This is a genomic window from Kangiella profundi, from assembly GCF_002838765.1.
Lineage (GTDB): Bacteria > Pseudomonadota > Gammaproteobacteria > Enterobacterales > Kangiellaceae > Kangiella > Kangiella profundi.
The window spans coordinates 57,672-115,342 of sequence record NZ_CP025120.1 but is presented as its reverse complement, the minus strand read 5'-3'; the positions used below and the strand labels follow the sequence as shown (position 1 = coordinate 115,342).

The window sequence follows — 57,671 nt, the reverse complement described above, 5'->3', positions numbered from 1 at the left end:
AATGACTTTATCCGTATTCATCGCTCAACGCTGGTCAATCGCCATCACCTGATTGGTATAGAGCAGGATGACAATGCTTGTCTGGCTTTGATTAAAGGCAGTAAATCTAAGCCGGAAATCAGTCGTCGCCATCAGCCTGATGTACGTCAATTTTTGACCGCAAATTCTGCTTAAGCAAATTAGATTATGCTAAGATCCGCGCAAATGTATGCTTCGCCAATGAACCTTAAGCTTTGGCTAGCGCTTAACTGTTAAGAGTTAATGATCAAATTATGAGTATTTCGACCCTGCGTATCGCCACCCGCCAAAGTCCGTTAGCCATGTGGCAAGCTGAGTACGTTCAATCCCGCTTACAACAATTGCATCCTGATCTCACTGTCGAACTGGTTCCCATGACCACTCAGGGCGACAAAATCCTTGGTACGCCATTGACCAAAATCGGTGGGAAGGGATTGTTTGTTAAAGAACTGGAGCAGGCGATGCTTGAAGGACGCGCCGATATTGCAGTGCATTCGATGAAGGATGTACCCTACCAGTTCCCTGAAGGGCTTGAACTTAAAGTGATCTGTGAGCGCGAAGATCCAACCGATGCCTTTGTTTCGAACAAATATCACAATCTGGATGAGTTGCCGTGTGGTGCCAATGTCGGTACTTCCAGTTTGCGTCGTAAAATTCAGTTATTGAAAGCCCGGCCCGATCTCAAAATCACCGATCTGCGAGGCAATGTAGGCACCCGTCTATCCAAACTGGATGATGGCAATTATGACGCTATCGTTCTTGCCTCGGCAGGGCTAAAGCGCTTAGGCCTTGAAGGGCGAATCCGCAGCCAGTTTGCACCCGAATTGATGTTGCCAGCGCCTGGTCAGGGCGCGGTGGGCATCGAAGCCCGCACCAACGATCCTGAATTGGATGCTATCTTGAAGCCATTGCAGGATGAAACCACCAGTCTACGTGTTCTAGCCGAACGGACCATTACTAAGACACTGCAAGCCAGCTGTCAGGTACCGGTCGCCGCTTTTGCGACTATTGACAGTGGAGTTCTTTCCTTACGCGCTTTAGTTGGTGGTGTCGATCATCAGATCATTCAAGCGAGTGCCGAAGGCTCTGCTGAAGACGCTTTGGCAATCGGTCAAAAAGTATCACAAGAATTATTGGATTTAGGCGCAAGGGAACTCATTCAGGAACTGGCCGCCTCTGCGGATCATTAACGAGTCTTAGTGATCATGGCCAACACGCCAACCATTATTGTCACTCGCCCATCCCCGATGGGCGAACAGCTTTGTCAGGAACTGAGCGAACAGGGTTACCGAGCCATTCACTGTCCTTTAATCCGATTCACAGCCAATACCGATTACTCGCCTGAACAACAGTTGGATTTATTAACGCAGCACAAGCTATGGATCTTTGTCAGTAAGCAGGCTGTAGATTATGCATTGAAGGATCTCAGCCGAGCGCAGCTTGATCAGTTTCTTGGTCATACCCTCATAGCCGTGGGGAAAGCAACCCAGAAAGCATTACAACCTTATGGCCTGTCAGCGCTGATTCCAAAAACCCCAGATAGCGAAGGGATTCTGGCTTTAATTGATCAGTTCTCGTTACCTGCTCACTACCCGATTCTATTAATTCGCGGCGACAAAGGCCGTGGTCTGCTTGAACAGCAGCTTAGCGGCCCTCACAAGCTTGGCATTCTGCCGGTTTATCATCGTATTGAATTAACAGCAGCCATGCCGCCCATCATGCAGCAGGCAACACCACGCCAACCCGTCGCCTGGGTGGTTACCAGTGGCCAACTCCTTGAACTAACCGATAAGATGCTCTCAACTGCAGGGATAAAAGCCGAACAGGTTGCTATTATCGGGGGAAGTGCACGAATTAGCGATTTGGCTCGACAAAAGGGTTATACAAATTGTTATACTGCAAAAGACGCATCCAATGCTGAAATCATCCGCGCCTGTCAGGAATGGCAAAAAGCCTGATTAAAGGCACCTGAAAACAGCAGCTTGCGAAGTTCGTTCAGCAATGTTTTATTTCTGATATGAATAAGTAACCGATAATGAATAAATAAAGAGAGAGACACTATGAGCAAAAAGGATAAGGACGCAAAAGATATGGTTAAGCAAGAGTCGACTCCTGCCAGCCAGGATGACAACAAAGCGACCTCCAGCACAGATTCTAACGCTGATAGTAAGACTAAGTCAGAAAAAAAAGAGTCAGACAATAAAGTAACCGGTTCTGGCTCCGACACAAATGCTAACTCTGGCAAAAAGACACCTCCGGGCAATATCACCAGTTCTAAAAAATCCTCTCCTTTTAAGTGGATCATCATCGTTATCATTCTGGCAATCCTTGGCGCTGGTTCTTACTATGGCTGGACACTATGGAACAATTATCAAACGGCTCAGGACAAGGCCAGTACTCTCGATCGACTAAACCAGCAAGTTCAGCAACAACAAAATGTTATCGATATCCTTGAAAGCGATAGCAAGCAACAGGCTAACGAACTGTCGCAAGTCAATCATCAGCTCTCGTTACAACTGGAACAACTTCAGAAGGAATTAACAGAAACTCAGCAAAAGATTACTTCTACTGACGAACAGCAGAACCAGTGGATGCTGTCTGAGGCTGAATACCTGATCCGCCAGGCATCCTACAAATTGCACTACACAGATAACGCCAAAACTATCGTTGGTTTATTGCAGGCAGCCGATCGTCAGGTTCTGGCCATGAATGACTCCAGTCTGCAAAGACTCCGTCAGGCTATCAATAATGACATCAATAAAGTGCGCGCCAGCGGTGCACTTGATACCGAAGGCGTAACCATTAAGTTACAAAGTCTCAAGTCACTGGTTGCCGATCTAGAATTAGCTACCGTACAACTTCCTGATAGCGAAACGACTGAGGAGACTAACGATTCTGAAGCAGCTAATGAGGAAGAGATTTCGGCTTGGCAGCGCTTTAAAAATTCTTTCAGCTCTGCACTGAGCCAGTATTACACAGTGCATCATTATGATGAGTCGATGAAACCCTTTATCTCACCACAACATGATGCCCTGCTTCGTCAAAACATCCTGTTGAATCTACAAACTGCACAACTGGCAGCAATTCAGCATAACGATGCCATGTACCACAATGCACTGAGTGAAGTTGAAGGCTGGGTGAACCAATTTTTCAAAAGTGAACCTGCAACCACTACTGCTTTTATACAGCAATTGGACGAACTGACCCAAATGAGTGTGAAGCTTAATTTGCCACAACAACTAGAGTCATTAGGTGTTATTGAGCAAATGACCGGACGCCAGTCGCAGGTGACTCAGACTCAATCTCAAGATCAAATTCAACAGCCACAACCTCAACAGGAAGCTGACTCAGAAGTGACAGCAACCTCAGAGGAGGTTGCCCAATGAAATTAAAATGGTATCTGTTATTCGGATTGTTGGGTGGTCTGATTATTGGTCCACTGATCAGTAAAATTCCTGGCTCGACTTACATCCTGCTCGATAAGACCGCCATCGAATTCAAAAACAATGTGGCATTAGGGCTTTTAGTTTTAGCCTTTGTATTATTATGGTTGGTCTGGTTACTGGTTCGATATTTATTACGCACCAGCAACCTGACACTCAACTGGTTTGGCGATCGAAACCTTCGCATAGCTCGCCAGAACACCATCGATGGTATGATTGCACTGGCAGAAGGTCATTGGAAAACTGCCGAGAAACTTCTGGCTAAAGGTGCTCAGATTCGCAATACCAAATTGATTAATTACCTTGCCGCTGCGCGCGCAGCTCAAGAACAGGGCGATGACAAAGGGCGCGACCACTATTTGCATATCGCTGCCAAAACACAACCCGATGCACAGGTTGCGATTGGTTTAACTCAAGCCCAACTGCAAATGCAGCACAAGCAATATGAACAGGCACTGGCTACCTTATCGCATCTTCGCGATCTGTCACCACATCATCCTTATGTACTTAAACTGTTATATCAGTTATATGCACGATTAAATGACTGGCAGCACGTCATCGATATTTTACCCAAACTACGTAAGAACCGAGTCTTTGATTCAGAACAACTGACAAGCATTGAAATCACTGCCTGGAAACATCAGCTACAGAAACATGCCGAAAGCGCTAACTTCGATAAGCTATCGGCATTCTGGAACGGCATTCCTGCTCATGTTCGCAAGTCGCCTGAGCTAGAACTAACCTACGGTAAAGCTCTTGCCCAACTGCAACAGGATCAGGAGCTAGAAGTACTGGTTAAAGATGCCGTAAAACATCAATGGCAAGATGAGCTGATTCAACTGTTTGGCGATATTGAGACACCACAACCTGATAAAACTCTGGCTTATGCTGAAACCTGGCTTAAACAGAAACCCCACAACGCAGTGCTGCTCACCACTCTCGGTAAGCTTTCCCTAAAAGCACAGCTTTGGGGCAAAGCCAAAAACTATCTAGAGCAAAGTCTGGCTATTATTCCAACGCCTACGGCACACTACTATCTCGCCCAGGCCTATAATCAACTCGGGCATCCAATCCAGGCGCAGGAAGCTTATCAAAAAGGATTGGCTAATGAAGTAAAGCCTAGAAGGGAATATGATTTGATTGGGGATTTAACACAGAAAGGTTAATTGAGTCTTTTGTGTGTAAAGGCGGTTCAAGAACCGCCTTTTTTATTTTAAACAATCCTAAACTAGAATAAATAATCGAGCTTTATGCCTATCAAGGTCACATCAACATCAGTTTCCAAATTGGGGGTTGCTGTCTGTGTTGGTGAATTTGCATTGAACTTTTCCCACTCTATTTTTAGATTTAGTCGGTCAACTAATTCAAATCTTAGACCAGCACCATATATAATTTCGACCTCAGAGTCATCAGATGAATAAGCAGAGAGGTTTTGTCCGGGGCCGGCTGCACCAATAAAGAGATCATTCTCCATTGTTACTCGCGCCACTCCTAACTTTCCGTAAATACCAAATCCATCAGTAAATGGATATTCAAATAGAGAAGAAAGTTTAATGCCTTGTATATTGGTAGTGATAGTGTCATTTGGGGCAACGATATAGACTACATCAGGATCTAGCGAATAGGTTTTTCTCGCATCGTCCAGGTCCATATATTCAAGCTCAAATCCAAAGTAATCATTCAGCTTATAACCAGCATAGACACCATAACTATCGGTATCATCATTCAGCGACTGTCCCGGTAGCACACCAAACTCCTGCACCGTTTCACCTTCAACCTGCGCACTACCACCTGAAATGCCAAGATAAAATGAAGAGTCATCAGCTATTGTAGATGAGATAAAGATAATGGAGCCAATTAAAATTAACGATTTGAATATTTTCCTCGTCATAAGATCATCCTTTGTTGTTTATGGTTATTGCCATCTCTTTCGGCTTCTATCTTCAGACGAAGCTTTGCCGTTAATCGTGACAGTTAAATCTTAGAATTTTGTTTTATTTGTTTATAACTCTTTGACCTTAATAATCTGCGGTTTTGAATTGTCTTCTGGTTCTTCATCGTGACCAATTCTTTCAATAAAGCTACATTCGGTGCATTCTCGGACAAAGATTTCATCTTCGTAATAACACACGGTGCTGTCCATGGTCTGGCATTTGGGGCAGACCGCACCAGCGACGAAACGTTTGGGGGTAGTTTTCTCTTGCATTGAATTTACCTGATGATTGCTATATGGTGCTTTGACGGAAAACTCGAATAACAAAACCATTACCTAATATGTCCTGGTTAAGCATCCTCCCACCCATTGTAGCGATTTTAATTGCTGTCTGGAAACGCCAAGTCATCATCGCTTTGTTGATGGCAATTTTCACTGCCGAGTTGATTCTGGTGGGCGGTAACCCTATCTACGCGTTTACCGATACTGTAGACCGATTGGTCAGTGTCTTCTCCAACGCTTACAACACTCGTATTTTGATGTTTAGTCTTTTGATTGGTGCCTTAATCCAATTAATTAAGATTTCCGGTGGGGTTTCTGCACTGGTTAATTGGTTAACTCGTAAAGAGTATGTTCACAATCAGCGTCGCGCTGGAATGTTGCCGACTATCTTAGGTAGCAGTATTTTCATCGATACTAATATGAGCGTTTTAACTGCAGGCCTTTCCTCGCAAGCATTATTTGATAAATTCAAAATGAGTCGAGCAAGACTGGCTTATATTATTGATTCGACCTGCGCTCCAATTAGCGTGCTGATTCTACTAAATGGCTGGGGTGCCGCCATTTTAGGACATGTTGAAAAAACCGGCGTAACGAATCCTACTGAAGTATTGGTTACCAGTATTGGTCTTAATTTTTATGCCATAGTGACTCTGCTTATTGTGTTTTATACCGTTTATACCGGCAAGGTCTATGGCCCCATGAAAGCTGAAGAATCTAAAGCACTGGAAGTACCCAGTGAGCCATTGCCGCCAGCCACCAAGAAGCGCTATATGCTATGGCCACTGGCTTTTATGGTATTGAGTATTCTTTTGTTTATGTATATCACTGGCGATGGCGACCTACGTAAAGGTTCTGGTTCCGAGTCTGTTCTTTGGTCTGTAATTTTATCAACGCTTTTGATTTTTGGTCTTCTACGCTTTGACGCCAAACGCAAAACCAAAGTGTTGATGGAAGAGTCGTTTAAGGGACTTGGTCATCTGTTACCACTTGTAACGTTAGTCTTATTAGCTTTTGCGCTTTCAGACTCAATGACTGACCTCAAAACTGGTGAGTTTGTCGCGGGCGCAGTTGGTGACTTCCTTCCATTGTGGATTATCCCAGCTCTTATTTTTGTATTGGCAGGGTTTATTTCATTTACTACCGGAACTTCGTGGGGTACTTTCGGGATATTAATCCCTATTGCCATTCCCCTAGCGGTCAGTCTGGGGATTTCACCCAGCCTGGTGTTAGCCGCAGTTCTAGGTGGTAGCGTTTTCGGTGATCACGCATCACCTATTTCCGATACCACAGTGATTTCTTCCTTGGCTGCTGGTTGTGATCTTTTGGACCACGTAAAAACTCAACTACCCTATGCCTTGTTTGCAGGTGGTATTAGTATTGTTCTTTATATTGTCTTTGGTTTTATAGGTTAGGTAGCTTCTCATGACACAAATTATCGATCCTAATAAGCCATTACGACTCGGCGTTGTTGGAAACCCAATATCGCACAGCTTGTCGCCGCAACTGCATCAACAATTTGCCCAGCAGTTTGGTATTGATATTTTTTATGGGAAAATCTGCCCCACGGCAAAAGGCTTTAATCGGGTGATGAATGATTACTTCCAAAGTGGTGGTTATGGCCTAAATGTAACCGCACCTTTTAAGCAACAAGCTTTACAATACGCCACCATCATTACTCAGCGCGCTGAAGATTCGCAAAGCGTTAATACACTGGTCAAAACTAAGGAAGGCATCCTTGGAGACAGTACAGATGGCATCGGATTTGTTAAGGATCTTCACCATAAGCAGCTCGTCTTTCAAAACAAGCGCGCAGTTCTATTAGGAGCCGGTGGCGTTGCCCGCTGCATTGCTCAGTCATTATTGCTTGATGGATTTGAAGTTTGTCTGATTAATCGCACACAAAGTAAAGCCAAGGACATGGCCGATGCCTTAAAACACCTTGGGCCAATCCAACTTTATACTAACGATATTGCGGTTGATTTAGTGGTGAATTCAGTGAGTTTTAATGCAGACCAGTTTTTGCCACAAATCAACTTCGATAGCAACGCTGTCGCCTACGACTTAAATTATGGTCCTAAAGCAGAAAGTTTTTTAGTAGCTTCTAAAAACTTCACACAGCAACAGTTCGATGGGCTTGGTATGTTAATTGAACAAGGAGCCGAAGCTTTTGGTTTGTGGACTGGCAAGTATCCGGACACAGGCCTGATTAAGCTATAAAACTTCTATTGGCTTGTAGCTTTCATAAACGCGATCATCGCTTTACGAACTTCTTCGTCAGGCACACCTTTAAACGTCATGCACATACCGGGCAATAATGATTCAGGGTCTTTTAACCAACTTTCCATGACCTCTTCTGTCCAGACAAAATCAGCTTCTTTTATTGCTTTTGAATAATCATAACCTTCTACCGCTGCCACTTCTCGCCCAATAATTCCCTCCAGATGAGGGCCAAAGTTGGAACCCGCTTCAGCGCTCATTTCATGGCAGCCGCCACAACGAAAGCGGAAATATTTTGCGCCCTGTGTGATCAGTTCTTTTGATGCAGAGCCGTCCACAACCATTTGCTTTGTTGGTTGTAGCTTTAATTCTTCTTGCTCTTGATTGGCTGATAAGGTACAGCCAGCCAGAACCATGAACAACGTTAATAGCAATATCTTCTTCATACTTCTTCCGTAGGGTGCGTCGCGACGCACCGCTCGTCTTTTTTATTTAAAGTCACACTGCACCATGGTAAGTGAGGACTGAGAATTTCCTTCGTTATTCCGAAGTGACACCCAAAAAGAAACCACCCAAAGGTGGTTTCTTATCTTACAGCTATTTGTCTTACCTGTAATTACTCAAGATCAAAGCGATCATTGGTCATTACCTTACTCCAGGCAGCCACAAAGTCATTCACAAATTTCTCTTTCGAGTCACTTTGCGCATACACTTCTGACACTGCACGAAGTTCTGAGTTCGAACCGAAAATCAGATCCACTGGCGTGGCTGTCCACTTCAGTTTACCCGATGCACGGTCATAACCTTCGTACAAGCCGTCTTTACCTTTGGCTTTTTGCCATTTGGTATCCATGCTCAACAAATTCACAAAGAATTCGTTGGTCAAGGCTCCAGGCTTGTCAGTAAAGACACCATGCTTAGCGCCACCTGTATTAGCACCTAATGCACGCATACCACCAACCAATACCGTCATTTCTGGCACAGTCAGGCCTAAGGTATCGGCTTTATCGACCATCATCTGTGCTGGCGATAAGCGATTGTCTTCGCCAAAGTAGTTACGGAATGCATCAGCTTTTGGTTCAAGATATTGGAACGAATCCACTTCCGTCATTTCAGAAGTTGCATCAGTGCGGCCAGGATAGAACGGAACTGTTACGTCATAACCGGCATCTTTCGCTGCTTTCTCAACTCCAGCAGCACCACCCAATACAATGACATCAGCCAACGATACTTTTTTACCGCTCTTCAAGCTTTTATTAAAGCTTTTCTGAATCGACTCAAGCTTCTTCAATACTTTAGCCAACTCTTTTGGATCATTTACCGCCCAGTCTTTTTGCGGAGCTAGACGTAAGCGCGCACCATTAGCACCACCGCGCATATCGGTATTACGGAATGTTGCCGCAGATGCCCATGCTGTTCTTACTAACTGATCGACAGACAAACCTGAGTCCAGAATTTCTTCTTTCAGATCAGCAATATCGTCTTCATCAATTAAGGTGTAGTCAACAGCTGGAACCGGGTCTTGCCATATCAAATCTTCTTTTGGTACTTCATCACCCAGATAACGCGCTTTAGGGCCCATATCGCGATGAGTCAATTTGAACCATGCTTTGGCAAATGCCAATTCGAACTCTTCTGGGTTCTCATGGAATCGCTTAGCAATTTTTCGGTACTCTGGATCGAATTTTAGCGATAAGTCCGTGGTAAACATTATAGGTGCATGACGCTTACCTTCGATGTGTGCATCAGGAACCAGGTTCGATGCCTGACCATCTTTAGGAATCCACTGCACTGCTCCAGCCGGACTACGAGTCTGTTCCCACTCAAAACCAAAAAGGTTATCAAGATATTGAGTTGTCCACGCAATCGGATTTACCGACCAGGCACCTTCAAGGCCACTGGTTACAGTATCTTCCGCATTGCCTTTACCGCATTTGTTCATCCAACCGAAACCTTGGTTCTCGGTAGGTGCACCTGCAGGGTCAACGCCTACACATTCATCTGGCTTGTGCGCACCGTGTGCCTTACCGAAAGTGTGACCGCCTGCGATTAAAGCAACGGTCTCTTCATCATTCATTGCCATACGACCGAATGTATCGCGAATATCTTTAGCCGCCAGTAATGGATCAGGATTACCATTAGGACCTTCTGGATTTACATAGATCAAACCCATTTGCACTGCCGCCAATGGATTATCCAGCTTACGGTCACCTTTGTAGCGCTTGTCAGCTAACCATTCTTTTTCAGGACCCCAATAAACAATATCAGGTTCCCATTGGTCGACGCGGCCACCTGCAAAACCAAAGGTTTTAAAGCCCATTGATTCCAGTGCTACGTTACCAGTCAGTACCATCAAGTCAGCCCAGGAAAGGCTACGACCATATTTTTGCTTTACTGGCCACAATAGGCGGCGCGCCTTGTCCAAATTGACATTGTCTGGCCAACTATTGAGCGGTTCGAATCGCTGCTGGCCACCACCGGCACCACCACGGCCATCCTGTACGCGGTATGTTCCCGCACCATGCCAAGCCATACGAATAAAGAATGGACCATAATGACCATAGTCAGCCGGCCACCATTCCTGATCCGACGTCATCAGGGCTTCAATATCTTTTTTAACTTCGTTGAGATCTAATTTGCTGAATGCTTCGGCATAGTCAAAGTTATCGCCGTAGGGATCGGATTCGGGACTATGCTGGCGGAGGGGTTCAAGGTCCAGTTTGTTAGGCCACCAATACTCGTTTGCCATGGACCCAGTCTCATCTGCCGCGACAGCATGTGTCGATGCCATTCCCAGTGACACCGCTACTGCCAATGCAGAGATTAAAGGGATTGATTTTCTTAACATTTTACGACTCCTTCTGTATGAGAAATACAAGGTTCCTTTTGAATATACCCCTACCAAAGAATTGCTAACATTTTTAAAGAACTATGAGATAGATAGATTTTATTTATAAGAAGTCATATATGCATAGATTATGCACTTAGGAATCGCTACCCCTAGCTCTTTCCAAACCGGCAAACTGGTCAGAATATATCCTTACAAAAACTAGGGTATTCTTCTAGATTGCCAATTTCAATCCTATATTCGTAAAAACTAATACTATGGCACAGTCTCGAGGCTTTATCGGATTAAGGACGCGGTTTCGCGCCCCTTTTCTTCAATTTCTTTATTTAAACTGGAACGATATCAAATGAAGTTTTGATTGGCATTTTGGGATCAAGCGAATGCATTACCGAGCAATATTTTTCCACTGACAGATCGATTGCTTTCTGCACATGCTTTGGTGATAGATCCTTTCCATTGACTACAAAATGGAATTTTATGCCTGTGAATCGGCGTGGTGGCTCATCGGCTCGATCAGCTTCGATTTCACAATGACATCCAGTAATATTCTGACGAGATTTTTCCAGGATCATGACTACATCAATAGAGGCGCAAGCACCTGCGGACATCAATAAATTCTCCATCGGTGAGACGTAATCGCCTTCTCCACCAAACATAACGCGTTGACGTTTACTGTTCTTTCCGACGAAATTCAGGTCGCCGACCCAGTCTAAGGTTACTTTCATAGTGTTTTGTGACTCAGTTATATAATTAGGTAGCTATATAGTGCCACAACAAATTTGATTTTGAAGGGGTACATGACTAAGATTTCATGCTATATTTTCATTAGATTACAATAAAATAGGACGACTTCATGGCGCTACCTTATCATTTGGCACAAGACGAGACCATTCAATGGTTCCTCAACCATTGTCAAAGACGTCGCTTCCCAGCGAAAAGCACTCTGATTTATGCCGGCGATTCGTCAAATACCCTTTATTTCCTGCTTGAAGGCTCTGTTACCGTATTGATTGAAGACGACGAAGGTCGTGAGTTGGTACTTGCTTATCTTAACCCTGGTGATTTCTTTGGTGAGATGGGTCTGTTCACCGATGATCATGACCGCACTGCCTGGGTTCGTACAAAGTCTGAATGTGAAGTAGCTGAAATCAGCTATGATAAATTCCGCCAGCTGACTCGTGAAAACCCAGACGTACTATTCCGTTTGGCCACTCAGTTAGCAACTCGTCTGCGTAAAACCAGCCGTAAAGTTGGCGATTTGGCATTCCTGGATGTGACAGGTCGTGTGGCACATGCGCTACTTGAGTTGGCAAAAGAGCCAGATGCCATGACCCATCCTGATGGTATGCAAATTAAAGTTACTCGTCAGGAACTAAGCCGTATTGTTGGCTGTTCTCGTGAAATGGTCGGACGCGTACTTAAAGCGTTGGAAGAAGAAGGCCATATTCATGTAAAAGGTAAGACAATGGTGATCTTCGGAGCCCGCTAGTTTTACTGGTTAGTTATGATTAGAAAGCCATGTGGAAACACATGGCTTTTTTTTGTTGGTTTTTCCTTAATTCCTATATTCCAAAACAAAATTCTTCAACATCTGGTGGCCGTGCTGGCTCATAATCGACTCAGGATGGAACTGCACGCCTTCCAATTTCAGACTTCGGTGCTTGATGCCCATAATGTACTCGAGTTCGCCTTCTTCATCTTCTGTCCAGGCAGTGACTTCAAACTCTTGCGGTAGACTGTCGTTATCAACCACTAAGGAATGATAGCGCGTTGCTTCTATCGGATTGGGCAGGTCTTTAAATACGCCTTTATTGGCATGATGAATCTCAGAGGTTTTTCCATGCATAACTTGCTTAGCACGGACAATTTTCCCACCAAACACCTGTGCCATCGCCTGATGGCCTAAACAGACTCCAAGAATAGGATAGTCATGTGCCAGCTCCTCAATCACTGCTAGTGAAATTCCAGATTCGTTTGGCGTTGCAGGACCTGGTGAAATGACGATGTAGTCTGGATTGATTTCTTGAGCTTCTTTGACCGTTAACTCATCGTTGCGTTTAACTAATACATCCAAACCCAAATCGGCAAAATACTGAACCAGGTTATAAGTAAATGAATCGTAGTTGTCGATCATGAGCAAACGTTTATGCTTGCCGACCATAGGTTTTGGAGCTTTGATGAAATAGGCGCCAATGGCAAATGCGACACTTAATATCAGCAGAATGATGAAGCCAATATGGTTCGAGACATAGTTAGTCGATCCGGCATAGGCTTCTGTTTTAGAACAATAATGCTGGTCGTAGAAATAACTACCACCAGCTTCGTTACATGCATCAATTGCTGCCTGATCAGCAATATAGTGGCCGATAAATGCTGCCACCACCAGTGCTACTAATACCCACCAAACTTTTCTCATAGTTTCAACCTAACAAGCTAAAGAGCAACTTTCAAACTGGACTATTATCCTAGGCGCCCTTTGGCAGCATTATCTTTCATGCTATGAATCACCTTGGCGTAATCATCCGCGTTAAAAACGGCTGAGCCGGCAACAAATGTATCTGCTCCACAAGCCGCAATTTCTTCGATATTATCGACCTTAACTCCTCCATCGATTTCCAAGCGAATATCCAGCCCACGCTCATCAATTAATCGGCGTACCTGTTGGCACTTCTGTAAGGTATGTGGAATAAAGCTTTGACCACCAAAGCCCGGATTAACGGACATCAACAAGACCATATCGAGTTTATCGATCACATAATCCAAAACGCTCAATGGGGTTGCTGGATTCAGGACTATTCCTGCTTTACAGCCCTCTTCTTTAATGAGGCTTATGGTGCGGTCAACATGCTTAGAGGCTTCCGGATGGAAAGTAATATAGCTAGCGCCAGCTTTGGCAAAGTCAGGAATAATTCTATCGACAGGCTCTACCATCAGGTGCACATCAATTGGTGCCTTGATACCATAGTTTCTTAACGCTTCACAAACCATCGGGCCAATCGTTAGGTTTGGCACATAATGATTGTCCATTACATCAAAATGAACCCAGTCGGCTCCGGCTTTTAATACATTCTCAACTTCTTCGCCAAGACGGGCAAAATCGGCAGACAAAATAGATGGGGCAATGACGATATCTTGCATAACAGCACTTATTGATTGGATTTAAGGCATTGTAACCAAACTTGAATTTTAGTGCTAATGAAGACTGGTCAAGAGGGTGCTACCTGCCCATGGGAATGAACAGGTAGCGAGGGGTTGGCCTTTATGACCTAACTTAAGACACTTTTAAATATTAAATTTAGGCAGCTTTAATGCCCGATTTTTGCACCAGTGCTTTTTCAACCTGATTCCAAAGAGCATCTCGCATCTGTAAGCACTCTTCACCCACTGTTATTGCTCGCTGCCACTTGTCCTTGTCGTCACCGCAGATAGCCTGTAAGCACTTTTCAGCCAGTGGGCCATGCTCATCACCATCAAGCTCAATATGACGTTCAAGATAATAGATTAAGGTTGGGCAGTCAGCGTTCTCTCTAATCAGCGCATCTTTAATGCCGGTAAACATTTCAGGAATCAATTTTTCCCGTCCATACAGGAAGGCCGCCGCCACTTCTTCATCGGTTCCCTCTTTGGCTAATTTCAAGTTGTATTCGACAAACTCACGGGCACCTTCTGGAATAAGGCTGGTATCCAATGAGGCAACAAATTGCTGTACTTTAGATACATCCGCTCCAACTTCCTGCATGGCTTCGATATATAGAGAATAGTGGCTGATTGGATGTCCGTTCTGGTCGAGGTCGCTTTCTTCGCCAATCACAATTTCATTGATGAATCGCACGACCTCGGTAGGATAACTTGATTCCCGCCACGGAATATCAACGCAGGTTAAACGACGTTGCAGGGCTTTCAGTAAGGTCATGAAATCCCATACGGCATAGACGTGATATTCCATAAATGTGCGAATATTGTCCGTTGAGTTTAATAGTCCATAGGCTTTATGGTGGGATAAGGCCTGCTTTAATGGTGAGAGCTTTTGTTCAATCATAATTTCCGTCCTTCGTTCAGCTATATTGTTTTAAAAATCTTTTACCTTATCTGACATTCGAAAAATGCAGATATGCATTAACTGCTTCTTTTTATTACAGTTTTTCTATGCCCCTCTAAATAATCATACCCTCGTTAAAATAACCATATGTACCAAAGGGTTATTTGCAGGGTTTATGAAATGGTTATCACTTTTGGCTGCGTTTTTAACAAAATTGTTATAAATCCTGCATAAAAAATACTTTTTTAATCGATGCATTTCTGCATTGACGCAGTGGTCATTTTTGCATTCTAAGCTATTGATATATATCAATAATTAGTGTCTACTAGAGAGATTATAAAGATAAAATTTTTGTTTCTACTTTTTACATATAGCTGAGGAGTCGCACCATGTTTGGTTTTATTAAAAACTTTTTTCGTGATCGGCCAGAAAACATCGATACACGTGAGCCAAACCCAATCCAAGAAGTTGATTTCACCAAGAAGCGTAATCACTACGGCATCAGTTATGATCCACATCTGATTGATAATCTCAAAGGTGATCATAATCACTTGGTAGCACTTTATGGTCGTATCTGGTCAGAAGGCTTTGAAGCGAATGACCGTCAAAAGCTTGCCGATCTGGTCACCCAGTTCAAACGTGATTTTCAGGCTCACCTGCTAAAAGAAAACGTGAAGTTTTATGTTTATCTCGAACAGAAATTGTCTGATGATTCTTCCAGCATGGATCTGGTTAAAGATTTCCGTAATGAGATGAATGATATTGCTCAGGCAGTTATACGATTCTGTAAAACTTATTCAAAACCGATTATCACAGCCGAACAGAAAGAGTCATTTAAAAAGGACTTTGAGACCGTAGGTAAGGTCCTGACTCATCGTGTGTCGTTAGAAGAGAACGAGCTGTACACACTTTACCAGCCTAACTAAGTTTTTTATTTGCTTCACTTCCCTTGAAGCACCTGACTAAGCTCCCAACGAGGTCAGGTGCTATTTTTTTACGTAACCCCCTAGAACCTCAAGGCGCTATTTTAGCCAGCCTCTGGAACAGAATAGCTAACACCAGAGCCATTACAATCGAGGTGCTGTCAGGCTGCTTACCGGCGATAAAGAATTGAAGTGCTGTTACACCTATCACGAACACCGTCAGTACGGTACCTGCTGCTCTGTAGCTTGATAGCCACTTACCAAGAAAATAACCGAAGGAAGCCAGTAGCAAGGATTCGCGCAACAAGGCACTGAGATTATTCCAGGTACTTCCGGTCATGAAGTTATCAAACGGCATCCACTCAAAGCTGTTAATGGAACTTTGCCAATGCCAAGGGAAAAGATTCTGCCAGACAAACAAAGTTGCCGCACCTATTGTTATCAGCATTACCTTTACCGAATGACCTAGATAGGCATGTAGCAATATCGCTAGCGGTACCGCGCTGATTTCACTCCAACCTAGCTGGCTGCGATACATGGCAAGTTTAATGATCAGGACAAACAGGGTAATGCCAATAATGACAGTCATGCTGTATTTCTTGGCTACCACCCGTTCCAGCACATAATAAAATACCATCCAGAATAAAATTCGTTCCAACCATATAACCAAGGACCAGCCACTGCTGACAATATGGCTCAAACCATCACCAAACTGTTTCCCTTCAAATACTGGAATATAAGGAAAGAACTGCCAGGCCAGCCATAAAACCAATACCAATAAAGCAGGTGTTAGCTGGAACCTTAATCCCCTTGGAATTAAGCGCTGTACCCTCTGGCTGTTGGTAAACCCAGCCAGCGCAAAACCAATTAGAATCCCTATCGAATTGGTCAAAGCATCGGCCGCTTCAGGAATTCTGGAAGGTAAATAAAATTGTAGAATTTGCAGGAACAGTGCAAATAAGAAACCACCGATAAAGGTCAGAATAATCCACATTAACGGCCAACGTCGATTTTCTTCTTTGATGGTTAGAGCGCCAAAAAATCCATAGGGGATAAAAAGCAGGATATTGGCAATCAGGTCACTGCGAATGGTTCTATGGTGCCAGCTGAAAAGCCACTGCGAAAAGTCATCTGGTAGATCGCGGCTCAGTCCAAAATCAAATGGATACAGAGAACCGTAGGTGATGAATAAAATGACGATGTACCAAATTAACCGCATAAAACCCTTTTCTTTTAACCTTTTCTTTTTCTAATGTCGTTAACTGCTCAACCTGCTGCTGAGCCTATCTTTTAATGTTTGTACGGATGGTGGCATCCATGTGCGTCAATTGCTGACGTAATTCATTGAAAAAGCTACAATAGCGGCATTCTTTTCAATAGGAACAATCATGTATTGCCAGCTTGACGCCATTGTAACTGCAAGCCAGCAAAAATTCGCGGACAAAGTCGCGATTGATGATAACAAACGTCAATTGACCTATACCGAACTTGAGCAGGCCATTAATCGTGTGGCTCATACCTTCATTGATATGGGGTTAAAGCCGGGGCAGCGCATTGCAGTCTATCTGCCAAAGCAGATCGAGACGGTCATCAGCATTCTGGCTGCCAGCCGAGCAGGCCTGGTCTTCGTTCCTGTTAATCCGGTTCTTAAAGCTGCCCAGGTGGCTTATATCCTTAACGACTGCAATGTTAAGTTGCTTATCACCAGCCAACAAAGAGCCTCATTGATTGCTGATGCCCTGCAGCCATTAGCAAATCTTAAGCATATACTTCTAGTCGATAAACCACTGGAAAGCGATCAACTTGAGCTTGAGCAGCACCTCTGGCCAGAAATACCAACAAATAATGTTGTAGCCCCAGATATCTCGGTTATCGATCAAAATCTGGCAGCAATCCTCTATACATCTGGTTCAACGGGCCAACCGAAAGGGGTTTGTCTGTCCCACCGAAACCTGATTGCAGGCGCTCAGAGCGTCAGTCAGTACTTACATAATTCACCTGAAGATAAAATTCTAGCGGTTCTACCTTTAAGTTTTGATTATGGCTTGAGCCAGATCACCACCGCCCTGCTGGTCGGTGCGACCGTGGTCTTAATGGAATACCTGTTGCCCCGTGACGTCATTCGTCAGGTTGCCAAACATCAAATTACCGGACTTGCAGCTGTGCCCCCGTTGTGGATTCAATTGGCCAAACTGGAATGGCCCGAAGAAGCTCGCTGTCTGCGTTACTTCACTAACAGCGGAGGCGCTATGCCAACTTCGACCTTACAGCAATTAAGGTCACACTTATCCAATGCTTCGCCCTATCTGATGTATGGCCTGACCGAAGCATTCCGCTCAACCTATCTTGAACCTGCTTATATCGATTCACACCCTGACTCGATTGGTAAAGCTATTCCCAACGCAGAAGTTATGGTGCTTAGGCCCGATGGAACAGAGTGCGATGTGGACGAACCAGGGGAGCTGGTACATCGTGGTGTTCATGTCAGTCTCGGTTACTGGAATGCACCAGAAAAGACTGCCGAGCGCTTCAAACCGATTGGAAGTACAGCAAATTACCTGCCTGAATTGGCAGTCTGGTCTGGTGATACCGTTCGTCGGGATAGTGATGGTTTTCTTTATTTTATCGGTCGCCAGGACGATATGATAAAATGCTCAGGATATCGCATCAGTCCGGCCGAGCTTGAAGAGGCACTTTATCAGCTGGATGGTGTTGCAGAAGTTATTGCCTTTGGTTTAGCTGACGAAGAACTCGGACAGGCAATCAAGTTAGTCATTAGAACTGATAGCGAACTGACGGAGCAGGATGTTAAGCGCTACTGTCAGCAACAGCTGCCAAATTACATGCAACCTAAGTACATTGTCTTTGTCGATCATTTGCCGCGTAATCCGAATGGCAAAATTGATCGTAAACAATTACAAATTGAACACAGCAGCTCAAGTGGCCCGATGGCTAGCTAATCACTTTAAGGACCCTTTACATGAGTCTTAAAACGCACGTAGATATGAGTCAATTTGATAGCCGCGAGAACCAATTGGTTATTGCCGGTCATTCCATTGATCAGGTCGCTGCCATTGCTGGGCAAACCCCCTTTTATGTTTATGATCGTGCTGTTATAAATCAAAACGTCGAAACTCTTCGCCACTATTTTCCAAAAGTCAGTTTGCATTACGCTATCAAAGCTAATCCGATGCCCGCTGTGGTTCACTATTTGTCAAACCAGGTCGATGGTCTTGATGTGGCGTCTGCGAAAGAGCTCCATATTGCGTTATCTACAGGTATATCACCTGGTAAAGTAAGCTTTGCGGGACCAGGCAAGTCTGAACAAGAATTGAGCATGGCAATTGCTGCAGGCATTACTATCAATGTTGAGTCCATCACCGAGCTCCAACGTATCAGGGCTATTGCCGAAAGTAACGACACAACAGCTAACGTCGCATTGCGTCTAAACCCGGACTTTGAACTCAAATCCTCAGGCATGAAGATGGGTGGGGGATCGCAACAGTTTGGCATCGACGTCGAACAGCTTGAGCAGGTTTTTGATCTGCTGAAACATCCCAAACTCCAGTTCATGGGTTTGCATATTTTTACAGGTTCGCAAAACCTTAACTCAGGCTCAATCATTACTGCACACAACAGCATTTTTGCTCTGGTTGATCGGTTACAGCAGGAGTATCGCTTCTCGCTGAAACATCTGAATATTGGCGGCGGTTTTGGTATTCCCTACTTCCCTGGCGATCAACTGCTAGATCTCGAACCAATTGCTGACAACCTTAATCACCTTATTACCGAGCATCAAAAACTTCTTGCTGATTGCGAACTCATTTTAGAGCTTGGTCGTTACCTGGTGGGCAATGCTGGTGTATATGTGTGTCAGATTACCGATAAAAAGACTTCACGCGACCAAACCTATCTCATTTGTAATGGCGGTCTGCATCATCATCTTGCTGCATCCGGTAATTTTGGCCAGGTCATCCGTAAAAATTATCCTGTTGCAATCGCCAATCGTATGCAACAATCTGAAACCGAGCTGGTGAACATCGTCGGTCCATTGTGTACACCACTTGATATCCTTGCCAATAAGATGGAACTCCCGAAGGCAGAAATTGGTGACTGGGTGGCAGTTTTTCAGTCCGGCGCCTACGGCTTCACCGCCAGTCCACGCGATTTTTTAAGCCATCCGCACCCTATAGAGCTGCTGCTCTAACTGTATTAACGAATAGAGATATTTATGTCGATTTCATCTTCCTTAAAAAACCTGACCGTTTCACTGTTGCGTCTACCTTTGAAGTTATTGGTTCGCGAACAGGGTGCGCCATCTGATCCTAAAAAAGAATTTGAACTTAATAATGATGATCACATTATTTATGTTTTAAGAACTCAATCGATGACCGCCATTGAACTGTTGCGTCGTCAAGCATCACAGCTTGAGCTTCCTTCTGCCCGCGCAACAGATAAAAAACTAGCTGTTCCTGAGTCAGGCAGTTGTTTATTCTTAAATACTCGTCCTGGAATTATTCGTCGCAGTAAGGTTAATGCTGCACATAAACAGTCATTAGCAAAATTAGTTCAGGCTCAAAAAGTTAATCCAGAAAAATCATTTAAACTGGTGCCTGTTTCGATTTACTGGGGGCGCAACCCGGGCAAGGAAAATTCTTTCCTTCGCTACTTCATGTCCAATGTTGAACAATCTGGGCGTATTGCCAAATTCTTCATTTTGTTGTTCTTGGGTCGTCAATGCCTTGTCCAATATGGCGAACCTATCGCGCTTAACTCATCTGAAGTGAATCTCGATAATCCTGCTGAAAAAACAGCTCATAAAATCAGTCGTATTTTGCGTGTTCACTTTAACCGTCAATGGGTAGCTACTGTCGGGCCACGCACTCAGAATCGTCGTGACCTTATAGACGGAATTGTAGCTTCTGATTTGGTACAAGATGCACTTGAACGCGAAATGCGTAAAACTGGAAAATCTCGTTCACAGATTGAAAAACAGGCAGGTAAATACGTAAAAGAGATTGCAGCTAACTTCAGTCCTCGCATGATCCGTTTCTTATCAACCACCCTGACGCGATTATGGAATAAGATTTACGCTGGTATTGAGGTCAACAACCTTAAAGAAGTGCGCCAGCTAGCCAAAGATTATGAACTGGTTTACGTACCCTGCCACCGCAGTCATGCCGATTATTTATTACTCTCTTATCAGCTTTATCATGAAGGACTTGTGCCACCTCATATTGCCGCCGGTATTAACTTAAACTTCTGGCCGATTGGGTCTGTGCTACGTCGTGGTGGTGCTTTCTTCCTGCGTCGTAGCTTCCGTGGCAATAAATTGTATACCGCTGTTTTCAATGAATATCTATACCGTCTATTTAATAAAGGTATTCCCGTCGAATATTTTCAGGAAGGTGGTCGTAGCCGTACTGGTCGATTGTTGACTCCAAAAACCGGAATGCTGGCCATGACCGTGCAAAGCATGTTACGGGGTGTGCGTCGTCCAATCGTATTTGTTCCTGTTTACATTGGTTATGAGCGTATGTTCGAAGGTAAAAGCTATGTCGGCGAATTACGCGGTCATGCCAAGAAACAGGAATCTGTTGGCCAGTTGCTTGGCGTTCGCAAAGCACTGAAAAGATTCTACGGCAAGGTCTATCTTAACTTTGGCCAACCCCTGGCGCTTGAAGATTACCTTAAACAACAACAGATTGACTGGAATGAATTTCAGGGTCAGGCTCAGGCTCGCCCTGATTGGTTATCTAATTTCGTGGTTGATTTGGGCGATGAAATTAATCGTCGTATTAATGCCGCAGTAAGTCTTAATAGTGTCTGTCTGGTCAGCCTGTCTTTACTGGCTACTCCTCGTCTTGCCATGGACAAACAAGAACTAATCGCACACTTAGACCTTCTGATGACCTTGGCACGTCAGGCACCTTACAGTGATCACATCAATATTCCCGAAGAAAGTGGTGAGGAACTATTAGAGACTGCACAAAAGCTTGGCATGGTTCAGGAAATCAATGATCCCGCCGGTGATGTCATTTCCATTGAAGGGGATGAAGCGATACTGTCCACTTACTACAGTAACAATATTCTCCATGTTTTCGCGCTGCCATCTTTGATTGCCTCTATCTTCCAGCGCCACGATGATGTTACTCACGAACACATCATCAATGCCGTCAAGACCGTCTATCCTTTCCTTCACCAGGAACTGTATGTTCGCTGGAACATAGAAGAACTCGATCAACGTGCAGAACAACTGATTCAGACCATGCTTGATAATAAACTTTTATTGAAGAGAGGCGATGAGTACGTTCCGGCAGACAGCGAAGCACCACAATGGTCTCGTCTGATGTTGTTAGCCCAGGCTGTTCAACCTGCTCTTCAGCGATATGCTATGAGTTTAACTATTTTGTTCAGCCTCAAACCGGAACAAGTTATTCATCGCGCAGAGCTTGAACAGGAAAGCCAGAAACTGGCACAACGTATTGCTGCTCTTTATGGTATCAATGCACCGGAATTCTTTGATAAAAACTTGTTTAAAACTCAGGTTAAGGTTTTGAAAGAACAGGGTTGGGTTGAACACAGAGAAGGAATTGGTATGCGAGCCACTAAAAGCTGTGACGACCTTTATCAAAGTATTTTAAGCATGCTGAGTGTCCCTGTTCAGCAAGGTCTACAGCAGGCTGCCCGTAGTTTACGCCAGCAAGCCCGCGATCAGATTCTGCTTGTCGATGAAAACTCACCCAAACTGGAAGTGCAGGACGATTCCCAAAAAGAGGATTAATCCAACATAATTATTATTTAAGAAGGCGTTGAAGCATTCCTGACGATCACGGGTGCGACAACGCCACATCTGAACCGCAACCAACAACACAGCTACAACCCAACTACTGTAATAATAGATTCCGAACTCCAGCTGCTCTCCAACCAGATACATGCCTGTCAGGAACAATGCCTGTATAACACCCACCATCACCAGATCCATTTCACCAAACAATATCGCGGTAGACTTTAAACCCAGTCGCAAATCATCCTCGCGGTCGACCATGCCATACAGAGTGTCATATGCTAGAACCCACAATACTGTAGAGGTATAGATAACCCAGACAATTAAAGGCATCTCATTCTGAATAGCAGCAAACGCCATTGGAATTGACCAGGCAAAAGCGGCGCCCAGAATTACCTGTGGGAAATAAGTATAACGCTTCATGAAAGGGTAAGTTGCTGCCAGACCTATAGCTACAAAACTCAGACTAACCGCAAACCAGTTCAAGGTTAAAGCTAATGCAAATGCTATCAACACCAGCAGTAAAAACAAGCTCATAGCTTCACGTGGCGATACCCTATTCTGCGCCAATGGTCTATTCCGAGTTCGCTCCACATGCGCATCAAAATCGCGGTCAGCATAATCATTGATCACACAACCCGCCGAGCGCATTAAAAATACACCCAGACAGAACACCAGCAAAATCCATAAAGGTGGTAAACCCTCAGCCGCAATCCACAAAGCCCACAAAGTTGGCCATAACAGCAAAAAAGTCCCTATGGGCTTATCCAACCGCATCAATAGCGAATACTGACGCCACTTATCTTTATTCAATTTCATCCCCTTTTATAAGTGCATTAACCTATAAAATTTTTGTATTCAACTAACCATCTTGCCTCGGGAAAGTCCCATTTGAATTGAGCTGAGGAACTGTTTGGTCATAGTAATTTGAATCAGGACGATTCAAATAGCGAAATTCGGGCCAGGGATGGAACGTATTTCGCGGTACGTTATGAACAAACCGTTTCGAAGGTAATCATTCGAAGAATGATCTCAATTCACGGGTGCGCTTCTTTTTGCCTTCTTTTTCTTGCGCACACAAGAAAAAGAAGGTCGCCGAGGGGCGAAAATTATCTCAACCTTTGATCGAAACACTAATTAAAACAACACACACAATGCTATCGATACAAAGGCGCATCCGGCAAAAAAACCTCACACACCAACATCCCATCATTGCTATCTTTTTTCTTCCAAAGTGAACGTCTTGCCCACAATGTTGGTTGCTCTCCATTTACTAACATGTTTTCTTTTTCTAAATAACTGCTAGCACTTTGATATAGCGGATTGGATTCTTCCAGCTGGCACACCTGCAAAAACTGCCGTCTTAACTCCTCGTCAGAAAACAATATGCTACCCAATGGCTTATTGCCGAGTCTTTCAATTAAGTGTTTGCTGGTAAAAGGCATGCAGGTTCGTGCAAATATCCAGGGTTTATCAGGACCAAAGAGCACGACTTCCCTTACCTGGCAACTTGCTTCTTTAGATTGCAATGCACTAGCTTCGTCTGCGGTTAAGATGCCGATTCCTTCATGCAACACATCAAGTTTCACCTGCTCCACATAGCGCGATAACTTTTCAGTTAAGGAACCAAATTCCGCCAGCCATTCTGCAATATAAAAAGGGAGCTCTTTTATTGCAGCATCATCTGCATTTTGCCAGTTATTAAAATTCATTAATTATCAGACTAAACTAAAGTAGAGTCATTGTACTGGATCTTAATCACATTACCCAAGGCCTAACCCCTCTTGCCGGCCAGAGCATCTTTGCACACGTCCTTTAACGCTTCCACGCTCGATAGTCGGGTGAAATTAGGGCGAATAATAAAGGCAATGCGTCTATGCGGGCCGGGTTCTTTCAGATGGACCGCTGTTAATTCCTTATTCTGTGAAATCAGCTGCTCCAATGCCATTTCAGGAATCAAAGTGGTTCCCAGCTTGCCCAGTACCATTTGAATCAGGGTATTCAAGCTGGTTGCCCCGAAGCCATGCTCGGTTTCTTCTTCACTTAATTTGCAGGCATCCAGAATATGGTCTTTAAGACAATGGCCTTCTTTCAACAACATTAGGTTGCTGTGCATCATTTCATCACTGGTGATTTCTTTCTGCTGACTGTATCTGTCGCCTTTAAGGGTTACCCAGAAAAAATCCTCCTGCCAGAACTCCAGGGTCAGTAAGCCTTCACATTCATAAGGTAAAGCAAGAATTGCGGTATCAAGCTCCCCTTTTCTGACCTTTTCCACTAGAACGTGCGACTGCTCTTCTACAATACGCAACTCTGCATTGGGGAAACGCTTATTCAGGGTCGGAAACATTTTGGGTAACAGATAGGGTGCTATGGTTGGGATGACTCCAACGGACAGTGGAAAACTCAATGGCTCTTTAAGGCTGGAGGACAGGTTCTGTAAAGAGTTCACCTGCGCCACAATCTCTGCTGCCCTTGCTAATACTTCTTGCCCTATGGGCGTTACCAGCACCTTTTTATTATCTCGTTCAAAGATCTGAACGCCCAGTTGCTCTTCCAGCTGGCTGAGCGCCGTACTTAATGCCGACTGACTGACATGGCATTTATCGGCAGCTTTCTTGAAATGAAGTGTTTCCGCTGCTGCCAGTGCATAGGTTAGCTGTTTGAAGGAAATCATAATGATATCTATTAGCCTTGATGTTCAATATTTTAGAACATAAATATCAAATTAATCAAATTTACTAATTTATCTGCAACCTCTAAAGTAGTCCCCGAAGTCAATTAAATACCTACTTATTAATACTATTAGGAGATCCTAACTATGGCACTTATTAACACTGAAATTAAACCATTCAAAGCAACTGCTTTTAAAAATGGTGAGTTTGTTGAAGTTTCTAACAAAGATATCGAAGGCAAATGGGCAGTATTTTTCTTCTACCCAGCTGACTTCACATTCGTATGTCCTACCGAGCTAGGCGACCTGGCTGATCATTACGAAGAACTGCAAAGCCGTGGCGTAGAAGTATTCTCAGTATCTACTGACACACACTTCACTCACAAAGCATGGCATGAAACTTCAGACACTATTGGCAAAATCAAATACGGAATGATCGGTGACCCAACAGGTGAAATCACTCGTAACTTTGACGTTATGCGTGAAGGCCAAGGCCTTGCCGACCGCGGTACATTCGTTGTTGATCCTGACGGCGTTATCCAAGTCATGGAAATCACTGCTGAAGGTGTTGGACGTGATGCTGAAGAGCTAGTACGTAAAATCAAAGCTGCTCAGTATGTACGCAATAACCCTGGTCAGGTTTGCCCAGCAGCCTGGAAAGAAGGTGAAGAAACACTTGCTCCTTCATTAGACCTGGTAGGCAAAATCTAAGACCGACTGTTTGCAGTCGTACTCTTAAGAATTGGCTGGCTTCGGCCAACCAGCTCTCCGGAGCTTGAGCATTTCTTCGTCCGCTTTTTCAGTGGCTGAGAAATAAACAATCAACGCAAGACAAAGGTGAATACCCCATGTTGAATAATCAAATTTTAGAAGCCTTAAAGGGCTATACCGCCAAGATGCAAAAGACGGTGACTTTCGTTTTGCAAACCGGTGAGCATTCAAAACGTAATGAACTTAAAGAATTCCTAACCAGCTTTGTCAGCGTCAGCGACAAACTGCAATTAGAAGAACGTGACCTGTCAGGTCAGGTTCGCAGTCCGATCAGCTTCATTCTTGAGGTAGACGGAAACGACACAGGCATCCGATTCTCAGGCATCCCATCTGGCCATGAGTTTAACTCTCTGGTGCTTGCTGTATTACAGGCAGCCGGAAGTCCGGTCAAGTTGGATGATTCCCTGAAAAAGATGGTGGCCAAAGTACAACAGGAAATGAATTTTGAGGTTTTCATCAGCCTCAGCTGCCATAACTGTCCTGATGTGGTTCAGGCGTTAAATCAGTTTGCGCTACTGAATCCAAACATTAAGACAGAAATGATTGATGGTGGCTTGTTCCAGGACATGATCAAAGAACGCGACATTCAAGGTGTCCCAAGTGTCTACATGAACGGTGAGCTGTTCGCTAACGGTAAAGTGACTGCCGCGGAACTGATTGATAAGTTGCTGGAAAAAGATCCGAGCATTGCCCAGGCTAATTCTGACGAGCAAATGCCTTTGCAGGACGTCGTTGTGATTGGTGGAGGCCCTGCAGGTGTTGGTGCCGCGATTTACAGCGCGCGCAAAGGCCTTAAGGTTACCCTGATTGCTGATCGCATCGGTGGTCAGGTCAAAGACACCATGGGTATCGAAAATCTGATTTCTGTGCCAAAAACGACAGGCCCTGAATTATCGGGTGCTTTACAACAGCACCTGAATGATTACGACGTTACTGTTAAAGAGCATCTACGTGTTACCGATATCGAACAAGGTGATATCAAAAGCGTGACTCTTTCGTCAGGAGAAGTGATTGACAGTAAAACGCTAATTATCGCTACTGGTGCTAAATGGCGTGAGCTAGGCATCCCCGGTGAAAAAGAAAACATCGGTAATGGAGTTGCCTACTGCCCTCACTGTGACGGCCCTTTCTTTAAAGGCAAAGATGTTGCCGTCATTGGCGGTGGTAACTCAGGCATCGAAGCGGCACTTGATTTGGCAGGCATCGTGAAGTCAGTCACTGTCTTCGAATTCATGCCCGAACTGAAAGCCGACAAGGTCCTGGTCGATCAGGCAGAAGCTCGTGACAACATCACCATTCTGCGCAATGTAGCGACGAAAGAGATTCATTCAGAAAATGGTAAAGTGTCTGCTATCGAGTATCAGGACAGAGCGACCGAAGCCTTGCATACACAAAAGTTAGACGGTGTGTTTGTGCAGATTGGACTGGTGCCGAACAGTAAGTTCCTGGGTGACCTAGTAGAGTTGAGCCGCTTCGGTGAGGTAGTGATCAACGAAAAATGCGAAACATCACAGCCGGGTATCTTTGCCTGTGGAGACGTAACTACTGTACCTTATAAACAAATCGTAGTGGCGATGGGCGAAGGATCCAAAGCCTCACTGGCATCTTTTGAATACCTGTTGGCTAACTCATCACGCCTTGAAAAGATGTATCAGGATCATCAGTCTAGCCAATCAGAAGCGGCATAAAACACCACTCTTGGTAGGGGCGGACCTATGTGTCCGCCCTACTTACTTTTTTGAGTCAACCTTTTGGTACGGACAAGTCATGACTTGTCCCTACAACCCCAATTGCAATCCTTCTTTGTTCGTGGCTTAATAATTCATATGCAAGGAGGTTTTTATGTCATTAGTGGTTGTCGAAACTTATCCCAACACCATGCAGGCACATATCGCCCGTGGCCTTCTTGAATCTCATGGCATCCAGGCCACAATCTTGCATGAGCACTCCCTTAGTACCTACTCTTTCACTATTGGTGAAGTACCGCTGATGGTTGATGAAGAAAATTATATTCGAGCTAGAGAGATATTAACGGACGAGTTGCCACCGGATCCTATCGAGAGCTTTTCTGCATAATGCAGTTAGGAATCTGTGGTTAATAGAGAATTATTTCTCTACCGGATTATTCAGTTTCCACAACTCAAAACCGCCATCCATGCTGTAGACTTCCTTAAAGCCATTAGCGGCAAAATATTGGGCCGCAGGTTGACTGCTGTTACCATGATAGCAAACCACAACTAGTGGTTTTTCTTTGTCAGATTCCTGAATAAACTCTGCGGCATTCTGGTTATTGATATTCTTTGACTTAGGCATATGTCCCGCGGCAAATGACTGCGGGTCGCGAATATCTGCTAGCAGAACTTCCTTGTTCTGCATCAGTTGTATGGTCTGCTCAATGCTGATTCTTTTAAACATATTCATCGCTAAAATGCTCGCGTTTTTGCCGTGATGTAACCTAACAGGCCGCCACTCAATAGTCCGACTAAGTGTGCAGCATTGGCGATGTTACCCAATAATCCAGTGAAGCCAAGTACCAGCCACAGCAACATAAACTGCATCAGACCCGGATGGACATGCACAGGGAAGAAAGGATCGAAACGACGGCGTATAAAGTTAAAGCCTAACAGGCCATATACAACACCGGACATTCCGCCAAACAGATAAGACCTTCCTGAGCCAAAATAAACTGATGAGAAATACTCACCCACATTAGAGGCGACACCTGTAATGAGCACTATTACCAGTAAATACCAGGCACTTCGTGCTTTTTCAATTGAGCCACCCTGATCCCATAACCACATCATGTTAAACAATAAATGAATTGGGAAAGCACCGATCATAAAATGCAAAAAGATTGGAGTAATCAGTCGGTGAACTTCGCCTTGTAAAATAAGATTCCAGTTAAAGGCAAACCAGTAGGTGTATTCATTAGTCCCAGACATAGTCAAAATACTGACCAGAATAGAGATACCAACTAGGGTTTTGGTCATCCAGCCGGCTTGAGCCAGAAAATCTTTAAACATCGTTATCCTCGTATTGTCTTATCATGCCTATATGTGGGATACCATCTTCGAGATAGGGTTCCGTTACCGTGACAAAATCCAAACTGGAGTAGAAATCTTCGAGATAGTGCTGCGCACTAATTTTGATGTTTTTAGCAAAGTTCTGATCACTGTAACTCAACGCCAGTTGCATCATATCTCGCGCCAGACCTTTGCCTCGATAAGCACTTTCAGTACACACCCGCCCAATTGAAGCCAGCCCATGATACTGCTCCAGTGATTCAAATAACCGCAAATAGCCCACCAGCTTTCCATCATCGTAAGCCAGTAAGTGCATAGCAAGTTTATCCAGACCATCAAGATCCTGATAGGGACAATTCTGTTCCACACAAAAAACAGCAAGGCGAAGCTGTATCAGGTCATACAACTCCTTCTTGGATAAACCGTTCCAACTTCGCCAGCGAATACTTATACCCAAAGTCACCTCAATTTTTGTAAGTTTACTCGGCCATCATCAGTAAGCACATCTTAGATCCCCTTTATATTGAGCTGAGGAGATCTCAAGTCATAGCAATCAAAATCTTGGATGATTTTGATAGTAAAATTCAGGCCAAGGAAGGCCTGTATTTTATGGTGCGTTAAGTGGCTTGAGAGCTACGAAGGCAGTCATTCGCAGAATGGCCTCAATATCGGGGTGGCCTTCTTTTGGTTACTTTTCTTGGCCACGCAAGAAAAGTAACTCGCTGAGTAGCGAAAACATTGGTCAGAGTTTTCCTACGCACTATTCCATATCTACATTATCACAAAATAAAACTATACTAATCTAATCCCAACTCAAAACCACTTTGCCTGACTGACCACTGGCCATGGTTTCGAAGCCTGTTTCAAAGTCGTCAATGTTAAAGCGATGAGTAATGATAGGAGAGACATCCAGACCAGACTGCAACATAGCGATCATCTTATACCAAGTCTCATACATTTCACGGCCATAAATGCCTTTGATGATGAGGCCTTTGAAAATGACCTGATTCCAGTCAATCGCCAGATCACTTGACGGAATACCCAGCATGGCAATCTTGCCGCCATGATTAATGGTTTGTAGCATTGAGCGGAAAGCTGACGGCACGCCTGACATTTCCATACCCACATCAAAACCTTCTTTCATGCCGATTTCTTTCATGACATCTTCGAGCTTTTCCTGGCTAACATTAACGGTACGGGTTGCGCCCATCTGCTTTGCCAAGTCCAGGCGGTAGTCATTGATATCGGTAATCACCACATGACGTGCACCAGCGTGGCGAGCAATTGCTGCCGCCATAATGCCGATTGGGCCTGCGCCAGTAATTAGTACATCTTCCCCGACCAGATCAAATGATAATGCTGTGTGCGCTGCGTTACCAAGTGGATCGAGAATGGATGCCACTTCATCCGAAATGTCATCTGGAATCTTGTAGGCATTTTCTGCGGGAATAACCAGATACTCACCAAAAGCTCCCGGACGATTAACACCGACGCCCACTGTGTTTCGACATAGGTGACGTCGCCCTGCGCGACAGTTACGGCAGACGCCACAGGTGATATGGCCTTCGCCAGACACGCGATCGCCAACGTTAAAACCCTTAACTTCCTGGCCCACTTCTTCGATCACACCCACGTATTCGTGGCCAACCGTCATCGGCACCGGAATGGTATTCTGTGCCCACTCATCCCAGTGATAAATGTGCATGTCGGTACCGCAGATTGCGGTTTTCTTAATCTTGATTAATACGTCGTTATGGCCCAACTCAGGTCTGGGCTGATCGACCATCCAAATACCTTTTTCAGATTTGGCTTTGCTTAATGTTTTCATTCAATCTACCCCAAGCAAAATTAGCTAATTACGCCAAGCTCTTTACCCACTTTTTCAAAAGCGGCAATGGCGCGATCAATATGTGCGATATCGTGGGCGGCTGACATTTGCGTACGAATACGGGCCTGCCCTTTTGGTACAACCGGGAAAGAGAAACCGATAACATAGATGCCTTCTTGCAACATCATGTCAGCAAACTTGCTGGCTAATGCGGCATCACCAAGCATCACTGGGATAATAGGATGTTCGCCTGGCACCAATTCAAAACCTAAAGCGGTCATTTTTTCGCGGAAGTATTCACTGTTACGACGCAGTTTCTTGCGTAACTCATCGCCATTTTCCAGCATATCCAGAACTTTCAGACTGGCGGCGGCAATCACTGGCGCCAAAGTATTTGAGAATAAATACGGACGTGAACGCTGACGTAACCATTCAACGACTTCTTTGCTGGCTGCGGTGTAACCACCGGATGCGCCACCAAGTGCTTTACCTAAAGTACCAGTAATAATGTCCACGCGACCCATCACATCACAGAACTCATGTGAGCCTTTACCTTTCTCACCAATAAAGCCCACCGCATGTGAATCATCAACCATAACTAACGCATTGTATTTATCGGCCAAGTCACAGACTGACTTAAGGTCGGCAATGATGCCGTCCATTGAGAATACCCCATCAGTTACAATCAGCTTATAGCGTGCGCCATCGGCATCTGCCTGTTGCAATTGCTTTTCAAGATCGGCCATGTCGTTATTGGCATAGCGGTAACGCTTTGCTTTACATAAACGAACACCGTCGATAATCGAAGCATGATTCAATGCATCAGAAATGACCGCATCTTCCGGATCCAATAAGGTTTCAAACAAACCACCATTGGCATCAAAACAGGAAGAATAAAGAATCGTATCTTCCATACCTAGAAAATCGCTTATACGCTTTTCCAGTTCTTTATGCACATCTTGCGTACCACAGATAAAGCGTACGGAAGCCATGCCGTAACCATAATGGTCCAGCGCTTCCTGACCAGCCTTAATCAGCTCAGGACTGTTAGCCAAACCAAGATAGTTATTGGCGCAAAAATTGAGAACACTCTCACCTGTTGTGACATGAATATCGGCGGCCTGTTGTGAGTCGATGACCCTTTCTTTCTTATAGAGACCGGCTTCCTTAACTTCGTCAATGTTTTGCTGAATATGCTTGAGAAATTCTTGATTCATGAAATAACCTTCTGAATATTGGATACCCGCTTATGGCAGGCAGTTTGAAACTGATAAAATTGACGCCATTCTAACATCTACGCCTGAAATTTACTCTATTACGGTATGAAAAATATACCGCCGATAGATGCTTTCAATGGAACTCAGAGCCAGTCTAAGACTGACTCTGATAGGTTAGTCATCAGCAATTGGAATGATTAATTACCAATTGAACTTGGTGCCTTTGATGTTATCGCTGATACGATCTTTAATCGCTATAGCCACGCCAAGGTCCAGATAGGGAATATTGATATGATGTGCACCGACCATGGCACCGGCCGTGTCGATTACAAGGCTGGCCATGCCATGACGACGATCAAATGGACTTTCTTTAACCGTTATAGTCTGAGTTTTCGGTAACCTGACAAAGGTGTACTTGGTAAAAATGACTCCATCTTTAAAGGCCACCAATTGACCATTGATGTGATAACCCGCCCCTTTGACATAGGCTTTTGAGTAATAAACGCTATAGATTAGCCATATTACAAAGCCGATCGGATAGGCATATAGGTTCCATAATGCTAATGGTGCAGTTATGACTAAACCTATTAGAACCATTACTTTAAGCACGCGACGCCAGCCTTTCTGATTAATCGGTTGCCATTCAATGGCCTCCCAATCAACATCGCCCTGAATTTCTTTTAGCAATTCATGACGCATGCCATTCGGAGCAACCGGCACCACCTGTTTCATACTGACACCCTGCTGTTCATTATTGACGCCACCGGCAGTTTCGATGGTGATACCGATTCGCTTAAACCAACGGTGCAATAACGACTCATGAATGGTCAAGGTTTGTATTCTGGTCATGGGAATGGTCGCCTGCAGGCGTGTCAGTAATCCCATGGTTGCCTGTAGCTTGTCTTTATTTTTTACCAATACGAAACCATGAAACTTGAGCAACGCCATGGCAATCGACAATAGCCACAAGGCAATAATTGCCGAGACAACTCCAATGATGGTTATCAGGGTGTAGTAAAGCCAGCCATTTTCGAATTCGATACTGCTGACCAGCCCATCAATCCATTGTGTGAATTGACTGATATAGTTAGTGATCAATCGCTCAATCTGGTCATCCATAAATTGCATGATGAAACCAAAAAAGATGGCCACAGCGACGAGCCCTCGATTGGTAATCATGCCGTAACGAACAATCTCGCCAAAGGATAAGCTCAGGATACTGTCTTTAGGTTGAGCGACCTCTTCATTCAGCTGCTCTTCTTCATCATTAATTTTATGTTTAAGTACCTTCACAGCCTGCATATCGATCACGTTAATAACCGCTTCGGGTTTACCACCTGATGCCGATTCAAGCTGTACCTTAACCACCCCAAACAAACGGTGTAATGGTGACTGCACTAAATTTAGATTCTGAATTTTTTTATAAGGAACCTGGCGCACGTTGCGAAAAAAGATCCCTTCCTGTACTCGAATCTTATCGCCCTCTAACCAGTAGCGATAAAAACGGTATTGGATAATAGCTCCCAAACTGATAATCAAGGCAAAACCCAATGCAAACCACTCCCACGAGCTACTGCGGGTACTGAACAAGGCTAATACAATAGGGAATATCAGCTTCTTAATATTCTCGAACAGAATAAATAACGGGGAAATTTTGTGCAGCCGATTGGCCTGTACTTCAGACTGCATCGCTTTCGCCTTCTTCCTGTAGCACGGAACGTAACTCATGAGCAGTATCCAGCAATATGCCATCCAGCGAAACTGATGCATCACGTGTACCCGCGGTATGCGTCACCAACTTGCCCAATTCATACTTGCGTTCTAATGGACCTTGCGCCACATCAGTGTGTTGCACTCGATTAAAAGGAATCAGTGTTTTTTTTCGCCACCAGACACCGCTTTGAATATACAGCCCTTCATCAGCCAGCCAGTACCAGGTGTAGTCATACGATTTTTTGGCCCAAATAAATCCAATGGTAAAAACGATGAGTCCCGCCGCCACACCAATTGCGATGATCAGATAAGATTCGCTTAATAATGCTACTACCGTCGGTACCAACATAATAATAAGACTAACAAATGCTACTGTAATTCTTGATACCTTGATGGAGTCAGGATGGAGTCTCTGACTGCTTTCTGGGAGGCGCGAAATAAGATTGTCCTGCTGTTCTGGCTGCCCTTGTTCATTTGTTTGCTGGGCTTCCTGCTGCTGTTCTTGTTCACTGCTCATAAACGAAAATCCCCAATGCTTACTTTATTATTCGATTTAATAGAAACCTCATGAGTATATCGAAATACCTCATACAAGACTGTAGCAGAATGTTACAGTCTATTATTCGGCGGCTTCCCGCCTCAACGCTTCCATGCCGCCATGCAAGCTGTAGACACAGGAAAAGTCTGCCTGAATCAGCAGGCTGGCAGCGTTAAAGCTTTTCTGTCCTACTTGGCAGACAAGCACGGTTGGCTGATCAGGATCCAGTTGATTGATATGACTGCCGAACTCTGTAATCGGAATGTTTTTAAGTGTTCCTACTGTCGCAAACTCCAGTAAAGCCTTATCAGCATCATGTTCTTCGCCGTTTCGCACATCGATCACTAAGGGTGCATCCTGCTGGCTTACCCATTGTTTTAACTGCTCTGGACTGATCAGCTGTACCTTTTCAGATTCCTGCCACTCAAATTTGCTCATACCCTAGGCCTGTGTTGTTCAATCAGTTGCATCATATTTGTAGCTGTCTGTTCAGGATTATGGGCCTTAGTAATTGCTGAAATCATCGCAATACCAGACACACCCGTGCTTGCTACGTCTGCGATTCTATCAGTATTGATGCCCCCGATGGCAACCCATGGATAACTCTGCATCAAATTTTTCCAATAATTTAAATTCTCAATTCCATGTGGAATCCAGGGCATTTGCTTACTGTCGGTGTGGTACACGGGGCCACAAGCCAGATAGCTTGGTTTTATCGCGTGAGCACGTGCCACCTCGTAAAAGCAGTGGGTGCTGACTCCTAAGTACAATCCTGCCTGACTGATTGCTGCGAGGTCCGCATCATCCAGATCTTCCTGCCCCAAGTGTACGCCATAGGCTTGATACTTAATTGCCAGCTGCCAATGGTCATTGATAAATAACCTGGCATTGTATTGTCTAGAGATAGCTACTGCCTTTTGAATTTCACTCTCTAATGAGTCACCCTTTAGGTCCTTCACTCGCAACTGTATGGTCGTAATACCCAAGGGCAATAACCGCTCCAACCATTCGGCACTATCCACTACTGGATATAAACCCAATATCTGCTTTTCTAATGAAGGAAAGTAGTATTCACTTAATGAATACTGCTTGGTGAGTTGTGGCATGTCCTGCTCATCAATAGGCCATGACTTAACCGATAAGGGTCCCTTTTGCTCCCTAACAGGGTAGCTATGCCTTAATCCTTGGTTCAAGGCCATTTTGCCAATCACCACCGCATCTTCGATGGAATAATTCAAGGCTAAAGATGTCGCTATGGCTGACGATAATACACACCCGGTTCCACGCGAATTATCCGTTTCTTTTCTATCACTGTGCAGCCAAAACTTATTATTTCTGTTTATGAAAAAATCCGAAGCCCGCTCAGATGGCCAATGCCCACCCTTCACCAATACCGAACCCACACCCCAATCGATTAGTGTTTTTGCCTGACTTTCAATATCTTCTATCGACTTGGTGTCCTGTCCGGTTAACCTTGCCAACTCATCAATATTCGGAGTGATGACAGTAACGAGCGGTAGTAACTTGTATAATTGTTCGATGACTTCGTCCGGCATTAGCTGTGTACCCGACGATGTTTCTATGACTGGATCGAATACTAATGGAATGGACTTTTCTGCTTGTTCAAGGAAATCTATTAATAACTCAAGACAGTTTATGCTGGGCAAAAGACCCACCTTAATAGCATTTGGCTCACCTAACTCGCGTAGTGCTTCGAGTTGTGATTCTAACTGCTCTGTTGTTGAAGGGTTGATCGCTACTACCCGCTGGCTATTTTGCGCAGTTATCGCTGTGGTAACACTGCAAGCGTGAGCTCCTAATGCCTGAATGGTTTTGACATCGGCAAGTTGACCAGCCAAACCAGAATTATCCAGTCCGGCAAGACTCCAAACCATCGGTTTAGTTTGCCTACTCATGATTCCTGTTGCCAGAAAGGTGTGCCTAAAACGGGCGTACTTGGTTGAGCCAGATCGCGCTGAGGCATAGCACCTGCCTGATAAGCCTTGCGCCCTGCAGACACTGCATCTTTAAATGCTTCTGCCATCAATACAGGATTATCAGCTTGAGCAATAGCTGTATTTAATAATACTGCATCAAAACCCATTTCCATCGCCTGAGTAGCATGCGAAGGCAGACCCAAGCCTGCATCAATTACCATCGGAACATTCGGAAGTCTCTTGCGCAAAGTTTGCAGAGCATAAGGGTCACTAAGTCCTCGGCCCGTTCCAATCGGCGCTCCCCACGGCATTAAAATATTACACCCTGCATCCAATAAGCGTTGGCATAAAACCAAATCATCCGTGCAATAAGGAAATACCTCAAAACCACGTTTAACTAATTCTTTAGTGGCTTCGAGCAACTGAAACGGATCCGGTTGAAGATTGTATTCATCACCAATTACTTCAAGCTTAATCCAGTTGGTTTGAAAAATTTCACGTGCCATTTCAGCGGTCGTGATAGCTTCCTTCGCAGAGTGGCATCCGGCTGTATTGGGCAGCCAATGACAATCTAATTGTTGTAACTGCCTCCAGAAAGTTTCCCCACCCAAACCTTGTCGTCTGACCGATACAGTCACCACATCTGCTTCAGTAGCCTTAATGGCATCCAGCATTATTTGTGGCGACGGGTATAACGCCGTGCCGACAAATAATCTGCTGTTTATTTTTTTATTACCGATTTTTAGCATTTAATTCTCATATTAGTTTTTCGTTCCATTTTCTTACCATATCAGCGACTAATAAGTTTTGTTTCGCTACTCAGCGAGTTACTTTTCTTGCGTGGTCAAGAAAAGTAACCAAAAGAAGACCACCCCGTGATTGAGGTTTCACTTCGTTCAACTTCCTTCGTATCCGCCAAGCCACTTAACGCACCGTAAAATACGTTCCATCCCTGGCCCGAATTTTACTATTCAAAACGTCCTGTTTTGAATTGCTATGTCTTGGCTACTACTCAGCTCAATCAAAAGGGGTTTTTGGAGCAATCCTGCACGCTTGAGCTTATAACTTCATAAATTCCATTTACCTGATAAAACAAAAAAGCTAAACAAGTACGCGGCAAAAAACAGTGTCCCAGAGGGAGTTTACTTTAGTAAATGACCTTGCAGGATACTGTTTTATAACAAAGTAATTGTGACGATTTTTTTGTTTTATCCGCCTTGCATCGGCAAAACAATCTCAACCCGATCCCCCTCTCTCAACAAGGTCTCGCCATATAAGGAGCGTGGCACAAACTCCATATTTACAGCGATCGCAAAATTTCCTTCTTGCTTAAACCATTGGATGAACTCTGCAACACTCATGGGTTTGTCTAATTCTAAAGCTTCATCATTAACAATTAACTGCATGTTTAACCTCATCATTTTCGGTTAATGCTTGTTCAAATTTATCCATCATCTGTTCTACGACCGCAGGCGCTAATAAAATGCCATGCCGATAGAGACCATTTATTGTTCCTATTCTGTTGCTCAACTCTACCATAGGTAGATTATCCGGTAATGCCGGTCGACAGTTTACGACCTGTTTAATAATTCGTGCTTCACCGAAGGATTTATGCAAACTGTAAGCCGCTGATAACAATTCTAAGGTCGATCTGACGGATACTGGACTTCGATCTTCACTCTCAATCTCGGTTGCCCCAATTAAATAAATATTATTAGGACGAGGTACCAGATAGATACGATATCGTGGGTGCATTAAACGGGTTAGGTATTTAATACTTACATCCGGTGCATGCAACCATAAAAGCTCTCCCCTTACTGCCCGCAGGGGTATGGTTTCTTTTGCGCCTAATCCGCGACAGTCAAAGATCCAGTCATATTCATAGGTGTTATTCTTTGTTGTAACCTTGCCAGGCTCTATGCTTTTCACTTCCGTATGCTCTATCCAAGAAACACCGTGTTTTAGCAGTTGCTTTTGCAAAGCTGTTAACATAGCAGTGGTGTCTAATTGTCCTTCATCCGCCAACCATAACCCTTCTCCCAGGTGGGCCAACTCAGGTGCTTTATCTGCAACTTTTATTTTTTTTACTTGCTCACCACAGCTTTTAAGTTTCGTCTCAAGTAACCGATAATATCGATCTAACTCAACTTTATCTGAACCATGCGCTGTGACTAATGAACCCTGATGCCGATAGAATACTTCAGAGTCTAATTCATGAATCAGATCAGGATATAACTGGAGTGATCGATTCCCTAATTCATAAATCGTTGGCTCAGCCATTTCTAGCTCAGCTATTGGTGACAATATTCCCGCAGCTGCAAAGGAGCAGGCCGCTTCGCTGTCTATTGCGTTCTTATCAAACAGCGTAACATCAAACCCTTTTTTGACCATTTCCCAGGCTAGTAATCGACCTGCTATTCCTGCCCCAACAATTCCGACTTTCATAGGCTCACCATTTGCTTCTGCTATTTCACTTCAACGTAAATCTCTGCGCCCTGCTGCTTAAATTGCTCTGATTTCTCAGCCATGCCTTGCTCAATTTTCTTCTGCTCTGCTGAATAATCACGTACGTCCTGAGAAATTTTCATGGAGCAGAATTTTGGCCCGCACATCGAACAGAAGTGTGCCACTTTGGCAGAATCTTTCGGTAAGGTTTCATCATGAAATTCACGTGCCGTATCTGGATCTAGTCCCAGGTTAAACTGATCTTCCCAACGGAACTCAAAACGCGCTTTGGATAATTGATCATCTCGGTAACGCGCACCAGGATGTCCTTTAGCAACATCCGCTGCATGAGCTGCTAATTTATAGGTAATGATTCCGGTTTTGACATCATCTCTGTTTGGCAGGCCTAAATGTTCCTTTGGCGTGACATAACACAGCATGGCACATCCAAACCAGCCAATCATGGCTGCACCAATTCCCGAAGTAATATGGTCATAGCCAGGGGCAATGTCGGTCGTTAATGGGCCCAGAGTATAAAAAGGCGCTTCGTGACATTCCTTAAGTTGTTTATCCATATTTTCTTTGATCATATGCATTGGCACATGACCCGGTCCCTCAATCATGACCTGCACATCATGTTTCCATGCAATTTTGGTTAGCTCACCTAAAGTTTCCAGTTCACCAAATTGTGCTGCATCATTGGCATCTGCTAATGACCCCGGGCGCAAACCATCACCCAAAGAGAAGCTAACGTCATAGGCCTTCATGATTTCGCAGATTTCTTCGAAATGGGAATAAAGGAAATTCTCCTTGTGATGAGCAATGCACCATTTGGCCATAATTGAACCACCACGTGACACAATGCCCGTAACCCGTTCTGCCGTTAGCGGCACGTAACGTAACAGTACGCCAGCATGGATGGTGAAATAGTCAACACCCTGCTCAGCCTGTTCTATCAAGGTATCGCGAAATACTTCCCAGGTCAGGTCTTCTGCAATCCCGCCTACTTTTTCCAATGCCTGATAAATGGGCACGGTACCAATCGGCACCGGCGAGTTTCTTAAAACATAATCGCGCGTAGCGTGAATATTTTTGCCGGTCGATAAATCCATGACCGTATCGCCACCCCAGCGAGTTGCCCATACCAGCTTTTCAACCTCTTCCTCGATACCCGAACTAACTGCCGAATTCCCGATATTGGCGTTAACTTTAACCAGAAAATTTCGCCCAATGATCATGGGTTCCAATTCAGTATGATTGATATTGGCAGGTATAATGGCACGCCCGGCAGCAATCTCATCGCGTACAAATTCAGGGGTAATAAATTCAGGAGTGTTTGCGCCAAAAGAATGGCCTTTAAGACGAGTTTCTCTTTCACTGTCGCTGGCTTCTTTTATCAAAGCTTCACGTTTCTGATTCTCGCGAATCGCTACATACTCCATCTCGGGAGTGATAATTCCCTGACGTGCATAATGCAGTTGAGTCACATTTTTGCCAGTCTTAGCACGCAGTGGCTTTCGCTGAAGTTCTGGATTATGAGTAGCGAAAGCCTTGTCACCATCCTGGTAACCATTATCAATAGGCTTTACTTGACGTCCTTCATATTCTTCAACATCACCTCGATCAACTACCCATTGCTTACGAACCTGCTGTAATCCTTTGCGCACATCAATTTTAATTGCCGGATCGGTATATGGCCCAGAGGTGTCATAGACAGTAACCGTTTCACCATTGGTCAGGTTAATCTCACGCATAGGCACACGAATATCTTTGTGCACGACACCAGATACATAAATTTTCTCTGAGTTTGGCAGTGGGTCTCGAGTGATGAGATTTGTTTTAAGATCGACAGAATTATTTTTGGTCGCGTTCTTTATCACGCCTTTTGTCACGCTTTTGGTCACAGTATTCTCCAGCTTGTGACTGCACGGCGCAAAAAAGTAATGAGAACGGATCTACATTAGATCAATAGATAGGTTGTGCATTACTCTTCCCTACGCCGATGCGAGTCGGATCAGGTTATACGGGTTTGCTCATGCATCTCAGCTCCTGACATCTTGTTGCTGCATGGCAACAACTTCAGGCGCACCCCGAGAGTTGCTCGAATTATACACATGCTAAGTCACAAATTCCTAGCCCCTATCTCACAAACTTGCTTACAAACTTGTTCATAGATTTTTTCTCAGTCCTTTTATTCAGACATAAAAAAAAGCGGCACCTAAGTTGCCGCTGGGGAGAATGGGGCGAAGTTTTTGATTCGACAGCGCCCCCTGTGGAGAGTCATTTTTTATTATTAGAATTTAAAATTTCATTTACTAACCGATTACTGAATCAGTTTCATTGAGAAGGGATATTCATATACACCACCTTCGCTAGCCTTGATCGCTGCCAGAATTGTCACGATAAAGTGGAAAATGATTAGTCCAAATAGAATTGGGATACCGATTAAGATAATGCACAGAATCAACGCCGCACAGTAAGCAATAAACATGGTAATATTAAAATTCAATGCACGCTTACCGTTTTCCGCTACCAGTGGCATTTCATCTTTCTTCAGTAACCATACAACCAATGGTCCAAGCACCATACCGATGACCGGCACCAGAGGTACCATGGCAACAAATGCGGCTAAGTGGGCAAACATCGACCAGGTTTTCTCTTCACCGCGAATCTCTTCAGTACCCAGTACCTCAGCTTCGCCTTCATAGACCCGTTCTTTACCTTCACCGCCATGTTCTGGCTTGCTGTCGCCTGTGCCTTCAGGTTTTTTATCATCTTCGTGGTTCATCACTATTTTCCTCATCTGAAATCTAAGTGTGGCAACGACCTTATTCGCTGCTCATTTACAGACTAGCAAAGAGTGATATTTCAAAATGTTACTTTGAGTGATAGGAATTAACGATAAATCGGTGCTTTCAATTTATTTTTGCTATTGAATTAACTTATTGAAATTTATGATTATTTTTTAAGGTGCTTGTGATGTGCATTCATCCTTTTTTTGAACAGAATGCTTTGAATACCTTTTTTTTAAATTTAACCTGTTGATATTAAAGGGTATTTAATTTTTTTAATTTAATTTTTTTTTCTCTTTTGCCGACAAAATGGAATAAAGGTATAAATTCGCTTAAATTGGCGCCAAATGTCCCTAATATTATGTCAATTGATGATAATTACTTCTATTTTCGAACTTATTCCATTTTGCCTACCGATTTGCAATGCAAGCCAAAATAGTACAGACCTTTCCTATTTTATCAATTTAAACAAACACATAGCCTGCTTTCTTAAGAACCACCAATGCTTCTGCTAAGTTGCGTTCTTTCACTAAAAGATAATCGGTATCAAAGGTTGATACGACAAAGATTGGGATATCAGCCTTAGCCAATTCATTGCTAAGGCCTGCAATAACTCCTGACATGCTAAAATCGAGCGGCCCTTCAACTTTGATGGACCGCCAGTTCAGCTCACTCTTTTGTACCGAGTCTTTTATCAGTTCTCGGTTCAAGCTTTCACAAACCAGGGATAACTCTTCATCCGTCGATGATAAAAACCAATTTCCCTGTAGATCCTCCAATTGCATCACTGAGGACAGTTTATGTACGTCAAATTGCGCATCGAGTAATTTTAGACGTGGCTTTTGCTCCATGTTTAACCTCTCCTTGTTACATTAACGATGACATCTTCATCCATTGCCCGGTATCGTTCAAGCATCTGCTCGATTGTTTCCAGATCATCGCGTATCCCTTTTTCTGTTAGGAACTCGGGATTCCATAATTTAGAGTATGAGCGCTCACCTGCATCACAGGCAAAAGTTACAATGGTTTTGCCGGGACCGCTTTTTGCCGCAGCAAATAGAGCACCTGCCAGATTAAGTGCTGAACTACTCCCCAGCACCAGACCATCATTGTTTCTAACAGCTCGCGATACTGTCACCAGATCTTGATCCGGCAATGTTATTCCTTTATCAATTTTTGCCTGAGCAAAATTGGCTACCGTTCGCATGATGCCAATTCCTTCAGTAAATGAACTCCCTTGCGCCTTGTATTCACCCGTTTTCAGATAGTGGTAGATACCTGATCCGTCTGGATCCACAGACCAGATTTGAACGTCAGGTTTCTGTTCTTTCAGGTAACAGGATGTTCCACCAATGGTTCCCCCTGTACCTGACACTGACACCAATGCATCTATCTTACCTTCTGTTTGTTGCCAGATTTCAGGACCGGTGTGTTTATAATGAGCTTTTGCATTACTGGTATTTTCAAACTGGTTGGCCCACCAGTAATGGTTATTCTCCTCTGCTAACCGACGGGCGGTATGATAGAAATGATTAGGGTTTGCGAAAGGACAGGGGTCGACTAACATTAGCTCTGAACCATGCAGCGCAATCATTTTTTCTTTTTCCGGCGTTTGCCCTTTTGGCATCACCGTCAGCATCTTGTAGCCCAAAGCCTTTGCCACTACTGCTAAGCCAATTCCTGTATTACCAGCTGTGCCTTCGACAATAGTCATTCCCTGTTTTAGCTCTCCCGATTCGATGGCATCCTTTACCATTTGCAGGGCAGCTCTATCCTTAATGGATCCGCCGGGATTCTGAAATTCACATTTAACTAATATTTCACAGCCAGTTAATACTGACAGGGAAGGAATTCGCAATAAATCGGTATTTCCAATTAATTCAGCAACATTTTGCTTATAGCTCATAGGAATACTCTCAAACTACTTATCGATACCATTCAGTCTAATTCACCTTGTCCATAATTGCGACCACACCCTCTGTACGATTTTTGTTCACAAAACAGTTTTTTTGGAGTATAAAGCGCGCATAGATTCCATGAGGTTTTACTGCATTGAACCCAGTTTTAAAAACCGTTTCTTCCAGCTCTACTGGTTATTTTGATGAAGATGTCTTTGGGCGTATCTGCGATGCGATTACCGATCAAGGTTATATTGTTCTGAAAAACGCTTTACCGCTTGATACTCTTAACCATCTGTTCACCGGTCTTATTGATAGTAACCCTCATCAATTCGATCTTGCTGGGATTGGACGTGAACAAGATTTTCATACCAATGAATTTGTACGCACTGACCAAATCCAATGGTTAGAGCCAGATCAGCCTTTTGCCAGCCAATATTTTGCCTGGATAGAAGAGCTGCGTCTGCGTTTGAATCGCTATCTTTTTCTTGGGCTGTTTGATTACGAATGTATGTTCGCACACTATCCCGAGGGCGCTTTCTATAAACGTCACCTGGATGCTTTTCGAGGCAGTACTAACCGTCGTTTAACCACAGTGTTGTATCTCAACCCTCAATGGAACCCAGAAGATGGCGGAGAGCTGCTGATTTATCGTAAACGCGAGAAAACCCCAATAGAAACAGTGATACCTGAGTTTGGTACTTTGGTTGTGTTTTTAAGTGAAGTGTTTCCGCATGAAGTGCTACCAGCCAATAAGTCTCGATTTAGTCTCACCGGTTGGTATCGAATCAATGAGGGGTTAGTGATTTAACCCCTGCAGTTTATCGGAATAATTTAAATAACATATTCAACGCGATTACGACCATTTTCCTTGGCCTGGTAAAGTGCTTCATCCACGCGATGCAGCAACTGGTCCATGTTCTCGCCAGGTTTAAATTCCGTTACGCCCACACTAATAGTGGCATTAAGATCACTTTCGATATTTGTGTACTGCTTAAGATCCACTTCTCGCTGCAACCTTTTTGCCACCTGAATGGCCTGATCAATATTGGCGTTAGGTAAAATCGCCAGGAATTCCTCCCCACCCGTTCTTCCCAGTACGTCATTATCACGTAACAGCTCTTTACTAAAGTTGGAAAGGTTTGTCAGAACCACATCACCTATTGAGTGACCATGTTTATCATTGATCACTTTGAAGTGGTCAATGTCATACATCAGTATGCTCAATGGCTTCCGGTTCAGGTTGGCTTCTTCCATAGACTTTTTCAATGCTCGCTCTATCTGGCGACGATTGGCCAGGCCAGTTAAGCTGTCGGTATAAGCCAGTTGTTTAAATTTACGTGAGTTTGCTACCTGTCTCAAAGAAAACCAGATCAATAGCAAAGTTAACAAGCCACCCAAAATTATTGCTAGAATTTGCCATTGACGTGCCTTTTGAAGAGATTCTAATTGCTCATCTTTGAGTTTCTGCTCTTTCTGTAGCTGCTCATTTTCCAGTTCAGTTTTTTCACTATCATACTCGAAGCGCAGTACCTGAGTTTGTTGATCAGAGCGTTGACGATCTAGCTCTTTCTGGAGCACCATAAACTTCTGATACTTATCCAATGCCTGTTGTTCATTTCCGGCTTTTTTGTAACTCTCTGCCCAAGCCTCATACAGCAAAGCCAGATAACGGCGATTATTATCTCTGAGCATTTGCCTTTCTGCTTCGAGGAAAAACTCTTCCGCTTGTTGCGGTTGCTCAATATTACTTAAGGCTATACCGTACTGCATGGCTGCCATGCCGTCATAATTTATGTTGCCCAGCTTTTCTCTGGCTTCACTTGCCAATTCCAGTTCGCGAATTGCCTTACTATATTCGCCGCGCAAATTATAGCCACCAGCAAGGGCTATCCTAATCGGCACCATTTCACTCTGGATGTCATCGTCTCTGGCAACTTTCATAGCCGCCTGATATTTTGCTATGGCCTTATCAAGGTTGTTGCGCTGCTCTTCGAGGAAACCTTGTTGTAGATAAACCTGCAACTGACCAAATCGTAAATTGTCCCTTTCAGCAATTTGCTGGGCACGATTCAAATATTTTTCTGCTCGCTCCAGGAAGCCCAAGCGACGGTAGATGATGCCAATATCAAAGATTAAACCTTCCGAACCTTCCAGTAGCCCCTCTTCGCGATATATTTTTTCGGCTTTAACACAGTCCTGTAAGGCAAAATCATTTTCACCTATCAAAGAACGCATCGAGCAACGACTTACATGTGCGTCAGCTATCAAGAGCTTATCGTTTAGCTCTTCGCCAATATCGAGTGCTTTTTCGGTAGTTTGCAATGCTTCGGACACTTCCCCTGCACGTGATTGGTAATTGACCAGGCACATGTAGAGAACACCCTCCTCTAAACGATCACCCTTTGTTTTCGCCTTGCTGATCATATCCCTTGCCAGGTTTATTCCTGCTCTAGGATCAAACATACGACTTAAAATGCATTGGTAATAAACATAGGTTAATCGGCGATCTTCATCATCCGCAGGAACCAAAGCCGCCATCTTTTTTAGTTCACGATCAAAGTCTTGCTGGCTATTGAGCTCTATTTCACCTGACTCCAGTTTATATACGAAATCATCAAAAGCCTGTTGTTCAGGTGTGAGTTCTTTGAACTTTTCATCTTTTCTTTCAGCATTTTGATTCTCAAGTTGATCATCAAAAGTCCCTTTAATATTTACAGGGTGATGACTAGCATAAGCAATTGCGGTGCTGAACAAATACAATAGGATGCCTGCCCACAAAGGGAAGCATGAAAAATTCATTGGGGAAGGTTGCCTCTCTCGGCGCATGGAGTTCCTTTCACAATCTACAATCGAGACAGCCGTCTGAGTTAATCGATACCGACGAGCCATAGGATTTCCTCATGTCTGACCTTCTTTTACTTTAGCAAAGAATAAGAATGAGAAATAGGTCACACTGTCAGTATTTTTTACAGTGCCTGGGATTTTGACAATCTCCAAACATCACACACAATTTAATATTTTAAAAATCAACAAGTTATAAATTGTTTCAAAATAAATACTTTTGATGGAGAAATGTAGCTTTGTGACCAGTGCAAGTTAAATATGACTTAAGAACTGACATTTTTTGTCAGTTTTGACTTGCTTTATTGGCTTTCAGAGTCATTATCGATGATGAGGCCGCGTTTTTCCGCTCTCTTACGCCATTGCTGGCGTGCTAACAACTGCATATCTTTGACCTCGTCCATCTCGTCCATAATCTCTAAACCCAGTAAGGTTTCAACAACATCTTCAAGGGTAACGAGCCCGGAGGTCTGACCGTATTCATCCACAACTAGTGCGATATGTTGGCGCTCATTGAGTAGTACTTCCATTAAATCCGGTAAGGGCATCTCGGCCAACACCACCATTAACTTGCGCTTTAAGTGTCCCAGCGTTCTTGCTCCATGATCTTTCGCCTGGGTCATTAAAATATCGTCTTTTAAGACAAAGTCGGTAATGTCATCATTGTCTTCACTGTAGATAGGTAATCTTGAGAAGCGAATTTCCAACACTTGTTGAAATACATCTTCTACTTTTGCGCTGGCAGGAAGAGACACCATCACCGTGCGTGGGGTCATAATATCCTTGGCCCGTAACTGACGGAACCGGAACAGATTTCTGACAACCCTGAACTCATGTTCATCAATATGGCCCGTTCTTTCACCCAGCCCGGCCATCGCCAGAAACTCATCACGACTGAAAATATGCTGTTTCTTGCCATGCGAGATCCACTTGGTAATCATTTCTGAAAGCCAGATTAGCGGGTACAGAATCTTGATTAACCACTGAACGTATAATGCGGTAATGGTAGCAAGTTGCTTCCAATACACAGCACCAATCGTTTTCGGAACGATTTCTGAGAAGAACAAAATGGCTAAGGTCATGATCACAGAAAATAGCCCAATCCAGGCGCTGCCAAAAACAACAGTAGCCTGAGCCCCAGCAGCAATGGCACCTACTGTATGAGCTATCGTATTCAGCGTCAGAATAGCCGCTAGCGATCGATCGACACTGGTTATTCGCAGGGTGCGCAATACCTTGGCACGCTTAGGATTCTTTTCCTGCAAGTGTTCAATGTATGAAGGGGTAATGCTCAGAAGCACCGCTTCAGCAATGGAGCATAAAAAAGAAAATAGAATTGCGATAAGAATGTAAAGCGCAAGCAATGCCCAATCAATGCTACTGACCTGACTGATTTGAGAAGCAACTGTACTGGCATGAGCAGGCTCAATAGAAAGCAACCCTAATAGGCATAGAGTTGCAACAATAATCAATTTTTTCATTACCGGCATAATTCCAATATTCTTTAATTAAACTGGTTTATCTTCAGGAGTTAGCTTAACACGAGCTTGATCGCTATCAGAATCAAAATCACGCCACCCAATAGTTCAGCCTTGCTTTCCAACCAAGTTCCACTGCGTTTGCCAATATAAACACCTATTGCACTCATTAGCATCGTAACCAAACCAATAATGCCACAGGCTACAAACGGGTTGGCTTCTAACAGATTCAGGGCAAAGCCAGCCGCCATGGCATCGATACTGGTTGCAATGGCTAGTGTCAGCATTACCCGTTGAGTAATCTGGGCAATATCATCTTCAATGCCTTCTGAGAAAGCTTCAAAGATCATTTTTCCGCCAATAAATAGTAATAACAGGAAGGCAATCCAGGGTGCGTAAACCTCAATCCAGCCGAGCAACCCTTTACCACCCAGATAGCCGATCAACGGCATTAAACCTTGGAACAAACCAAAATATACCGCAGCCTGGAAAGCTAGTTTTCTATGACTATCCACAGGCTTCGAACCAAGGCCAATGGATACCGCAAAGGCATCCATACTTAAGGCAAGCGCCAAAATGATAACTTCTAACATTTGAGTCGTAGGTTATTGCTAATGACGCACATTGTAGGTCGATTCTTTTTCAGTTGCGACTGACTGAGTGTAAGAAAGTTTTTATTAACCCAGTATCGCTGGATTCATTTTCCACACAGCATAGTTAAGAATTGCTGCAAACAGAACCCAAAGTAGATAGGGCGCTAATAGTACTGCCGCCAATTTATTGACCCGTAAAAATCCAACCAGCGTAAAGCCAATGAAGATCCATAAAATGACGATATCTACGAAAGCCCAGCCCCCTAGATGCCAGGCAAAGAACAACCAGCTCCACAAGGCGTTTAAAATTAACTGCAGTACGAAAATAGTTAATGCAGCATGCACTCTCTTTAATGAGGCATTTAAATTATATCGTTGACGCCACACCAGCCATGCTGCAATACCCATCAAAGCATATAAAACTGTCCATACCGGGCCAAAGAGCCAGCCAGGTGGTGCCCATGAGGGTTGTTCGAGTTGACTATAGAACTGACCTGCCTCAACGGAAGCTATTGCGCCTATGGTGGCAGTAGCAAAAGCCAATATCAGCCATGCCAGCAGACCTAAAAGATCTTTTGTTTTAGTTAACTCGCTCATGATTTCCCCCAGATATCATTTATAAGTTTTACTGTTTATTGTTTCTTACCATTCATTCGTCGCTTATCATCATACATGGCATTGTCAGCAATTTTGAGAAGCGACTCACTATTTTCACCATCATCAGGATAAACAGCAATCCCAATACTAATACCGATAACCGCTTCATTAGCTTCGAGATTGAAGCCTTCCTTTAATGCATCTTTAATTTTTTTTGACACATTTTCCACTGCTTCCCGTCCATGAATTTCTGTCAGTAATACGGTAAATTCATCACCACCCATGCGCGCGATAGTATCCGACTCTCTAACGCAGGATTTAATTCTAACCGCCACCTTACTTAACAATAAGTCTCCCTTGGCATGTCCCAGACTATCATTAACTTCTTTAAAACCATCCAGATCCATGTACAGCAAGGCCACCTTCTCACCAATTCTTTTGGCTCTATTAATTGCCACTTCCAATCGGTCATTAAAAAGCATACGGTTCGGTAATCCTGTCAACCAGTCATGGCTCGCCAGGTGGTGCAGTTTCTGTTCATTATTTTTGCGCTCAATAGCAACTGCAAACTGTTCTGCAACATACTCTAATAGGCTAATATCATTGTTCGAATAACGTTTGCTGTTGGCTGCTCCTATTATCAAGACACCTATGACTTTTTCCTGCGTGGTCAGTGGAATACCAAGCCAGTTGCCGTGCTGATGAAATCTTACTTTTTCATCCTTACCAACCTCTAAAGGCGAGTGGCCTTTACTATTTGCCATCAGTGTTTTTCTTTTCTCAACTATCTCCGAAATGGCAGTATTACTATCAACCGTGAAAGACGATCCTGTTGGATATTGTTGGTCATTGCTGTAGGTAAATTTGATTTGATTTTTTTCAGAGTGCCTGGTGCAAACTATAAAGGTTTCTATATCAATGAAGCTTTTAATAAGCTGGTAGGAGTCCTGACACAACTGTTCAGGATTGCTCGACTTATGCGCCATTTGAGAAATTTTGTAAATTGAGTTCTGTGTCCTTTCGAATCGTTTATATTCGGTAATATCTCTTGCTACCGCTACTCGAACCTTATCCTCTTCCTGCCAGCGCGCTGACCACATGATATAAACTGTACTACCGTCTTTTCGAACGTATCTATTTTCAAAGTACGGCTGCTCCTTTCCGCGCATGATCTGTGCTGCAATGGCTAATGTTTTATTTCGATCTTCTGGATGAACATAATTGATCATGTTAGTCCCCAGCATCTCTTGCTGGGTATAGCCAAACACTTTTTCACAACTGCTACTGATATAGACAAAAACCCCATGCTCATCAACCACACAGACCACATCCATCAATAGATCAACAACGCGCGAAGCAATGTCATAAAAACGTTGATTCATCCAGTTATTCTCTTTTTCTAGTCAAGCCCAGCCTAATCTGCTTTTCTGTTTCAGCCACGGCAAACACAGCAACACCTATCAGCACTATCAGAATGCCATCCTTTAGTGGCACTGATCGTGTTGCAAATATTTCCTGCATCGAGGGTAAATAGGTAATTGCCAGTTGTCCCGCAGTTACTAATATCACAGCATACCAGATCACTTTGGTACCCTTGATCGCTTTCCAGGTTAGTGAAGTGCCATACATATTTCTAATAAAGAACAAATGAAACACTTCCATTACCACCAGCGTGTTCATTGCCATTGTCCTGGCAAGCTCGATGGAATAGCCTTGCTCCACAGCATAACGGTATATTCCAAAAACTCCCAATACAAACAGTAGTGTCACCACAAATATATGCCAGACTAATGTTCCTGTTAGCAAAGGCTGTTTTCTTGGTCGCGGTCTTTGCTTCATGGTGTTGGCTTCTGTTGGTTCAAAAGCTAGCGCTATTCCAAGCGTCACGGCCGTTATCATATTGACCCATAAAATTTGCACCGCGGTTATTGGTAAGGCCATACTCAACATCAATGCAACAATAAGAGTAAAGGCCTCACCAGTACTGGTCGGCAATGACCAGCTGATCACCTTCTTAGTATTGTCGTAAACCGTTCGCCCTTCTTTTATTGCTGATACTATCGACACGAAGTTATCATCAGCCAATACAATCGAAGACGCCTCTTTGGCAGCTTCACTTCCTTTGACACCCATTGCAACTCCGGCATCCGCACGCTTGAGTGCTGGCGCATCATTGACCCCATCCCCGGTCATTACAACGACCAGCCCGCTGGCTTGCAGCGCTGTTACCAGTCGCAATTTATGCTCTGGACTGGTGCGGGCAAAGATATCCACTTCCTTGACCGCTTGCTCGAGTGCATCATCATCCATCAAATCGAGCTCTGCTCCGGTCAATACTCGCTCATGGTTATGCAAACCAATCTTAGCTCCAATTGATGACGCTGTTAACGCGTGGTCACCTGTGATCATTTTGACATCAATACCCGCGCTGTAGCACTCTTGTATTGCCTCAATCACTTCACTTCGCGGGGGGTCCATTAAACCAACAAGACCCAGTAAAACTAACCCCTCTTCTAAATCACGATGTGTCAGTATTATATGTTCTACCGGTACTTTTTTTATTGCTAGCGCGATAACTCGCTGACCTTTGCTGGCCAGTTCGGCTGCTTTTGTTTGCCAGTATTTTTGATCAATTTCTTTCTCTTGATCCTGATCGGCCATTTGTTTAGTGCACAGCTCTAGTATTTTTTCAGGTGCTCCCTTTACATAGATTGCTGCATTAGCCTGGTGATCATGATTTAAAGTGGCCATGAATCGATGGCTGGCATCAAAAGGTATGAGGTCCGTTCGCACCCACTCTTTTCTACTAGCTTCCAAATCAAATCCAATCTTCCCGGCAAATGTTAATAATGCCGCTTCCATTGGATCACCTTCGACACTCCACGCATTGCCTTCTTTTTGTAGTTGCGAGTCATTACACAGCAAGCCTGTCAGGCCTATGCTTGTTAATTGTTGCTCTGTCTCTATTTCAACAGATCGCTCATGGTTTGAGATTGTCCCGATTGGTATATAACCATCACCACTTACGTCATAGTTATTTTCCGAAGTACAGACTGCCACCACACTCATTTCATTACGCGTCAGAGTTCCAGTCTTGTCTGTACATATCACCGAAACTGAACCTAGCGTTTCTATTGCTGGTAGCTGTCGGACAATGGCATTCTTCTTAGCCATCGCCTGTACACCTACAGCAAGTGTTATAGTTAGCACTGCGGGCAAGCCTTCAGGGATAGCCGCTACCGTTAAGCCAACAACCGCCATGAACAATTCACTAAACTCATAGCCGAGTAGCCAATAGCCAGCTGCAAATATTAAGATGGCTATCATGACAATGACAAAGCTAAGCCACTTAGCAAATGTATCCATTTGCTCAATTAACGGCGTAGTAAGTCTTTTTACTTCCGACAGCATTCCGCTAATTCGACCAACTTCGGTGTGCTTTCCGGTTGCTACCACAACACCTTGTCCCTGCCCTCTGGTTATTGTGGTGCCACTGTAGGCCATGCAACTTCGATCACCGAGTACTGCTTTTTCTTCCACTGCCTCGATTTGTTTTTCTACGCCAAGTGATTCGCCTGTTAAAATAGCTTCTTCTATTTTCAGGTTATGTGCTTTTATCAGCCTCAGATCCGCCGGTACTTTGTCGCCTGCTTCGAGTATGACAATGTCTCCGGGTACTAAATTTTCCGCTTCAATGGTGATTCGCTGATCATTTCTAATGACTGCAGCTTTTAAGGCGAGCATCTTTCGTATGGCATCCAATGCTCGCTCTGCTTTGCCTTCCTGTAATAGACCAACCATGGCATTAATCAAAACCACGGCTACTATTACCGAAGTATCGACCCAGTGCTGTAATAGCGCTGTTATCGCAGCAGAGATAAGAAGAACATAGATCAGGGTGTTGTGGAATTGACGTATAAAGCGTATCAGCCAGCCAGGCCTTGCTGCCTGAGGTAAACAGTTTGCGCCAAAATCTTTTTGGCGTTGTTCAACTTGCTGCAATTCCAGTCCTTGCTGACTAGACTCGAGCTTATTGAGCACTGTTTCAACATCGATTGTATGCCAATCCTGCTGCGCCATATTTCGCTCAATTAAATGGGAACTACTCTATACGATAGTCTAATTGCTATTAAATCAGAAGCTTTAGCTATCATATTCCTGTTGGCTTAAGGTGCATTGCGTTGTGAAGGATATTTCTTAAAGGCCTGTATCACTTTGTCGGGGTCCACGGCTTCTCGATGCTGTTTAGTCGCCTGCGCCCACCATTCTAGCTGTAAAAACCCACGCGCTAGATAATTATTCCAGCGCTCGCTGTTTTGTTCTTCCTGATAACTACCATCTTCATGAAACACTTCCTGAGCCTTTGGAATATTGGTCATTGCCGATACTGGCAAACAACCTAACTCAGACAAAATACCACGCATGGACATGGCCGCTCGAACTCCGCCCCACTGTCCTGCCGAGTAGGTCACGATGACACTGGGCTTATAGGAAAACAATGAACTGCCAAAATGATTAAGCAGGTGTGATAACGCCGGACTCATGGTGTGGTTGTATTCCGGACTGACCATAACGTAGCCATCGGCCTGTTTAATTTTTTCGGCTAATTCATCAAGCGATTTTGGTGCCTGGCCTTTGGCATAAGCAAAGTGCGGTTTGAATGGAGCGCTTAAGTCATAGTCCATGGGATCGACTAGCTCGACATCATGTTCTGCTTGAAATTGCTTTAAATGTTTAAGACAGGCTTTTGCGACTCTTAATCCTAACCTTGCGGGTTTAGGTGGGGTACTGTCTCGTACCGTACCAAGGAAAAGTAAATACTTCATGTGAATTAATAGGAGTTATTGATCCAGCAAACCATCATCATCGCTGTCTTCATCCACATGATCAACGTCATCATTACCGTCATCCACTTTCTTAACGGTATCTGCTAATGCTTTGCCCGCCTTAAACTTGCTTCCACCTTTTTTAACAGCGGCTGTTTCTTGATCACAATTTTCCTGGCAAACACCTTTTACCTGATTCACCGTAATATCAATACCTGGAATCGGATCTCCAGCGCGCTTTGTCTTGTCGTCTTGCAGCGTCTTTTCCGCTTGATTTGCCTTGATATCAATATCCGGAATGGGATCACCTGCTTGCTGCGGTTTTGGTTTTGCAATTGGCATTCCGCGCTTGATGTCTGATTTCTCAATCCCGCGTGCGTTTTCCTGAGTGTCAGATTGTTCCTGAGTTGCTTCTTCTTTAGTGCTATCGGCCAAAGCTACTCCACCCAATAATGTTAAAGAGATCCCCACTACAGCCGCTGTTACTTTATTCATAATCTTCATAACCAACTCCTTTGTTTAGTTTTTTTACCAGCTCATTATGAGCTGACCTAGACCAGCATACGCCCAACTTTCTGAACCTAGCCTAAATAGCAATTTTACCTTTTAAATACAAAACTGCCTTCCCAGACACATGCACCCTATCACCGGCCAGTCTACAATAAACCACACCACCACGCTTTGAAGCCTGATAAGCCTTCAATTCCTGCTTGCTCATTTTCTCGCCCCAGTAAGGCGCAAGCCCGGCATGAATCGAACCCGTCACTGGATCTTCATCACCACCATTGGCTGGCCAGAAATAGCGAGACACAAAGTCATAGTCTTTGCCTGGCGCAGAAACCACCACATCATAGGGCGCTAATTGCTTTAGCTGTTCACTGTCATACTCAAGTTCTCTTACAGTCTGCTCATCATCATAGATTGCAAAATATGCCTGCTCACTGCGTAAAACCTGATGTGGTTTCTTCTTTGATAAACCATCTAATAATGCCTGCGGCACATCACCAACTGGCTCAGGCTTTCGATTAGGGAAACTCATATTAATGGCACCCTCGGCCTGTTTAGTGACCAACAAGTCACCTACTGCAGTTGCGCTGAACGTGACTTCATGACAATGTTCATTTTTTAGGAAGACTACAAATGCTGAAGCCATGGTTGCATGACCACAGAAGTCAATTTCGGTTAAAGGTGAAAACCAACGGATTTGATAATGATCATTTTGCACAGGCTTGAGGAAAGCCGTTTCAGAAAGGTTATTTTCAGCAGCAATTGATTGCATCAAAGAAACATCCAGCCACTCCTCGGTAATAACAACCGCTGCAGGATTGCCAGCAAACAAACGCTCCGTAAAGGCATCAACTATATGCATCTCAACAGTCATATTTTTACCATACTTAATATTGAAAAACTTATGTGAGGTACGTCAAAGCTGTCATAACCTTATACCACCACCCGATTTCTGCCTTCACGCTTTCCGATATAGAGCTTATCGTCTGCTCGCATAATTACTGAATCGAGGTCCTCATCCGGGCTGGCAACTGCAACCCCAATAGTGACGCTAAGTCGCTGATTGCTCATTTCACCTTCTAGCTCTATTGCTGCCACACTATCTTTTATGCGTTTGGCTATAGCTTGTGCTGCTTCTTCATCAGTACAAGGCAAGCCAACCACAAACTCTTCACCACCAAATCGACCAATAATGTCGTTTGGTCTGAGTGATTGCTGGCAGGCATCGACAATTCTCGTCAAAATTCGATCACCATAGGTGTGTCCCCAGGTATCATTGACTCGCTTAAAATGATCCACATCGATCATAAATAGGCTAAAAGGTGCCTTTTCATAACTTGAGCGTTGCAACAACGCTTTTGCTCTTTTCATAAAATGGCCACGGCTATCAACACCTGTTAGTGCATCAAGTTCCGCCGCCATGCGTAACTGATCTTCTAACGATTGTCGGTGTGCGATTTCTTTTTGCAGATGCTGATTTTGTTCGCGCTCCTCACACAGCAAGGCAAACTGTTTCCGCTGTAGGATCTCGATACGCAACAATGCGGTGTAGCCAACGATATTAGCCACTATGATTAACAGGCCAATTGTAATTGTTCCTACTAAAGTTATTCCCGCAAATACCACCGCCGCTGTTATAAAGCTGATGCTTAGAAATAAGCTGGCTAAGGCTGATACGGTAAGAAGATTAGGAATCAGTAGATAGAATGCCATTATTGCCACTACTATCGCGGTAACTTGCGTCAATAGACTTTCAGGGCGTAGCGGAACAATGAGTACAATTCCAGTGGCAACTATCCAGAGTGGTAAAGCATGTAGCCAGACACTTTTAGCAAAGCCACCCCAGCGACCAATAATAAAAGCTAAAGCTAAACATGAGCTCACCACTGTAATGCGCATGGCTAATAGCAAGTAATATTCGCGGGTTAGTCCGAGCAGGTTGTAGTCTGTTATACCAAATAAGGCAAATATAACCGCTACTACAATTAATGCCAGCCGAGTTTCTAGGCGCACTCTCTTCTCAATTGAGCCACGGTATTTTAATTCGTCGCTCCAATCACGAAACTGCCCCGTTAACCAATGTATGTCATTATTAGTTTTTTGTTCAGACAAATAACTTCTTCCCCAAGTAAAATTAAAGCCTCAGATTTAATCTTGAGGCTTCTATAATTTAATGACCAATTTCGTCTTCTGTAAATAAGTAATCTTTAAGCTGTTGATCAAACTTAGGATCCCTGCGTCTAATCCACTCCATTACCATGGCGGCGTGTTCTTTTTCTTCATCGCGATTATGCTTCAGGATTTTCTTTAAATCGTCATCTTTGCAACAATCGATTCGCTGGTTATACCAATCCACGGCTTCCAGTTCTTCCATCAATGAAATAATGGCGCGATGCATATCTTTGGTTTCGTCAGATAGTTCTTCATAAGGTTCGTGATAACCTTCATTCGACATAACTTGCTCCTTAAACACTTTCGATTTTACGCTACTTAACCATCACTTTATTTATCAATTATCTATAATACAACCCTTCTCTTTCTGGCTGCGAAACGATCTGATCAATGTGTACTGTTAAGCTGCCACCGCCCGGTTTGGGCCATTCAATTTCACCCCCTTCTTTCAAGCCTAACATAGCGCTACCTACTGGAGCTAAAATTGAAATCTTATGCTTAGAACCGTCAGCATCTTTTGGATAGACCAGGGTATATTCAAATTCTTCATCGGATGATGCAACTTTGAACCGTACAGTCGAATTCATGGTGACAACATTGGCAGGAATTTCTTCAGGCTCAACAATTTCCGCTCTTTCCAACTCAGTTTCCAATTCTTCTTTACCCACGGTGCCGTGTGGCAAGGCTTCCAAAATCTTTTCCAGTCTTTCTACATCAAGCGAAGAAATAATAATACTCGGTTTTGTCGACATAACTCTGCTCACTTACAGATCAATAGTTTTTTGAAATACATAACTCTAGATTAGCCTTTTCTGACCGAATACTAAAGCTTATTCAGGCTTATTCTTCACTTTGCGGGAAATAGCGGAAATGGCCAGTTATATTATAGTTAAACAGCATATCTTTGAGCTTTGGGCCAGCTCCAATATTGTGCACAATCAATGGGTTACCAGTTTCTAGATCTTTCTTATCGGTTACGATACCGATATGCGGCAGATTGCCCGGCAACATCCAACTAACGATATCTCCAGGCTGATAATGCTGCGGATCATTACTTATCGGTAGGCTTTTACCTTGGCGACTAAAGAATGCTTGCAGGTTTGGCACTCGGCGATGATCGATATTCTTATCAGTTGAGGATAACCCCCAAATTCTCTTCGATGGATATAATTCAAAATTATCGCGCATGTCTTCATGCACCAATTGCTGCAAATCAATGCCCAGCTTACGATAGGATCGAATGACTACGTCAGTACAGACACCCATATCTAGTGGCACATCACCGTTTGGATAATCAATGGCCATGTATCGGCCATCATACCTCACCT

Annotated in this window: 57 protein-coding genes and 1 riboswitch (2 of these 58 cut by a window edge); of the genes, 16 read left to right on the top strand and 41 right to left on the bottom strand. The window is 43.9% G+C overall.

Annotated features, from left to right (window positions below; genetic code table 11):
- From CW740_RS00570 to CW740_RS00550, 5 genes are all read left to right on the top strand, one after another.
- On the top strand, positions 1 to 174 hold the 3' portion of the coding sequence (locus CW740_RS00570) for a LytR/AlgR family response regulator transcription factor (RefSeq protein WP_106645728.1). The gene continues 531 nt to the left of window position 1, outside the view; the window shows 174 of its 705 coding nt (coding positions 532–705); the start codon falls outside the window, past its left edge; the stop codon is at positions 172 to 174.
- A gap of 98 nt (positions 175 to 272) precedes the next feature.
- Positions 273 to 1,208, top strand: a complete 936-nt coding sequence (gene hemC, locus CW740_RS00565) for a hydroxymethylbilane synthase (protein WP_106645727.1) — start codon at positions 273 to 275, stop codon at positions 1,206 to 1,208.
- Between the two features lie 15 nt (positions 1,209 to 1,223).
- Positions 1,224 to 1,976 carry a uroporphyrinogen-III synthase gene (locus CW740_RS00560; RefSeq protein WP_106645726.1) on the top strand — a complete coding sequence of 251 codons (753 nt, stop codon included), beginning with the start codon at positions 1,224 to 1,226 and terminating at the stop codon, positions 1,974 to 1,976.
- A gap of 102 nt (positions 1,977 to 2,078) precedes the next feature.
- Complete coding sequence (locus tag CW740_RS00555) at positions 2,079 to 3,404, top strand: uroporphyrinogen-III C-methyltransferase (RefSeq protein ID WP_106645725.1); 1,326 nt, start codon at positions 2,079 to 2,081, stop codon at positions 3,402 to 3,404.
- A complete protein-coding gene (locus CW740_RS00550) occupies positions 3,401 to 4,627 on the top strand; it encodes a heme biosynthesis HemY N-terminal domain-containing protein (protein WP_106645724.1) in 1,227 nt (408 codons plus the stop codon). The genes CW740_RS00555 and CW740_RS00550 overlap by 4 nt, the downstream gene beginning before the upstream one ends.
- Before the next feature lie 62 nt (positions 4,628 to 4,689).
- On the opposite strand, the gene CW740_RS00545 is transcribed toward CW740_RS00550, so the two are convergent.
- Entirely contained in the window at positions 4,690 to 5,352 is a 663-nt protein-coding gene (locus CW740_RS00545; protein ID WP_106645723.1) for an outer membrane beta-barrel protein, read from the bottom strand.
- A gap of 111 nt (positions 5,353 to 5,463) precedes the next feature.
- The gene (locus CW740_RS00540; RefSeq protein ID WP_106647963.1) at positions 5,464 to 5,667 is read right to left on the bottom strand and encodes a YheV family putative zinc ribbon protein; all 204 of its coding nucleotides are present in this window, start codon (positions 5,665 to 5,667) and stop codon (positions 5,464 to 5,466) included.
- Positions 5,668 to 5,735: 68 nt separating this feature from the next.
- On the opposite strand from CW740_RS00540, the gene CW740_RS00535 reads away from it, so the two are divergent.
- Together CW740_RS00535 and aroE are read left to right on the top strand one after the other, a co-directional pair.
- Positions 5,736 to 7,088, top strand: a complete 1,353-nt coding sequence (locus CW740_RS00535) for a Na+/H+ antiporter NhaC family protein (RefSeq protein ID WP_106645722.1) — start codon at positions 5,736 to 5,738, stop codon at positions 7,086 to 7,088.
- Between the two features lie 10 nt (positions 7,089 to 7,098).
- Complete coding sequence (aroE, locus tag CW740_RS00530) at positions 7,099 to 7,893, top strand: shikimate dehydrogenase (RefSeq protein WP_106645721.1); 795 nt, start codon at positions 7,099 to 7,101, stop codon at positions 7,891 to 7,893.
- Between the two features lie 5 nt (positions 7,894 to 7,898).
- Here aroE and CW740_RS00525 read toward each other — a convergent pair whose 3' ends face one another.
- The 3 genes from CW740_RS00525 to CW740_RS00515 all read right to left on the bottom strand — a co-directional run bounded on the left by CW740_RS00525 (position 7,899) and on the right by CW740_RS00515 (position 11,466).
- Positions 7,899 to 8,339 carry a c-type cytochrome gene (locus CW740_RS00525; RefSeq protein ID WP_106645720.1) on the bottom strand — a complete coding sequence of 147 codons (441 nt, stop codon included), beginning with the start codon at positions 8,337 to 8,339 and terminating at the stop codon, positions 7,899 to 7,901.
- Between the two features lie 170 nt (positions 8,340 to 8,509).
- A complete protein-coding gene (gene katG, locus CW740_RS00520) occupies positions 8,510 to 10,741 on the bottom strand; it encodes a catalase/peroxidase HPI (RefSeq protein ID WP_106645719.1) in 2,232 nt (743 codons plus the stop codon).
- 326 nt (positions 10,742 to 11,067) lie between these two features.
- On the bottom strand, positions 11,068 to 11,466 hold the full coding sequence (locus CW740_RS00515) for an OsmC family protein (protein ID WP_106645718.1): 399 nt from the start codon (positions 11,464 to 11,466) through the stop codon (positions 11,068 to 11,070).
- A gap of 128 nt (positions 11,467 to 11,594) precedes the next feature.
- Here CW740_RS00515 and crp point away from each other — a divergent pair, with 128 nt between their 5' ends.
- Positions 11,595 to 12,230, top strand: coding sequence for a cAMP-activated global transcriptional regulator CRP (gene crp, locus CW740_RS00510; protein WP_018623521.1), 636 nt, complete (start codon positions 11,595 to 11,597; stop codon positions 12,228 to 12,230).
- 66 nt (positions 12,231 to 12,296) lie between these two features.
- On the opposite strand, the gene CW740_RS00505 is transcribed toward crp, so the two are convergent.
- From CW740_RS00505 to CW740_RS00495, 3 genes are all read right to left on the bottom strand, one after another.
- Positions 12,297 to 12,902, bottom strand: a complete 606-nt coding sequence (locus CW740_RS00505; RefSeq protein ID WP_106647961.1) for an anthranilate synthase component II — start codon at positions 12,900 to 12,902, stop codon at positions 12,297 to 12,299.
- 299 nt (positions 12,903 to 13,201) lie between these two features.
- Entirely contained in the window at positions 13,202 to 13,879 is a 678-nt protein-coding gene (gene rpe, locus CW740_RS00500) for a ribulose-phosphate 3-epimerase (protein ID WP_106645717.1), read from the bottom strand.
- Between the two features lie 157 nt (positions 13,880 to 14,036).
- A complete protein-coding gene (locus tag CW740_RS00495; protein ID WP_106645716.1) occupies positions 14,037 to 14,780 on the bottom strand; it encodes a DUF3050 domain-containing protein in 744 nt (247 codons plus the stop codon).
- Positions 14,781 to 15,169: 389 nt separating this feature from the next.
- Here CW740_RS00495 and CW740_RS00490 point away from each other — a divergent pair, with 389 nt between their 5' ends.
- Positions 15,170 to 15,706 carry a hemerythrin domain-containing protein gene (locus CW740_RS00490; protein ID WP_106645715.1) on the top strand — a complete coding sequence of 179 codons (537 nt, stop codon included), beginning with the start codon at positions 15,170 to 15,172 and terminating at the stop codon, positions 15,704 to 15,706.
- 88 nt (positions 15,707 to 15,794) lie between these two features.
- Here the strand turns inward: CW740_RS00490 and CW740_RS00485 are convergent, their stop codons facing one another.
- Positions 15,795 to 16,922 (bottom strand): VanZ family protein, encoded by a 1,128-nt coding sequence (locus CW740_RS00485; RefSeq protein WP_106645714.1) that lies wholly within the window; start codon positions 16,920 to 16,922, stop codon positions 15,795 to 15,797.
- Between the two features lie 169 nt (positions 16,923 to 17,091).
- On the opposite strand from CW740_RS00485, the gene CW740_RS00480 reads away from it, so the two are divergent.
- The 3 genes from CW740_RS00480 to plsB are packed head-to-tail and all read left to right on the top strand — an operon-like array spanning position 17,092 to position 22,487.
- Positions 17,092 to 18,663 carry an acyl-CoA ligase (AMP-forming), exosortase A system-associated gene (locus tag CW740_RS00480; protein ID WP_106645713.1) on the top strand — a complete coding sequence of 524 codons (1,572 nt, stop codon included), beginning with the start codon at positions 17,092 to 17,094 and terminating at the stop codon, positions 18,661 to 18,663.
- Between the two features lie 20 nt (positions 18,664 to 18,683).
- The gene (locus CW740_RS00475; protein ID WP_198555366.1) at positions 18,684 to 19,910 is read left to right on the top strand and encodes a pyridoxal-dependent decarboxylase, exosortase A system-associated; all 1,227 of its coding nucleotides are present in this window, start codon (positions 18,684 to 18,686) and stop codon (positions 19,908 to 19,910) included.
- Positions 19,911 to 19,934: 24 nt separating this feature from the next.
- Positions 19,935 to 22,487: a glycerol-3-phosphate 1-O-acyltransferase PlsB gene (plsB, locus tag CW740_RS00470; RefSeq protein WP_106645712.1), complete on the top strand. Its 2,553-nt coding sequence runs from the start codon at positions 19,935 to 19,937 to the stop codon at positions 22,485 to 22,487.
- Here the strand turns inward: plsB and ubiA are convergent.
- The 3 genes from ubiA to CW740_RS00455 form a co-directional block, all read right to left on the bottom strand.
- Positions 22,443 to 23,309, bottom strand: coding sequence for a 4-hydroxybenzoate octaprenyltransferase (ubiA, locus tag CW740_RS00465; protein WP_188459670.1), 867 nt, complete (start codon positions 23,307 to 23,309; stop codon positions 22,443 to 22,445). The two genes, plsB and ubiA, sit on opposite strands and share 45 nt — an antisense overlap.
- A 338-nt stretch (positions 23,310 to 23,647) precedes the next feature.
- Positions 23,648 to 24,202: a chorismate--pyruvate lyase family protein gene (locus CW740_RS00460; RefSeq protein WP_106645710.1), complete on the bottom strand. Its 555-nt coding sequence runs from the start codon at positions 24,200 to 24,202 to the stop codon at positions 23,648 to 23,650.
- 62 nt (positions 24,203 to 24,264) lie between these two features.
- Positions 24,265 to 25,167 carry a hydrogen peroxide-inducible genes activator gene (locus CW740_RS00455; protein WP_106645709.1) on the bottom strand — a complete coding sequence of 301 codons (903 nt, stop codon included), beginning with the start codon at positions 25,165 to 25,167 and terminating at the stop codon, positions 24,265 to 24,267.
- A gap of 144 nt (positions 25,168 to 25,311) precedes the next feature.
- Between CW740_RS00455 and ahpC the strand changes: the two genes are divergently transcribed.
- The 3 genes from ahpC to CW740_RS00440 all read left to right on the top strand — a co-directional run bounded on the left by ahpC (position 25,312) and on the right by CW740_RS00440 (position 28,011).
- Complete coding sequence (gene ahpC, locus CW740_RS00450; protein ID WP_106645708.1) at positions 25,312 to 25,875, top strand: alkyl hydroperoxide reductase subunit C; 564 nt, start codon at positions 25,312 to 25,314, stop codon at positions 25,873 to 25,875.
- 137 nt (positions 25,876 to 26,012) lie between these two features.
- On the top strand, positions 26,013 to 27,623 hold the full coding sequence (gene ahpF, locus CW740_RS00445; RefSeq protein ID WP_106645707.1) for an alkyl hydroperoxide reductase subunit F: 1,611 nt from the start codon (positions 26,013 to 26,015) through the stop codon (positions 27,621 to 27,623).
- Positions 27,624 to 27,777: 154 nt separating this feature from the next.
- Entirely contained in the window at positions 27,778 to 28,011 is a 234-nt protein-coding gene (locus tag CW740_RS00440) for a putative signal transducing protein (protein WP_018623536.1), read from the top strand.
- 30 nt (positions 28,012 to 28,041) lie between these two features.
- On the opposite strand, the gene glpE is transcribed toward CW740_RS00440, so the two are convergent.
- The 16 genes from glpE to CW740_RS00360 all read right to left on the bottom strand — a co-directional run bounded on the left by glpE (position 28,042) and on the right by CW740_RS00360 (position 43,334).
- Complete coding sequence (gene glpE, locus CW740_RS00435; RefSeq protein ID WP_106645706.1) at positions 28,042 to 28,356, bottom strand: thiosulfate sulfurtransferase GlpE; 315 nt, start codon at positions 28,354 to 28,356, stop codon at positions 28,042 to 28,044.
- Between the two features lie 2 nt (positions 28,357 to 28,358).
- Positions 28,359 to 28,958 (bottom strand): rhomboid family intramembrane serine protease, encoded by a 600-nt coding sequence (locus CW740_RS00430; protein WP_106645705.1) that lies wholly within the window; start codon positions 28,956 to 28,958, stop codon positions 28,359 to 28,361.
- Entirely contained in the window at positions 28,951 to 29,415 is a 465-nt protein-coding gene (locus CW740_RS00425; RefSeq protein WP_106645704.1) for a GNAT family N-acetyltransferase, read from the bottom strand. The genes CW740_RS00430 and CW740_RS00425 overlap by 8 nt, the downstream gene beginning before the upstream one ends.
- 345 nt (positions 29,416 to 29,760) lie before the next feature.
- Positions 29,761 to 30,786: an L-threonine 3-dehydrogenase gene (tdh, locus tag CW740_RS00420; protein ID WP_106645703.1), complete on the bottom strand. Its 1,026-nt coding sequence runs from the start codon at positions 30,784 to 30,786 to the stop codon at positions 29,761 to 29,763.
- Between the two features lie 20 nt (positions 30,787 to 30,806).
- Positions 30,807 to 32,003 (bottom strand): glycine C-acetyltransferase, encoded by a 1,197-nt coding sequence (locus CW740_RS00415; RefSeq protein ID WP_106645702.1) that lies wholly within the window; start codon positions 32,001 to 32,003, stop codon positions 30,807 to 30,809.
- Positions 32,004 to 32,204: 201 nt separating this feature from the next.
- Positions 32,205 to 33,692, bottom strand: coding sequence for a PH domain-containing protein (locus CW740_RS00410; RefSeq protein ID WP_106645701.1), 1,488 nt, complete (start codon positions 33,690 to 33,692; stop codon positions 32,205 to 32,207).
- Complete coding sequence (locus tag CW740_RS00405; protein WP_106645700.1) at positions 33,682 to 34,233, bottom strand: PH domain-containing protein; 552 nt, start codon at positions 34,231 to 34,233, stop codon at positions 33,682 to 33,684. Before CW740_RS00405 ends, CW740_RS00410 begins: the two co-directional genes overlap by 11 nt.
- 102 nt (positions 34,234 to 34,335) lie before the next feature.
- A complete protein-coding gene (locus tag CW740_RS00400) occupies positions 34,336 to 34,692 on the bottom strand; it encodes a rhodanese-like domain-containing protein (RefSeq protein WP_106645699.1) in 357 nt (118 codons plus the stop codon).
- On the bottom strand, positions 34,689 to 36,170 hold the full coding sequence (gene thiE / locus CW740_RS00395; protein ID WP_106645698.1) for a thiamine phosphate synthase: 1,482 nt from the start codon (positions 36,168 to 36,170) through the stop codon (positions 34,689 to 34,691). Before thiE ends, CW740_RS00400 begins: the two co-directional genes overlap by 4 nt.
- Positions 36,167 to 36,940: a thiazole synthase gene (locus CW740_RS00390; protein WP_106645697.1), complete on the bottom strand. Its 774-nt coding sequence runs from the start codon at positions 36,938 to 36,940 to the stop codon at positions 36,167 to 36,169. Before CW740_RS00390 ends, thiE begins: the two co-directional genes overlap by 4 nt.
- A 459-nt stretch (positions 36,941 to 37,399) precedes the next feature.
- Entirely contained in the window at positions 37,400 to 37,597 is a 198-nt protein-coding gene (thiS, locus tag CW740_RS00385) for a sulfur carrier protein ThiS (RefSeq protein ID WP_106645696.1), read from the bottom strand.
- Positions 37,581 to 38,636, bottom strand: a complete 1,056-nt coding sequence (thiO, locus tag CW740_RS00380) for a glycine oxidase ThiO (protein ID WP_106645695.1) — start codon at positions 38,634 to 38,636, stop codon at positions 37,581 to 37,583. The genes thiS and thiO overlap by 17 nt, the downstream gene beginning before the upstream one ends.
- A 20-nt stretch (positions 38,637 to 38,656) precedes the next feature.
- Positions 38,657 to 40,516 (bottom strand): phosphomethylpyrimidine synthase ThiC, encoded by a 1,860-nt coding sequence (gene thiC / locus CW740_RS00375; RefSeq protein ID WP_106647955.1) that lies wholly within the window; start codon positions 40,514 to 40,516, stop codon positions 38,657 to 38,659.
- 94 nt (positions 40,517 to 40,610) lie between these two features.
- Positions 40,611 to 40,739, bottom strand: a riboswitch (TPP riboswitch).
- Positions 40,740 to 40,959: 220 nt separating this feature from the next.
- Complete coding sequence (locus CW740_RS00370) at positions 40,960 to 41,424, bottom strand: DUF4870 domain-containing protein (RefSeq protein WP_106645694.1); 465 nt, start codon at positions 41,422 to 41,424, stop codon at positions 40,960 to 40,962.
- A 468-nt stretch (positions 41,425 to 41,892) separates the two neighbouring features.
- Positions 41,893 to 42,279 (bottom strand): ACT domain-containing protein, encoded by a 387-nt coding sequence (locus CW740_RS00365; protein ID WP_106645693.1) that lies wholly within the window; start codon positions 42,277 to 42,279, stop codon positions 41,893 to 41,895.
- Positions 42,280 to 42,281: 2 nt separating this feature from the next.
- A complete protein-coding gene (locus CW740_RS00360; protein WP_106645692.1) occupies positions 42,282 to 43,334 on the bottom strand; it encodes a cysteine synthase A in 1,053 nt (350 codons plus the stop codon).
- 146 nt (positions 43,335 to 43,480) lie between these two features.
- On the opposite strand from CW740_RS00360, the gene CW740_RS00355 reads away from it, so the two are divergent.
- Positions 43,481 to 44,137, top strand: a complete 657-nt coding sequence (locus tag CW740_RS00355) for a 2OG-Fe(II) oxygenase (protein ID WP_106645691.1) — start codon at positions 43,481 to 43,483, stop codon at positions 44,135 to 44,137.
- A gap of 23 nt (positions 44,138 to 44,160) precedes the next feature.
- On the opposite strand, the gene CW740_RS00350 is transcribed toward CW740_RS00355, so the two are convergent.
- The 13 genes from CW740_RS00350 to CW740_RS00290 all read right to left on the bottom strand — a co-directional run.
- Positions 44,161 to 46,128, bottom strand: coding sequence for a tetratricopeptide repeat-containing diguanylate cyclase (locus CW740_RS00350; RefSeq protein WP_227523871.1), 1,968 nt, complete (start codon positions 46,126 to 46,128; stop codon positions 44,161 to 44,163).
- A 344-nt stretch (positions 46,129 to 46,472) separates the two neighbouring features.
- Positions 46,473 to 47,651: a hemolysin family protein gene (locus CW740_RS00345; RefSeq protein WP_227523870.1), complete on the bottom strand. Its 1,179-nt coding sequence runs from the start codon at positions 47,649 to 47,651 to the stop codon at positions 46,473 to 46,475.
- 50 nt (positions 47,652 to 47,701) lie between these two features.
- Positions 47,702 to 48,241, bottom strand: coding sequence for a manganese efflux pump MntP (locus CW740_RS00340; protein WP_106645689.1), 540 nt, complete (start codon positions 48,239 to 48,241; stop codon positions 47,702 to 47,704).
- 84 nt (positions 48,242 to 48,325) lie between these two features.
- Complete coding sequence (locus CW740_RS00335) at positions 48,326 to 48,841, bottom strand: TspO/MBR family protein (protein ID WP_373286459.1); 516 nt, start codon at positions 48,839 to 48,841, stop codon at positions 48,326 to 48,328.
- A gap of 32 nt (positions 48,842 to 48,873) precedes the next feature.
- Positions 48,874 to 50,220 carry a diguanylate cyclase domain-containing protein gene (locus CW740_RS00330; protein ID WP_106645687.1) on the bottom strand — a complete coding sequence of 449 codons (1,347 nt, stop codon included), beginning with the start codon at positions 50,218 to 50,220 and terminating at the stop codon, positions 48,874 to 48,876.
- Positions 50,221 to 50,224: 4 nt separating this feature from the next.
- The gene (locus CW740_RS00325) at positions 50,225 to 52,918 is read right to left on the bottom strand and encodes a cation-transporting P-type ATPase (RefSeq protein ID WP_106645686.1); all 2,694 of its coding nucleotides are present in this window, start codon (positions 52,916 to 52,918) and stop codon (positions 50,225 to 50,227) included.
- Positions 52,919 to 53,004: 86 nt separating this feature from the next.
- On the bottom strand, positions 53,005 to 53,664 hold the full coding sequence (locus CW740_RS00320) for an NADPH-dependent FMN reductase (RefSeq protein WP_106645685.1): 660 nt from the start codon (positions 53,662 to 53,664) through the stop codon (positions 53,005 to 53,007).
- 15 nt (positions 53,665 to 53,679) lie between these two features.
- The gene (locus CW740_RS00315) at positions 53,680 to 54,168 is read right to left on the bottom strand and encodes a hypothetical protein (RefSeq protein ID WP_106645684.1); all 489 of its coding nucleotides are present in this window, start codon (positions 54,166 to 54,168) and stop codon (positions 53,680 to 53,682) included.
- An 82-nt stretch (positions 54,169 to 54,250) separates the two neighbouring features.
- Positions 54,251 to 55,045, bottom strand: coding sequence for a PhzF family phenazine biosynthesis protein (locus CW740_RS00310; protein ID WP_106645683.1), 795 nt, complete (start codon positions 55,043 to 55,045; stop codon positions 54,251 to 54,253).
- A 59-nt stretch (positions 55,046 to 55,104) separates the two neighbouring features.
- Entirely contained in the window at positions 55,105 to 56,283 is a 1,179-nt protein-coding gene (locus tag CW740_RS00305; protein WP_106645682.1) for a GGDEF domain-containing protein, read from the bottom strand.
- Between the two features lie 58 nt (positions 56,284 to 56,341).
- Positions 56,342 to 56,626: an encapsulin-associated ferritin-like protein gene (locus tag CW740_RS00300; protein ID WP_106645681.1), complete on the bottom strand. Its 285-nt coding sequence runs from the start codon at positions 56,624 to 56,626 to the stop codon at positions 56,342 to 56,344.
- Positions 56,627 to 56,684: 58 nt separating this feature from the next.
- Positions 56,685 to 57,095: a nucleoside diphosphate kinase regulator gene (rnk, locus tag CW740_RS00295; protein ID WP_106645680.1), complete on the bottom strand. Its 411-nt coding sequence runs from the start codon at positions 57,093 to 57,095 to the stop codon at positions 56,685 to 56,687.
- Positions 57,096 to 57,183: 88 nt separating this feature from the next.
- On the bottom strand, positions 57,184 to 57,671 hold the 3' portion of the coding sequence (locus CW740_RS00290) for a DUF1287 domain-containing protein (RefSeq protein ID WP_106647950.1). It continues 109 nt past the right edge of the window; the window shows 488 of its 597 coding nt (coding positions 110–597); its start codon lies off the right edge, out of view; it ends in the stop codon at positions 57,184 to 57,186.

Excerpts from the sequence above, each read along its gene's own strand:
- CW740_RS00485 (WP_106645714.1), bottom strand. The coding sequence starts at position 16,922 with ATGCGGTTAATTTGGTACATCGTCATTTTATTCATCACCTACGGTTCT.
- CW740_RS00515 (WP_106645718.1), bottom strand. The coding sequence starts at position 11,466 with ATGAAAGTAACCTTAGACTGGGTCGGCGACCTGAATTTCGTCGGAAAG.
- CW740_RS00430 (WP_106645705.1), bottom strand. The coding sequence starts at position 28,958 with ATGTTTAAAGATTTTCTGGCTCAAGCCGGCTGGATGACCAAAACCCTA.
- CW740_RS00540 (WP_106647963.1), bottom strand. The coding sequence starts at position 5,667 with ATGCAAGAGAAAACTACCCCCAAACGTTTCGTCGCTGGTGCGGTCTGC.
- CW740_RS00415 (WP_106645702.1), bottom strand. The coding sequence starts at position 32,003 with ATGAATCAAGAATTTCTCAAGCATATTCAGCAAAACATTGACGAAGTT.
- CW740_RS00300 (WP_106645681.1), bottom strand. The coding sequence starts at position 56,626 with ATGTCGAATGAAGGTTATCACGAACCTTATGAAGAACTATCTGACGAA.
- CW740_RS00460 (WP_106645710.1), bottom strand. The coding sequence starts at position 24,202 with ATGAATTTTAATAACTGGCAAAATGCAGATGATGCTGCAATAAAAGAG.
- CW740_RS00325 (WP_106645686.1), bottom strand. The coding sequence starts at position 52,918 with ATGGCGCAGCAGGATTGGCATACAATCGATGTTGAAACAGTGCTCAAT.
- thiS (WP_106645696.1), bottom strand. The coding sequence starts at position 37,597 with ATGCAGTTAATTGTTAATGATGAAGCTTTAGAATTAGACAAACCCATG.
- CW740_RS00505 (WP_106647961.1), bottom strand. The coding sequence starts at position 12,902 with ATGGTCGGCAAGCATAAACGTTTGCTCATGATCGACAACTACGATTCA.
- ahpF (WP_106645707.1), top strand. The coding sequence starts at position 26,013 with ATGTTGAATAATCAAATTTTAGAAGCCTTAAAGGGCTATACCGCCAAG.
- plsB (WP_106645712.1), top strand. The coding sequence starts at position 19,935 with ATGTCGATTTCATCTTCCTTAAAAAACCTGACCGTTTCACTGTTGCGT.
- CW740_RS00545 (WP_106645723.1), bottom strand. The coding sequence starts at position 5,352 with ATGACGAGGAAAATATTCAAATCGTTAATTTTAATTGGCTCCATTATC.
- thiO (WP_106645695.1), bottom strand. The coding sequence starts at position 38,636 with ATGAAAGTCGGAATTGTTGGGGCAGGAATAGCAGGTCGATTACTAGCC.
- CW740_RS00550 (WP_106645724.1), top strand. The coding sequence starts at position 3,401 with ATGAAATTAAAATGGTATCTGTTATTCGGATTGTTGGGTGGTCTGATT.
- CW740_RS00490 (WP_106645715.1), top strand. The coding sequence starts at position 15,170 with ATGTTTGGTTTTATTAAAAACTTTTTTCGTGATCGGCCAGAAAACATC.
- rnk (WP_106645680.1), bottom strand. The coding sequence starts at position 57,095 with ATGTCGACAAAACCGAGTATTATTATTTCTTCGCTTGATGTAGAAAGA.
- crp (WP_018623521.1), top strand. The coding sequence starts at position 11,595 with ATGGCGCTACCTTATCATTTGGCACAAGACGAGACCATTCAATGGTTC.
- glpE (WP_106645706.1), bottom strand. The coding sequence starts at position 28,356 with ATGAATATGTTTAAAAGAATCAGCATTGAGCAGACCATACAACTGATG.
- thiE (WP_106645698.1), bottom strand. The coding sequence starts at position 36,170 with ATGAGTAGGCAAACTAAACCGATGGTTTGGAGTCTTGCCGGACTGGAT.
- ubiA (WP_188459670.1), bottom strand. The coding sequence starts at position 23,309 with ATGAAATTGAATAAAGATAAGTGGCGTCAGTATTCGCTATTGATGCGG.
- CW740_RS00480 (WP_106645713.1), top strand. The coding sequence starts at position 17,092 with ATGTATTGCCAGCTTGACGCCATTGTAACTGCAAGCCAGCAAAAATTC.
- CW740_RS00495 (WP_106645716.1), bottom strand. The coding sequence starts at position 14,780 with ATGATTGAACAAAAGCTCTCACCATTAAAGCAGGCCTTATCCCACCAT.
- CW740_RS00370 (WP_106645694.1), bottom strand. The coding sequence starts at position 41,424 with ATGAACCACGAAGATGATAAAAAACCTGAAGGCACAGGCGACAGCAAG.
- ahpC (WP_106645708.1), top strand. The coding sequence starts at position 25,312 with ATGGCACTTATTAACACTGAAATTAAACCATTCAAAGCAACTGCTTTT.
- CW740_RS00440 (WP_018623536.1), top strand. The coding sequence starts at position 27,778 with ATGTCATTAGTGGTTGTCGAAACTTATCCCAACACCATGCAGGCACAT.
- CW740_RS00365 (WP_106645693.1), bottom strand. The coding sequence starts at position 42,279 with ATGGAGCAAAAGCCACGTCTAAAATTACTCGATGCGCAATTTGACGTA.
- rpe (WP_106645717.1), bottom strand. The coding sequence starts at position 13,879 with ATGCAAGATATCGTCATTGCCCCATCTATTTTGTCTGCCGATTTTGCC.
- aroE (WP_106645721.1), top strand. The coding sequence starts at position 7,099 with ATGACACAAATTATCGATCCTAATAAGCCATTACGACTCGGCGTTGTT.
- CW740_RS00310 (WP_106645683.1), bottom strand. The coding sequence starts at position 55,045 with ATGACTGTTGAGATGCATATAGTTGATGCCTTTACGGAGCGTTTGTTT.
- CW740_RS00555 (WP_106645725.1), top strand. The coding sequence starts at position 2,079 with ATGAGCAAAAAGGATAAGGACGCAAAAGATATGGTTAAGCAAGAGTCG.
- CW740_RS00455 (WP_106645709.1), bottom strand. The coding sequence starts at position 25,167 with ATGATTTCCTTCAAACAGCTAACCTATGCACTGGCAGCAGCGGAAACA.
- CW740_RS00340 (WP_106645689.1), bottom strand. The coding sequence starts at position 48,241 with ATGTTAGAAGTTATCATTTTGGCGCTTGCCTTAAGTATGGATGCCTTT.
- CW740_RS00410 (WP_106645701.1), bottom strand. The coding sequence starts at position 33,692 with ATGCAGTCTGAAGTACAGGCCAATCGGCTGCACAAAATTTCCCCGTTA.
- CW740_RS00345 (WP_227523870.1), bottom strand. The coding sequence starts at position 47,651 with ATGAAAAAATTGATTATTGTTGCAACTCTATGCCTATTAGGGTTGCTT.
- CW740_RS00315 (WP_106645684.1), bottom strand. The coding sequence starts at position 54,168 with ATGAAGATTATGAATAAAGTAACAGCGGCTGTAGTGGGGATCTCTTTA.
- CW740_RS00525 (WP_106645720.1), bottom strand. The coding sequence starts at position 8,339 with ATGAAGAAGATATTGCTATTAACGTTGTTCATGGTTCTGGCTGGCTGT.
- CW740_RS00535 (WP_106645722.1), top strand. The coding sequence starts at position 5,736 with ATGTCCTGGTTAAGCATCCTCCCACCCATTGTAGCGATTTTAATTGCT.
- CW740_RS00330 (WP_106645687.1), bottom strand. The coding sequence starts at position 50,220 with ATGAATCAACGTTTTTATGACATTGCTTCGCGCGTTGTTGATCTATTG.
- CW740_RS00405 (WP_106645700.1), bottom strand. The coding sequence starts at position 34,233 with ATGAGCAGTGAACAAGAACAGCAGCAGGAAGCCCAGCAAACAAATGAA.
- CW740_RS00475 (WP_198555366.1), top strand. The coding sequence starts at position 18,684 with ATGAGTCTTAAAACGCACGTAGATATGAGTCAATTTGATAGCCGCGAG.
- CW740_RS00390 (WP_106645697.1), bottom strand. The coding sequence starts at position 36,940 with ATGCTAAAAATCGGTAATAAAAAAATAAACAGCAGATTATTTGTCGGC.
- CW740_RS00360 (WP_106645692.1), bottom strand. The coding sequence starts at position 43,334 with ATGAGCTATAAGCAAAATGTTGCTGAATTAATTGGAAATACCGATTTA.
- CW740_RS00320 (WP_106645685.1), bottom strand. The coding sequence starts at position 53,664 with ATGAAGTATTTACTTTTCCTTGGTACGGTACGAGACAGTACCCCACCT.
- CW740_RS00350 (WP_227523871.1), bottom strand. The coding sequence starts at position 46,128 with ATGAATTTTTCATGCTTCCCTTTGTGGGCAGGCATCCTATTGTATTTG.
- katG (WP_106645719.1), bottom strand. The coding sequence starts at position 10,741 with ATGTTAAGAAAATCAATCCCTTTAATCTCTGCATTGGCAGTAGCGGTG.
- CW740_RS00400 (WP_106645699.1), bottom strand. The coding sequence starts at position 34,692 with ATGAGCAAATTTGAGTGGCAGGAATCTGAAAAGGTACAGCTGATCAGT.
- hemC (WP_106645727.1), top strand. The coding sequence starts at position 273 with ATGAGTATTTCGACCCTGCGTATCGCCACCCGCCAAAGTCCGTTAGCC.
- tdh (WP_106645703.1), bottom strand. The coding sequence starts at position 30,786 with ATGAAAACATTAAGCAAAGCCAAATCTGAAAAAGGTATTTGGATGGTC.
- CW740_RS00560 (WP_106645726.1), top strand. The coding sequence starts at position 1,224 with ATGGCCAACACGCCAACCATTATTGTCACTCGCCCATCCCCGATGGGC.